The organism is Nocardia sp. CC227C (genome assembly GCF_030767025.1).
Lineage (GTDB): Bacteria > Actinomycetota > Actinomycetes > Mycobacteriales > Mycobacteriaceae > Nocardia.
The window spans coordinates 1-55,001 of the sequence record NZ_JASITE010000009.1; the positions used below are offsets into that span (position 1 = coordinate 1).

Here is a 55,001-nt window from a genome sequence, read left to right on the forward strand (position 1 = left end):
CATCGACAACCTCACCCTGGTCTGTGATCGCTGTCATGCTCAGATCCCCGAGGATGTCGAGGATCCGACCGGGTGGGCCACCCTCGGACGCGACACCAGCACCGCCAATGCCCTCGGCAGCGCGAATGCACTCGGTAGTGGCAACGCCACCGGCAGCGGCAATGCCCCCGACCGTGGCAATGCCACCGGAAGCGGCTACGGCACCGGCGGTGGAAGCGGCTATGGCACGGGCGGTGGAAGCGGCTATGGCGGTGGCGGCGACGGTGCCAGTGGTATCGGTGGTGGGCTCGGTGGTGGTAGGCGTATCGGTATCGGTAGTGGCCGGTATCCCGGTCGGGTGGTGTGGTTGCCGCCGACCCGCATCGATCCGGCGCGGGCTGCTCGGGTGAATCTGCATCACCACCCCGACCAATGGCTCACCCACCCCGATCACCACGGATACACCGGTCATCGCGGCCCGGATCGACACGGCCACCCCGATCATCACGGGCATGCGGATCATCACGGGCATGCGGATCATCGTGGCCCGGATCGTCACGGCCGTGCCGATGATCGTGGCTGTGGCGACCGTGGCGACCCCCGGCACGACCGTGACCGCGTGGACGATAGTGCGGGCAGTACGCATCGCGATCGCACGACGCCCCCGTATCGTGCCCAGCGGCCGGGTCCGGTCCGAGGCGATCACTTACGCCAGTAGACCGCCGCCCCGAAAACGGTTGTCTCGAGAACGTAACCCCAGCCAGTCCGTGGGCTGGGGTAGACGCGCGCGGCACCCAACCCGGCGTCAGCGAAAGCCAGGTAAGGCACCCAACGCCACCACACTCATCTTTTCAAGCTCTGCGGCAACACCCTCGAACCGCCACGACCCCCACACCTCAACACATGGACAAGGCCGCAACCAGATCCCAACCCCCGCAACCCATGTCGAATTGCCTCGAATGCTGTATTGATAGTCCCAACCCCGATCCACCGACTATCCCCGACAGCCAGCCCTCACCCTCACAGCCCCACCCCCCGGAACATCCGCGATAGCGAGCCCCCACCATGGCCGACCCCTTCGACGAAAGCCGAGCCCTGATCACCGGCGGCGCCGGAGATATCGGCCGCGCAGTAGCCCACCGCCTGACAGCGGCCGACTGGGACGTGGTCATAGCCGACCTCGACCTCACCGCCGCCAAACAACTCGCCGAAGACCTCGGCCCCAAAGCCACCGCCGTCCACCTGGACCTGGCCAGCCCCGACAGCATCGCCCGCACCGCCTGGGCCGTCCAGGGCACCGTCTCCGCCGTCATCCACTGCGCGGGCCTGGCCATCGTGGAACCTTTCCTGGTCAGCTCGGTCGACCACTGGGACGCCATGTTCCAGGTCAACCTGCGCGGCCCCATGCTGCTGACCAAACACCTCCTCCCCGGCCTGCTCGAAACCGATTCCGCCCGCGTCGTCTTCGTCTCCTCCGACGGCGCACGCGCCGGAGCCGGGGGCGAAGCCGCCTACGCCGCATCCAAATCCGGTCTCTTCGGCTTCGCGAAATCGCTCGCCCGCGAGGTGGCGCGGCACCAGGTCACCGTGAACGTGGTCTGCCCCGGTCCCATCGAAGGCCAGATGGTGTCGCAGACCATGCGGCGGCATCGGGGCAATCTCGCCGCCATCGAGAAGGCCATCCCCATGAAGCGCCTGGGGCAACCGGATGAAGTCGCCACCCTCATCGCCTGGTTGGCGAGCCCCGAGGCCAGTTACATCACCGGCCAGCTGATCAGTGTCAGCGGCGGCATCACCATGTCATGAAGGAGTCGCGTTCCATGCCCGCCCAATCCGTCGTCGATGCGCATCTGCACCTGTGGCAGCCCAGCCGCCACGACTGGTATCCGCAGCTCGCCGACTTCGCCGCGCACACCGGCACACCGTCGCTGGCCGACGACTTCCTGCTGCCGGACTACGACCGGGCGGCGGGCGCTACGACCGTGACCGGACTGGTGCACGTCTCCGCCACCACCGCCCGCCACGCCTACCTCGACGAGACACGCTGGGTCGACGAGGTGGCCGCGACGGCCGGGCGGCCGATCGCCATCGTGGGCGCGGTCGACCCCACCCTCGACGGTCCGGACCTGCTGCGTCATCTCGATGAGCAGGCCCGCAGTCCCCGGCTGCGCGGAATCCGCGTATTCCGGGGCCTGTCCCCCAATACCCCGGCCGCCGACACCATCGCCTCCTGGTTGCAGGAGCGCGACGCCGTCTTCGATCTGGTCGCCCATCCCGGCGATATGCTCGACTGGATCGACTTCCTCGTCGGTTACCCGCGGCTGCGGGTGGTGCTCGAACATCTCGGCCTGCCCACCGGAACCGATCAGGCCGCCCGCACCGCCTGGCAGAACGCGCTGTCGCTGGCGGCCAAGGAGACCGGTTGGCAGTGCAAGCTGTCCGGTCTCGGCATGATCTGCCCGGACTTCCGGTGGCCGACCCTCGAATACTGGTTGGAGACGAGTATTCAGCTCTGGGGTTGGCAGCGGCTCATCTTCGGATCGAATATGCCGGTCGACGCGATGGCCGGATCGTACGGGGAACTGCTGGCGGCCGTGGACCGGGCGGTGGCCGCCGACGCCACCGAGCAGGAGGCCGAACTGTTCTACGGCGGCACCGCGGCGGCGACCTACGCGCTCGGCTGAGCCGCCAACTCCGATACCGGTCGACTGCCGGTGCGGCGGTATTCGCCCGCCGACAGTTCGTACATGCGGGGAGTCCCGGCAGACGGCATCGACCACGGCGTGGATATGCGTGGCGTCTCCCCGCATTTCGATTTGCCAGCAGATAACCAAGTGCACCTGACGGTTACACGAAAATTGTTGTTACACATACCAACTCATTAAGCCCCGAGGTGACCATTCCCACAGCTGCGCGACTTGCCGCGTCAACCGGGGTCGCCGTAAAGTTACTCACCAGTTAGGCACGAAGGTGTTCCTACCTCGGCCCGACTTTTGCTAGGGGGCCGATTCAACGTACTCACGTCCGCATCCACCGCCGCATGTCGGACGAACACCGTTGGTTTCCAACAGGTTCGAATCGATAAGGAGGGGGCGATGGTTTCCTACATCGTCACGGGCGGAACGGGTTTTCTCGGGCGACGGGTGCTCGCCGAGCTGCTGAGCCGCGACTCGGAGGCCGTAATCCACGCATTGGTGCGCGAGGCGTCGGTCGCCAAGCTGCGCGAGCTGGCCGAGGACTGGGGCGCGCAGGACCGCGTCTTCCCGCTCATCGGCGATCTGACCGCGCCGGGACTGGGCCTCGACGACGAGGCTCCCCGCGCCGACCACATCATCCACCTGGGCGCGGTCTACGATATGACCGCCGACGAGGCCACCGCCCACGCCGCCAATGTGAACGGCACGCGGGCGGTCATCGACCTGGCCATCGAGCTCGACGCGGTACTGCACCACGTGTCCTCGGTCGCCGTGGCGGGCGATCACCGCGGCAAGTTCTTCGAGGACGATTTCGACCTCGGCCAGAATCTCACCTCGCCCTACCATCGCACCAAGTTCGCGGCCGAGAAGTTGGTGCGCGAATCCGGGGCGCGCTGGCGGGTGTACCGTCCGGCCATCATCGTCGGCGATTCCCGCACCGGCGAGATGGACAAGATCGACGGCCCCTACTACTTCTTCCCCGCCATCGCGAGTCTGGCCGGACTGCCCGCCGACCTGCCGCTGCCGCTGCCCGATCTGGGCGCGACCAATATCGTCCCGGTGGACTACGTCGCGCAGGCCATGGTCCAGCTCATCCGCAAGCCGGGTCTGGCCGGACGCACCTTCCACCTGGTGAACCCGGAGCCGCAGCCCTTCTCCGGCATCTATGCCGCACTGGCCGAGGCCGCCGGAGCGCCCACCGGTATCGGCACACTGCCCGGCAGCCACAGCGCCCTCGACGCGCTCGGCCACATCCCCGGCGTCACCGCGGTGCGGGATTTCCTGTTGGAGCGCCTCGGCATTCCGGCCGAGGTCGCCCCGCACACCTCGTTCGAATCGGAGTTCGTCGCCGATTCCACCCGCGCCCAGCTGCGCGGTCTGGAGGTGCCGTCCTTCGACTCCTACGCCCGGACCCTGTGGGACTACTGGCGCGCCAATCTCGATCCCGACCGCGCCCGCCGCACCGAGGGCACCCCGCTCGACGGCCGCATCGTCCTGATCACCGGCGCCTCCTCGGGTATCGGCCTGGCGACCGCGCACGCGGTCGCCCGCCGCGGCGCGACCGTGCTCATGGTGGCCCGCACCACCGAGGAGCTGGAGGCGGCCGCCGCCCAGGTACGCGCGGAAAGCGGTGCGGCGCAGGCGTACACGTGCGACATCACCGATGAGAAGTCGGTGGAGCTGCTGGTGAAGCAGGTGCTCGCCGACCACGACCACGTCGACTACGTGGTGAACAACGCGGGCCGCTCCATCCGCCGCGCGGTGGTGAACTCCACCGACCGCATGCACGATTTCGAGCGGACCATGGCGGTGAACTACTTCGGCGCGGTGCGGCTCATCCTGGCGCTGCTGCCCTCCATGCGGGAGCGCCGCTTCGGCCACTTCGTGAACATCTCCTCCATCGCGGTGCAGACCAAGGTGCCGCGCTTCGCCGCCTATGTGGCGTCGAAGTCGGCGCTGGACAACTTCAGCGAGATCGCCGCGGTGGAGAACGCCGACGCCGGGATCACCTTCACCTCGGTGCGCATGCCGCTGGTGCGGACCGCCATGATCGCGCCCACCGATCTGTACAAGTCGATTCCGGTGCACAGCCCGGAGCAGGCCGCCGCCATCGTGGTGCGCGCGCTCGAGCACCGGCCCGCCCGCATCGACACCCCGATCGGCACCTTCGCGCAGTTCGTCGACACCGTCATGCCGTCGGTGAAGAAGGCCATTCTGCACCAGGGCTTCCGGATGTTCGGGGAGTCCAAGGCCGCCAAGGAGGGCGTGAGCGAGCCGCGCGGCGAGTCCGCGCCCGCCCGCAGCCCGCTGCTCGCGCTCGCGCCCGTCGTGCAGCCGCTCATGGGCCTACCCGGCTCGGCCGCCCGCATCACCAATGTGATTCCCGGACTGCACTGGTGATCCTCGCCGACTGAGGTCCCACGCGCTTCGGCCCCCGGTGGACATGGTCTCCACCGGGGGCCGATCCCGAGGGGTGCCCCTCCCCGGTCTCGTGCGGCCTCGGCTCACAGCCGTCCCGCCGCGAAGTCGACCGCCGCCACGAAGCTGTGTCCGTAGGACACGTGCGAGGCCGCGTTCGTCCCGCCGCCGCAGATGGGATCTCCTCCGGTACACCAGTTTCCGGTCCGCCAGGCGTATTCGCCCGGCACCCCCGCGCCGACGGCCCGCAGCGGGTCGCCGAACAGCAGCACCGACGAGATCCGCCAGGCGAGATCGCCGGGCAGCTGCACCCGCCCCGGATACCAGCTCACATTTCCGGTGCCGAGCGCCGCATGGATGACCGCCGCGCCCTGGGAGTAGCCCACCAGGATGAAGCGCTGCGCCGGGCACACTCCGGCCTGATACGCCAAGTGCCCCACCAGATCCGCGGTGCCCGCGCCCAGGTTGAAGAGTGGTCGGCCGGATAGGCCACCGGATAGGCGCTCAGCGCGACGGGCAGCCGTTGTCGCAGTTGATCGTAGAGCGGATTGCCCACCACATCGCCCAACCATCCGGGTTCGCCCGTGCCCCGCACCACCACCACATCGATGTCGGCACACCAGTTCGCGTGCGCCCGTGGGGCCTGCGGCGGGTAGCACACGCTCACCAGCACCAGCAGTGCGGCGAACAGCCAAGCAATACGCCAATTTCCAGGCAGCAACACCTTTCGGCCGCTCATAGTCCTCACCCTTCTCACGCCGTTGTGAGAAGCCCGTTGACTCTTGTCAGTGACAAGTGACACTCAACGGGCTATGAGCTCCAAGGTAGAAACGGTGACCGCGAACGACAACGTATTCCACTGTATGGATACCCAGCCGGAACCCAACCGTAGCCATCCGAATCCTGTTATCCACCGGCTATTTTCGAGCAACGAACCGGCATCGCAGGACCGTCCCCCGGCCCGCCGAACCCGGCCCGAAGTAGAACGCGTTTCCATAGTGTGTCGATATGGAAAGACTCACCGGACTCGACGCCAGCTTCCTGTACCTCGAAACCGACAGCCAACTGCTGCACGTGTGCGCACTGCTCATTCTCGACCCGACCGCGGACGGCGCGGGTTACGACTTCGACGAGCACAAGGCCGAACTCGGCCGTCGCCTGCACCTCGTCCCGGCCATGCGCCGACGCCTGCACACCGTGCCGCTGAATCTGGATCATCCGGTGTGGGTGTGGGATTCGACCTTCGACCTCGACCACCACGTGCACCGCGTCCAGCTACCCGCACCCGGTGACGACCGGGCGCTGGCCGACCTCACCGCCGAGATCGCCGGACGCCCCATGGACCGCGGCCGACCGCTCTGGGAGATGTGGATGGTGGAGGGCCTGCCGGACGGCAGGATCGCGGCGATCGCCAAGTACCACCACGCCATCGTCGACGGCATCACCGGCACCACCATGATGACGCACCTGTGCGATCTGGAACCCGGGGTGCGCTACCCCGAGCCGGACCCGACCGAACTCCCCGCGCCGGAGCGCGAACCCCACGATCTGCTGCTGGCCGCCGAGGCCGCCCTGCGGTTCCCGGGCAAGCTCGGCATGGTGGGCCTGGTGCCCAAGACGGTCGGCATCGTGGGCGATCTGGTGCGGCGGCGGCGCCAGAAGTCCTCGGGCATGCCGCTGCCGTTCACCGCGCCCCGCACGCCCTTCAACAAGGCCATCACCGCGCACCGCGCGGTGTCCTTCGTGGCCGCCGATTTCGCCGACATCCGCGAGATCAAGGCCGCGTTCGGGGTGAAGGTCAACGACGTGGTGCTCGCCGTGGTCGGCGGCGCACTGCGCGGCTACCTCGAAACGCACGGCGCGCTACCGGATTCGACGCTCATCGCCTCGGTCCCGGTGTCGGTGCACGAGACCTCGCGGCACGCGGAGGGCACCAACAAGGTCTCCACCCTCTTCGCCCGCCTGCGCACCGATGTCCCCGATCCGGTGGAACGGCTGCTGCTCATCGCGGAGGACAACCGCAGCGCCAAGGAGGAGCACAACCTCATCGGCGCGGACTTCCTCCAGGACTGGGCGAAATACGCCCCGCCCAACATCTTTCAGCTCGCGGCCCGCGCCTACTCCGCACTCGAGCTCGCCGAGCACCATCCGGTCGTGCACAACCTGGTGGTGTCCAATGTGCCCGGACCCAGCTTCCCCCTGTACTTCCTGGGCCTGCGCATCGACGCCCTGTACCCGTTCGGGCCGGTATTCCACGGCGCCGGGCTCACCAGCACCGTGCTCACCTGCGACGGCACCATGGACTTCGGCTTCATCGCCTGCCGCGAACTCGTCCCCGATGTGCGGCATCTCGCCGATCTGGTGCCCGAGGTGATCCGCGAGCTGCTCAAGGCCGCCCGCGAACGGCACTGAGCCGCCGCGCCCTCAGCGCCGCTCGACGACCGACTCCAGCGCCTCGAGGAATACCGGGACGAAGGCGTCCGCCTCGAGAACGCAGGCCGCGTGCCCGGCGGGGGCGAGGTAGATCTCCGCTCCCGGAATCATTTTCGCCATCTCCAACTGCCGGTAGACCGGCAGCGCCCGGTCGCGGGTGGTGATCACCACGGCGGTCGGCACCTTCAGCGACGGCAGCCACGGCGAGGAGTCGAAACGCCCCAGTGTGGCGATGACCTGGGCCAGCGCCCAGCCGCTGAGACTGCGCATCTGTCCCATGGCCCAGCGGTCCATCCGCCCCACCGGCCAGGTCGCCTCGGGCAGCTCCGGCAGGCGGCCTGCCTTGAGATGCGCTCGCCGCCAAGACAATTCCGAGAAGTTGGTGGCGAAGGCCGCCATGGCCCGATGGAAGGCGCGCTCGCGCCACTTCTCCTGGAACCGGTAGGTGGTGGCGGCCAGGACCAGCCCGCCCACCCGGTCCGGATGCCGGTGCGCGACGAGTTGCGCGGTGATGCCGCCCATGGAGTAGCCCGCCATGATCGGCCGGTCCACGGCGAGGACGTCGGCCAGGGCGACGGCGTCGTCGGCGACCTCGTCGAGATCGAACGTCTCCGACCGGATGCCGTGCCCGTGCCAGCGCTGGTCGAACAGCACCACCCGGTACCGCTCGTTGAGTTCCCGCAGCGACGGGAACCAGTTCAGCATGGCGGTGGTGGCCGCGCCGTGCAGGAGGAACACCGTCGCCGCGTCCGGGGTGGGGCCGGGCAGGTCCACCACATAGGTGCGTCCACGCCCGGGCAGCTCCACCATCGAGCCCGCGGGAACCTCGGTCAGCCTGGATATTCGCGAGGACAGCCGTCGAGATCGCGGGCGCTGCGCCGCATCCCGGATCGGATCGCGCTCGGACAGTTCCGGCTTGGGGTTCGTCATCGAAAGCCTCCCGGCGTACCGCTCCCCTGCGAGCAGAATTGGAACACGTTTCACCATGGATGATGCCATACTCCGGTGAACGAATCCCTAGTCGCAGGACCGCGTCGGCGGGACCACGGTGGTGACCAGCGTGGTCACCGGGATCGGCGTCGGCGGGTCCGGCAACGGCGCCGCGGGCAGTTCGTAGAGCGCGACATCGGTATAGCGCACCCGCGCCGGTTCCAGGACGATGCCGGGCACCAGCACATCGTGACCGTAGATATCGGACACCATGGCGGTGAACGGGCCGGGGCCGAGGCCGGAGGCGGACCAGTAGTTGTCGTATCCGCGCCGCAGCGGCCGCCAGTCGCCACCGGATTCCGGGCGCAGCGCCACCTGTCGCAGCGGGTTGCCGGAATTGGCGAACAGCAACCCCAGCCAGTCCGCCGAGACTCCCTGCTGCACCCGGTACGACAGCGTCGGCGGCGGAGTCGGATTGCGCACCTTGCTGATCCGAATCCGCGCGACCCCGGCGGCCGGGTCGGCGATCTGCTCGAAGGCAGCGGCGCTCAGGTCGTACTGATGTGGCGCACACCCCGGGCAGCGGTCCACGATCTGGGCGCGCACGCTGCCGAGCGGACCGTCGATGTCGACGTAGGTGCCGCACGCGGCGGAGCTGTCGTACTCCCCCGTTGGCACCCCGATGTAGTAGCCGTCGAGCGGCAGATCCGGGAAGGAGCAGGCCACCCCCTGGCTGAAATGGTAGAAGCGCGCCTCTCGCGACTCCTCCGGCAGGCGTTCCTCCAATACCGGAAGTTGTTCGGGTGCAATCGGACTCGGTTGCACAATGGGCGGTACGACTTTGACGGTGGTGATCGACGTGGTGGTGGCCTGGCAGGCGGCGGGCTGCGGGCGCGCGATCCACATGGCCCCCGCGACCACCGTCAATCCCGCCAGCGCCGTCCACAGCCAGGGTCTGCTGCTCCGGACCTCTTCGTGTCCCGTGCGGTGCATGGCCGCTCCCCAACCTCCGAATCAGGTTTGCCGCGAATCATGTTTGCTGCGATGATGCTGAACACTTTCAGGAAAGCATCAGCGCAGCTGACACATGACTTGAATCGGAAACTCGGAAGAGAAGTCTCGGCGTGTCGACGGCGTGTCCCCCCGTCCGATCGGTCAGGGGACCAGGACCGCCGCTCCGGCGAAGCGGCCGCGTGCCAGATCGGCGAGCGCACGGTCGGCCGCATCGAGCGGATAGGGGTGTGCGGACACCTCGAGCCGGTGTTCGCCCGCGAATGCCAGGAATTCGCGGGCATCGGCACGGGTATTGGCGGTAACCGAACGGATCTCCCGCTCCTGGAACAGATGCCGCTGATAGTTCAGCGCCGGGACGTCGGACAGGTGGATGCCGGCGATGGAGAGCACGCCGCCCCGGTCCAACGCGGCCATGGCCGGAAGCACCAGATCACCCACGGGTGCGAAAAGGATTGCCGCGTCCAGCTTTTCCGGCGGCGGGTCGGCCGCGCCCTGCGCCGAGGCGGCACCGAGCTCCAGGGCCAGCTCCCGTGCCGCCGAATCCCGGGTCATCACATGGATTTCCGCGCCCCGCGCCAATGCCACCTGGGCGGCGAGATGGGCGCTGCCGCCGAAACCGTAGATCCCCAGCCGACCGCCCGCGGGCAGGGCGGCGCGCTCGAGCGCGCGGTAGCCGATGATGCCCGCGCACAGCAGCGGCGCGAGTTCCCCATCGCTGTATCCCTTCGGCAGCGGATGGGCGAAATCCGCCGGCACCGTCGTGTATTCGGCATAGCCGCCGTCGGCGTCCCAGCCGGTGTAGCGCGAGTTCGGGCAGAGGTTCTCCGCACCGCGCAGGCAGTACCGGCAGCGACCGCAGGTATGGCGCAGCCAGGCGATGCCGACCCGGTCCCCGATCGCGTACGCACCGGTCCCGCCGCCGGTGCCGACCACCTCGCCCACCACCTCGTGACCGGGAACGACCCGGGGGCGGTGCACCGGCAGATCACCCTCGGTCACGTGCAGATCGGTCCGGCACACGCCGCAGGCCAGCACCCGCACCAGCAGTTCCCCCGGCCCCGGATCGGGTACGACGTCGCGTTCCAGCCGCAGCGGCCGACCGTCGATCGGACCGGGCCGCTCGACCCGCCACGCGGCCATGTGCTCCGCGCCGCCCATACCGCACCGCCTTCCGCCGCCGAACGTCGACTCCGCCCGTATGCCGAGCCTAGTGCGCCTGCCGACGGCGACGCCCTACTCCGGTTCACCGCGTCCACACCGGTTCACCGCGCCCACACCGGGTAGCTCCCCCGTATCCCGTAGCCGACGAACACGAACCCGCGACCGCCACGGTCGCGGAGTCCCTATCCCTACCGATTTGCTGGAGGCGCTGCGCGCGGCCGATTCGAGTTGAGCGCCGCCGCGCGCCGGGACACGGCTGCGCGGCCTACGCTCCCAGCCCCGAGGTCTCCGCTCCCAACCCCGAGGCGAGGAAGTCGATGAGCTGCGTGCGCACCCGGTCGCGGGTCAGGCCGTGGCGCTCGCCGTGCACCGCGGTCAGCAGCGCCGACATGAGCACCGACACCAGCACCTCACCGCCGACGCGGGTATCCAGCCGGTCGTCCAGGTAACCGCGGGCGATGCCGTCCGCCACCTCCCCCGCCGCGGCGTCGCCGTCGTCCTGGGCATTGCGCATGATCCGGTCGAGTACCCGGTCGTCGATCGAACTCGCTTCCAGCAGCAGGAAATTCACCAGGCCGGGTTCGCCCGCCACCAGGTCGTAGCACCGGTCGACGATGCGGCCGTAGTGGGCGCGGAACCCGTCGAGGGTGGCGGGCGTCGGCTCGTCGCCCATGAGACGCTCCCGGATGACGGCGAAGCAGTGGTCGATGACCGCGTCCAGGATGTCGCGCTTGTTGGCGAAGTAGTTGTAGAAGGTGCCGTGGCTGACACCCGCCAGCGTCGCGATGTCGTCCACGCCGATGGCGCGGTAGCCCCGGCTGGTGACCAGCGTGTAGGCCGCGTTCACCAGTTCGGCGCGGCGGCGGGCGGGATCGGGTCGGTCCGCGCTCATCCGTGCACCCCCCGCACCCGCAGCGCCTTCTCCAGCACGATCAGCACCATATCGGTGCTCTGCTTGCGCACGCGCGGCGTTCCGGCGCCGAGCAGCTCCCGCACCACATCCGGCAGGATGAGCATGACGATGGTGTGCGAGAGCACGTCCGCGTCGATATCGGGGCGCAGCCAGCCCCCGTCCACGCCGCGCTGTAGTTCCCCGGCCACCCAGGCGGCCACCATCGCCTCCAATCCCAGCAGTCGCCGGGCCAGTTCGGGGTCGATGGCGCTGGCTTCGACCAGCAGCAGCCGCAGCAGTTCCGGCTCCCGCTCGATGAGGTCGTGCAGCCGGTCCGCGCCCGCCCGCACCCCGTCCATGAGTTCGTCGGTGCTGCCCGCCACCCCGATGAAGGTCTGCGGCTGCCACGCTTCCATGAGTTTGTCCACTCCGAGATCGAGGACGTGGTCCAGGATTTCGCGTTTGCTGTGGAAGTAGCGGTACACCGTGCCCTGGGCGACCCCGGCCTGCGCGGCGATCGCGGACACGGTGGTCGCCTCGTATCCCCTGGCGGCGAACACCTCGTAGGCGGCTTCGACTATCTGCCGACGCCGCCGCAGCGCAAGCCCCGACTGCGGCGGTCGGCCTCGGCGCGGAACTATTTCGCGGTCCCGTCCTCGACCGCGGCGTCGTTGGGACCGTAGTCGACGACCTGCCAGCTGTCGTCGTACTTGGCGACGGTCACAGTGAGCAGATTCGGCTTGGTGGCGGGTTCGGGCTGCTGCACGTTCTGGGTGCGCTGGGTGGCGAAGACGGTGACCACGAACTGGTCGTTGCCGGTGGCCTCCACCGAGGTGCCGAGCACCTTGCCGGTGGCGACCACCTGCGCCTCGGTCATGATGGTGGCGAGGGTGTCGTGGACGTCGTCGTAGCGCTGGGCCAGGCCCGACGAGGCGTCGCGCCGCACCGCGTCGAAGAAGGCGGGCAGATCGCGGTAGTCGTAGGTCAGCGAGCGCAGCGTGTAGTCGCGGGCCACCTCCGCCGCCCGGGCGCGGTCGGCCTGGTCGTCACGCAGGGCGGTCAGGTCCCCGGCGGCGTTCTGCCAGCTCACCCCGAAGGCGACGGCCAGCACGCCGAGGACGGCGGCGGCCACGCCGATCAGGTAGTGCAGACGCTGGATACCGTCGGCGGGCACGGCTTTCAGCGGCTCCGGCCGGGTTTCGGCGCGGCGCGCGGCCGCGCCGGTCTTCTCCAGCCGCACCGTCGGTTCGGGGTTCTTGTCGATATCACTCACGGTTGGTCCTCTGTTCTCGATGTCGAGTGGTCAGCGGGGGCCGACGGTCACATGGGCCGCGCCGTCGCCCGGGAAGACGGTCGCCAGCAGGTCGATGATCGAACCGGCGTCCACGCGTACGGGTTTGATGCTGCTGGTCGCCGGTTTCAGGACGGTGGCGATATGGGCCAGGTCCGGACCGAGCAGGGCGATGTAGTCGTCGATGCGCTGCACCAGCGGCCCGATCGGATCGGTGAACACGTGCTCGCCGACATAGGAGAAGTCCTGGAAGGAGCGAATGATGTGCAGCAGTTCGGGCAGCGCCGCGGTCACATCACCGCCGGTGGCGCTGATCGTGGGTGCGCGCCCGTCGAAGTTGTCGCCGAGGGTCTGCACATTGGCGTAGAGCCGGGCGATGGCGTCTCGCTTGTCCCGCAGCATGCCCGCGGTGAGGGTGAGCGCCCGGGTCAGATTCTCGACGTCGGCGTCGCGGCCCTCGAATCCGGCGGCGACGGTGGTGGCCAGGCGCTCCAGCTTCAGCGGATCGATCTGCGCGGTCAGCACATCCAGCTTGGCCAGGGCGTCGCCGACGGTGGTGGCGATGCGCACCTGACGGGCGGGCACGATGCTGCCGTCGCGCAGATACGGGGCCGCGGTGCCGGTGGGCCGGAAGTCGAGGAACTGCTCCCCCGCCGCCGACAGATTCGCGATGCGCACCTCGCTGTCCACCGGAATGCGGTAGCGCGCATCGAATTCCAACCGCACCGCCAACCCCACGGAGGTGGCCTCGATGGAGCGGACGCGCCCGATGGGCATACCGCGCAAGGTCACCTCGGAGGTCTTCATGAGACCGCCCGAGGTGTCCACCAGCACCGTGACGGCGTAGGAATCGCGACGCGGATCCAGATTCAGCACGCCGACCGCCATATAACCGCCGCACACCAGCGTGAGCACCAGTAGCAGCACCAGCGACATCGGCCCGGAGAGTGAGAATTTCACGGCACCATCCCCATCGAACGCAGCACCGTGACCAGTTCGTCGGCGTCGGCCTGGGCGTCGACGCCGCGGAGATGGACATCCGGTGCGTGCAGAAACGGAATCAGCTTGTCCCGCAACAGCGTGTGGAACGCTTCGAGATTCGCGGGCAGGGTGATGTCGGCGTAGGCCACGGTCAGCGCCGTCGGGGCCAGGATCGACACGATGCTGCGGAAGTCGCCCGCGAGCGGCAGCAGCAGCTCACCCGCCTCGTCCGCCAGCGCGCCCGCACCCGCGATCAGGCGCACCACATTGAACAGCACCCCCGCCAGACCCGCCGCCCGATCGGGACCGTGGGTGAGGATCTGGTCCACCGCGGCCTTCCCGGACTCCAGCTTCCCGGTGATCTGCTGCGCCGAGGCCAGAATGCGGTCCAGTTCCGGGGTGTGCGAGGACAGATCGGCCAGCGCGGCCCGCCCCGCCCGGGTGATGCGGTCGATCTCGGCGGGATCGGTCGGGAAGGCGGCGTTCACGTCGGCGACCAGCTGCTGCATATCCGACCAGCGCCCGCCGGTCACGATATTGGACAGCGCCCGCAGGATGTCCTCCACATTGGTGGCGGGCACGGTCTGCCCCACCGGGATGACATCGCCGTCCTGGAGGAAGGCGGCCTCGCTGTCACGGGGCGGTTCGAGCGCGATGTGGATATCGCCGAGGATGGTGCTCTGCCGCAGTTCCGCGGTGGTGGTCTTGGGCAGCCGCGCATCGGTTTTCAGTGCCACGGTGGCCACGGCGGTGGTGCCGACCAGGTCGATGCGGTCGAGCATGCCGATCTCGACGCCGTCGGCGATGACCTTGGCACGATCGGGCAGGTTGAGCACCGACCCGAATTCGATGCGCACCGAGTAGGTGTCACCGCTCGGATAGGTCCCCGGGATCGGTATGTCGGTGGCGCGCACGCCACAGCCGCTCAGGGTGAGCACCAGGGCCGCCGCCACCGCGGGCAGCAGCCGCCGACGCGGCGTTCGACGGGTCATCGCGCACCCGCCTGCGGCAGTTGCGCGGCCAGCGGCGGCAATGCCGACAGCAGGTCGCCGATATCGCCCTGGCTGTCGATCAGCTGTTTCACCTGCGGCAGATACTGATCCAGCAGGGCGTACACCTGCTCGTCGTACTTGCCGACATTGCGGGCGATCACCGGCAGGAACTCCACCGCGAGGTCCACCGCCCCGGCGAATTCGGCGGAGAACTCGCCGATGAGCTGGATGCCCTTGCGCAGGTTGTCCAGCAGCAGTTCCATATCGGGCCAGTTGCTCACGAACATGGTGGTGAGGGTGTCGAGATTCTCCACCAACCGCCGGAACACCACATCGCGCTGACCGGGATCGCCCACCACCTCGGACAGCTTCTGCAACAGCTGGTTCCACTGCTGGCCGGTATCGTCCAGCGCGCCGTCGGCCGCGGTGAGCGTCTGATCGATGAGGGTGTCCTCCGGTGATCCGCCGCCGGTGAGGTCACCGGCGATGCGGCCCATGGCGTCCAGGGCCTCGCTGATGCCCACCGGAGTCTTGGTGCGCTCCAGCGGAATACAGGATGCGGTGTCGAACTCCGGTCCGCCGGTGTGCGGTTCGGTCAGCTCCACGTGCCGGTCGGTCACGATGGAGCTGGACATGGTGACCGCCCGGATGTCGGCGGGCAGCCGCAGATCCCCGTCCACCGTCATGGTGACCCGCATGTGGTCACCGCGCGACTCGATGGTGGACACCGTGCCGACCTCGACGCCGAGCATGGTCACGTTGTTGCCCTCGTACAGGCCCACGGTATCGGTGAAGTCGGCGCAGACCCGCTGGGTCTGCTCGGCGCGCACCGAGTTCGCCCAGGTCACCCCCGCCACGCCGGTCGCGACCGCCACGGCGGCGGCACCGGCCACGAGTGCTGTTCTACCCCAGTTCATTCAGCACGCCTTGCCTTCGTAGGGAACGCACACCCGCACACCGTTCTCCGGCCGGTCGACCGCCACCTGAATGCCCAGCATGGCGGAGAGTTTGTCGACGACGTCCCGGATGCCGGCGACCACGGTGTCGATGCGGCTCGGATCGGCCATCACCTTCGAGAAGATCTGCTCGATCTCGGTTATGGGCGGCTCCAGCGTGTCGCCGTAGGCCATGAGCGGCCGGTGCAGGATGAGGAAAAGCCGATTGATCAGACCGAACACCCGCACGATCTGCTCTTTTCGATTGCCGAGCTGATCGGCCACCGTGCCCAGCTGCTGCACGAAGCCCGCCAGCATCGCCTTGTCGGCGGCGATGGCGGCGATGTACTCGTCGGACACCTGGAGGGCGGTGTCGAGCTGGCGGGACCGGTCGGCGAGCACATCGGTCAGCTCCGCCGCATTGCCGATCACGCCGCGCAGGGCGTCCGGCTGGTCGGTCAGCGCGGTGTTCAGCTCCGCCATGGTGGCGCGCAGCGTCTGCGCGTCGATCTTGCCCATGACCGGTGTCGCGTGGTCGAGGATATCGCTGAGTTCGAACGGAACGGTGGTGCGTTCCGGCGGAATATGCCTGTCCCCCAGCGGTTTCTCGCCGGTCGGGGTGAGGGAGAGGTAATGCCCGCCGATGGGGGTCAGCATCTTGACCTCGACACTGGCCGACTCGCCCACGTGCACCGTGCGATCCACCCCGAACCGCACCTCGACGTGGTCGCCGGCCAGCTCCACCGATCGCACCTCACCCACCGGGATTCCGGCGACGCGCACCTCGTCCCCCGGTCGCGCGCCGCCGGACACCCGGAAATCGGCGGTATAGGTCCGTTCGCCGATCGGTATCACATACAGTGCGCCCGCGATCAGCAGCAGCACCGCGCACACCGCGACTCCCACCACGCCCCAGCGCAATTGGCTCGACTGATCGCCGCGCCCGGTCGCCAGTTCGCGCAGCACCCCCGCGACCATGTCCACATAGCGTTTCACTTGCACACCACCAGGTTCTGATTGCCGAGCACCACACCGCCGATATCGGGCACCACCGCTTCCCCGCTCGAACAGGTGATCCGGGGGCGGTATCCCTCGCCGGGCACCGCGTTGTTGAGCCCGGACACCAGCCCCGGGGTCAGCGCGAGCAGCTGCGTGAGCGTCTCGGTCTGCGGCACCAGTCGCCGCAGCAGTCCGTCGATCGGCCCGTAGGCCACGTCGTAGGCATCCCGGCCCTCCTCCAGAATCGGGATGAGCGGGCTGAGCACGCGGTCCCCCTTCTCGATGGCGACGAGGACGCCCCGCATCTGGTCGGTGAACTGGCGCAGGATCTCCGAGAGCTGGTCGACCAGCGCCCCCACGGCGTCGGATTTGCCGCCGATCTCCTGCGACACCACCCCCAGGTTCTGGATGAGCAGCACGATCACCGCCTCGCTGTCGCGGGCGTGGGCGGTGATCCGGTCCAGATCGGCGAGCACCGGGCCGATACCGGAGCCGTCGCCCTGGATCACCCGCAGCAGATTGGTGCCGAACCGGTTGAGCTGCTCGGGCTCCAGTGTTTCGAACAGTGGCTTGAAACCGTTGAACAGCTTCGACACATCGAAGCTCGGGATCGTGCGTTCCACCGGAATCACCCCGCCCGCGGGCAGTTTCACGACACCGGGCCGTTCGGTGAGCAGTTCCACGTACCGCTGGCCGATCAGGTTCTGATACCGCACGGCGGCCTGGGTGGTGTCGTAGACGGGCCGGGCGCGGTCGACGGTGAAGCGCACCCGCGCCCGATCCCGGTCGAGTTCCACCGATTCCACCTTGCCGACCGCGACGCCGGACATGCGCACCGAATCGCCCTCGTATAGACCCGAGACATCCGTGAACACCGCCTCGTAGACGAGCTTGTCGCCCGGCACGGGCGTGCGCAGCGCGGTCACGATGAATCCGGTGCAGGCGGCCACGATCACCAGGAAGACGGTGAGTTTCGCGGCGGCCGAGCCGATTCCGTTCATCGCGCCCCTCCCGCCAGCGAATCGGCCAGGTACGGCATGGTCTCCACGATCAGCTCCAACTGCATCCGCACCCTTCCGTCCACCGCCGGGAAGGCCCCGTCGACCGCGGCGAGCAGCGCGGGAATCCGGTGGTAGGCGGGGGCGACGGTGCCCAGTGACACGCTGATGGGCACGGCCAGGTCCAGCACGGCCCCGAGAATGCGTTCCAGATCGGGATTGTTGCGGTCGAGCAGCTCCGCGATGCCGACGAGCACCTGGGTGTACGCGCCGTCGGTGGCCTGGTTGGTGCGGTCTCGGTTGGCCTGCTCGCCGAAGTAGGCGCTCTGTTCCAGGACCTGTAGGACGGCGCGCCCCACCGGTGGGGTGAGATCGGCGAACGCCTCGGTCATATCCGCGCCGATGGCCAGGTAGTGGGCCAGCGGCGCGCGCTGTCCGTCGGCCATCATGCGCGCGGTCTCGAAGAACGAGCTCAGCGTGGGCCCGATGGCGCCGGCATTGTCCAGCAGCAGGTCGAAAAGCCTGCGCACGGTGTCGGAGTCGAGTACCGCGGTGAGCCGGGCGGCACGGCGGAAGACCCCCGCGACCGTGGCGTTGGCGGCGTTCTCACCGATGGACAGGGTCGCGCCCTCGCGCAGCGGTCCGCCCGCACCGGTGGTCACCAATTCGACGGCGCTGGAACCGAAGACGTTCGAGGAGGTGAAGCGGGCGGTCACATCGTCGGTGAGCGCGCGCGCCTGGGTGGGGTCGAGCTCCACCTCGATGCGCTGCTTCCCGTAGCCGACGGTCTCCACCGCGCGCACGCTGCCGATGGCCAGCCCGCGGAACTTCACCTCCGCCCCGGGGGCCAGCCCCTCCCCGAGGGTGGCCGCGTCGATGGTGAGTTCGAACCGGTCGGCGAAACCGCCCTTGGCGTAGGTGGTGACGACCGTGGCCACCACCGCGATGACGACGGCCACCACCAGTCCGCGCAGGCGCAGCGCCCAGCGGCCGGCGCTGCGGCCGGAATGATCGACGAATACCGGCATGACTACCCCGAAATCCTGATGCCGACATCCAGGCCCCAGAACGCGATCGTCATGATCATGTCCAGGATGACCACGCCGACCAGGCTGGCGCGGATGGCACGGCCGGAGGCCCGGCCCACCCCCTCCGGGCCGCCGCTGGCGTAGAAGCCCTGATAGCCGTGGATGAGAATGATGACCACCACGAAAACCGTTGCCTTGACCAGGGATGCGAGCACATCACCGGGTTGCAGGAAGGCGTCGAAGTAGTGGTAGTAGGTGCCCGAACTCTGCCCGTGCAGCACATTCACCACCGTCGCGCAGGACAGATACGACAGGATGAGGGTGAGCAGGTGCAGCGGCACGATGGTGATGGCCCCGGCGATGACGCGGGTGGTCACCACGAAGGACATGGGCCGGATGCCGATGGCCTCCAGCGCGTCGATCTCCTCGGAGATGCGCATGGCCCCGATCTCGGCCGTCATCCGGCAGCCCGCCTGGGCGGCGAATCCGATGGCGGCCACCATGGGTGCCATCTCGCGGGTGTTGGCGTAGGCGGAGACGAATCCGGTGAGCGGGCCCATGCCGACCATGTTCAGCGCCGTGAAGCCCTCCACGCCGATGGAGCCGCCGACCGCGATGCCGAGGAAGGCCAGCACCGCCACGGTGCCGCCGCCGACGATGATCGCCCCTGAGCCCCAGGTGATATCGGAGAGGATGAGCATGGTCTGCCGCCGGTACACCCGCAGGGTGTGCGGTATGGCGGCCAGCACCTGGTAGACGAAAGTCGCCTGGTGCCCGAGGGATTCGAACAGCGAGTTCGGCCCGTCGACGGATTTGCGGGCCGCGCGGCCGACCGCGCCGAGCGGTTGGTAGCGAGCTGGTGCCTGGGTCATCTCACCCCACCTGCTGCGGTAGGAACATCGAAACCAGCTGGGTGATCACGAGGTTCACGCCGAAGGCGGCGATCACGCCGATCACCACGGCCGCGTTCACGGCATTGGCGACGCCCTTGGGTCCGTGTGTGGCCTCGAGTCCGCGCTGGCAGGACACGATGAGCACGATGATGCCGAAGATGACCGCCTTCACGATGGCCACCGCCAGATCGCTCATCTTGGCGAAGGCCGCGAAGGCCGACAGGTAGCTGCCGGGCGTGACGCCCTGGAAGCCGACCGCGATGACGTAGCCGGTGAAGACGCCCATGAAGATGATGAGCATGCACAGCAGCGGCGTGAGCGTGATCATGGCCGCCAGCCGCGGCGCCACCAGTCGGCGCACCGGGTCGATTCCCATGGTGCGCAAGGCGTCCACCTCATCGCGAATGGTGCGGGCCCCCAGATCCGAGGCGATGGCCGATCCGGCCGCGCCGCCGAGCAGCAGCGCGGTCACCATGGGCGCGCCCTGCCGGATCACCCCCAGGCCGCCCGCCGCGCCCGACACCGAGGTCGCGCCCACCTGCTGGGTCAGGCTGCCGACCTGCACCGCGACAATGACGCCGAACGGAATCGCAACCAGCACAGCGGGAATCGCCGTCACGCTGACGATGAACCAGCCCTGCTGTACGGTATCCCGCCACGGATGCCGCAGCCGGACGATATCGATGAACAGCCACCGGAAGGCCGCCACCGCGAGTTGCAGTGTCCGACCGAATGTCCGCAGCCCCGAGAGTACGAAATCGAGCACCTCCCGAACCAACGGTTCCGGTGCACGAAAAGCCCTGTCGACCAATGTTTACCACCCCACAGCCCCACTGCTTGGTCGATATCGCTCGGCCGCACAGCCGATGGCGTGACCCTATAACAGTTTGGTGACTGACGTGTCAGTCGTCACGAAGATTGGCGGAATACATCACTGGCCGTTTTGGTGACGGCGGCCACGGTAGCCGCTCGGCTACCGACCGGATGGTACGGCACGATCGGCACGTATGGTCGAGCGATGGAGCCGAGTTTCCTCAGTCGCGTGGTCCTGCCCGGATTCCTGCGCGTGACCCGCCGCAACCGACCCTTCCGCACCGCCGAGGGCGCTCGCCGCCATATTCGCGAACGCACCCTGCGACCCCGGCCGTACGGTCCGCCGCGCCGGCTGCGGGCGGATGTGGCGGTGACCGTGGACCGCGATCCCGGCTGGCCGGTCTACACGCTGACGCCCCGGTCCGGCACCGCGCGCGGTTGCGTGGTGTATGTCCACGGCGGCGGCTGGGTGAACGAGATCGCGCCCCAGCACTGGGCGCTGGCCGCCGATATCGCGGCGCGGACCGGCGCCGCCGTGGTGCTGCCCATCTACCCGCTCATTCCCTACGGCACCGCCGGGCAGGTGGTGCCGGCCATCGCGAATCTGGTGCGGGACAAGCGCTCCGAGTACGGCGAGGCATGCCTGGCCGGGGATTCCGCGGGCGGTCAGATCGCGCTGTCCGCCGCCGTGCTGCTGCGCGACGAACACGACGTGACGCTCCCGCACACGGTGCTGATCTCCCCCGCCCTGGAGTTGTCGCTGAGCAATCCGGAGATCGACGCGGTACTGCCGAGCGATCCGTGGCTGGGCCGCCACGGCTCGCGCGTGCTCACCGAGCACTGGCGCGGCGACCTCCCCTTCACCGACCCCCGCGTCAGTCCGCTCGCCGCCGACATGTCCGGCCTCGGCCCGCTCACCGTCTGCTGCGGCACCCGCGACATCCTGGTACCCGATACCCGGCTGCTGGTGGACAAGGCCCGTGCGGCCGGTGTCGAGGTCGACTATCACGAACAGCCCGGCCTGGTGCACGTCTACCCGCTCACTCCGACCCCGGAGGGCCGGGCGGCGCGCGCGATGATCATCGATCGGCTCCGAGATGCACTGGCCCCGACGCCGATCCAGCAGACCGAGCCGTGAGCGCGCGTTGCTCACCCACCCGGCCGGTACCCCGAGACGTCGCGGAACCGGATCGGTAGGTCCGGTTGCTCGCCGTGCGCGCCGCGGGTGTGGAGATCGACGACCACGGGCAGCCCGGCCCGATGCACGTCTACCCACCGATCCCGACCCCGGAGGGCCGGGCGGCGCGCGCGGTGATCGTCGATCGGCTGCGAGACGCACTGACGCCGGGTCCGATCCGGCAGGCCGAGCCGTGAGCGCGTTTCGCGCCCACACGGCGGCCCCCGGCATGTCGCGGAGCGGGGCCGGTGGATCCGGGTATTCGCCGGGCGCGCCGTGGGGAATTCGAGCACCCGGCACTACGACGCACCCGGAGGCTCCCGTTCTGCCGACTTCCGCTCGCGACGGGCGGAAGGGGGTAGCGCCCTCAGGACGACGCACCCGCTCGAGATTCCCGCTCGGCCGCGATCCGCGCTCGCGCCGAGCGGAATTCGGCCGGGCGGCCGATCGCTATCACCCCCACCGGGCGACCGTCGCGCAGGACGTGCACCAGGTCGGGGCGGTCGGCGGCGCCGTCCACGACGAGGTCGTCGCCGGGAGCGAGGTCGCCGGCGAACTGTAGGTTCACTCCGTATTGCGCCGACCAGCCCCAGGGCACCTCAGCGGGTGGAAGTTCCACGCCCAGTATGGCTTTCGCGGCTGCGACTCCCTGCGACTGGGCACTGTTCCAGTGCTCCTCGCGGCGGTGCGTGCCGAGCGCCGGGTCGAAGCGGGCGGCGGCGTCTCCGGCGGCGAAGATGCCCGGGGCGGACGCGCGGTGACATTCGTCGACGAGGATGCCGTCGGCGACCGCCAGCCCGGCGGCCGCTGCGAGATCGGTGTTCGGGGTCGCGCCGATGGCGATCAGGGCGGCGGGGGCCGACCAGGTGCGGCCGTCGACGGCGGTGGCGAGCACCCCGGTGTCGGTGTCGTCGAGGCGGTCGAGCAGGACGTCGGTGTGGATCCGGACGCCGTGGTCGGCGTGCAGCCGCCGGTAGTACTCGCCAACGGCGGCGGGGACCAACCGGTCCAGCGGGGTGGGTCCGGCGTGCAGCACCGTGACACGCACACCCAGCCCGGCGAGTGTGGCGGCTACCTCGCAGCCGATCAGTCCCGCGCCGACGATCAGCAGCGAGCCGCCGTCGAACGCGGCCGCGCGCAACGGCTTCACGTCGGCGACGCCACGCAGGGTGTGGACATTGCGCGCAGCGCCGGGCAGGCGGCGGGGCCGCGCGCCGGTGGCCAGCAGCAACTGGTCGTAGCCGAGCATGGCACCGTCGGACAGGCGCACCTTGCCGACATCCGGTTCGATGGCCTCGACACCGGTGGCCGTGCGCAGGTCGATATCGAGGGCGGCCCAGGTATCCGCCGACTCCAGCAGTGTGCGGGGTTCGGCGGCGGTCGCGGCGAGTATCTCCTTGGAGACCATCGGCCGCCGGTACGGCGGGCCGGACTCGGCCCCGACGAGCACGACCTCACCCGAATAGCCTTCACGGCGCAGGGTTTTGGCTGCCGTCGCCCCGGCCACGCCCGAACCGACGATCACGATGCGGCCGGTCATGCGCGGCTGACCTCGACCATCTCGAAATCGGCCTTGGCCGCGCCACAATCCGGGCAGGACCAGTCCTCGGGAATGTCGTCCCAGCGGGTGCCGGGTTCGATGCCGTCCTCGGGCCAGCCGAGCGCCTCGTCGTATTCGAAGCCGCACTGGATGCAGCGGAAGAGCTTGTAGTCGTTACTCATTGGTGGGTCCTGTTGAGGTGGAAAGGGTTTCGAAGTCGATCTTCTCGCGGACACCGCAGTCCGGGCAGCACCAGTCGTCGGGCACCGCGGACCAGGGGGTCCCGGCCGGAAAGCCCTCGCGGGGCGCACCGGCGGCTTCGTCGTAGACGTATTCGCACACGGGGCAGCGGTAGGCGGACATCAGCGTGCTCCGTACCGCGCCAGCACGCGGTCGCGCTTGCCGGGCTGGATGTTCGCGCGGGTGATGTCGCCGCCGTAGTGCGCGAGTACCCGGTGATCCATGACCTTGCGCCACAGCGGCGGGAAGTAGGCCAGGCCGATCATGCTCGCGTAACCGCTGGGCAGATTCGGCGCACCGTCCATGCTGCGCAGAATCTGGTAGCGCCGAGTGGGATTGGCGTGGTGGTCGCTGTGCCGCTGCAGGTGGTACAGGAAGATATTGGTGACGATGTGGTCGGAGTTCCAGCTGTGCTCGGGCGTGCAGCGCTCATAGCGGCCGGAACCGGTCTTCTGCCGCAGCAGGCCGTAGTGCTCGAGGTAGTTCACCGTCTCCAGCAGTGAGAAGCCGTAGACGGCCTGGATGACCAGGAACGGCAGCACCATCGGGCCGAAGACGACGGCCAGCGCGCCCCACAGCACCACCGACATGAGCCAGGCGTTGAGCACGTCGTTGCGAATCGTCCACGGCGACTTGCCGAGTCGGCGCAGGCGCGCCTTCTCCAGTTCCCACGACGACTTCAGGCTGCCCCACACGCTGCGCGGCAGGAAGCTCCAGAACGATTCGGCGAAGCGGGCGCTGGCGGGGTCCTCGGGAGTCGCCACCCGCACGTGGTGGCCGCGATTGTGCTCGATGTAGAAATGGCCGTAGAACGTCTGCGCCAGCGTGATCTTGGACAGCCAGCGCTCGAGTTCGTCCTTCTTGTGACCGAGTTCGTGCGCGGTATTGATGCCGACACCACCCATGACGCCGATGCTCAGCGCCAGCCCGATCTTGGAGAGCAGGCTCAGCCCACCGTCGATCCCCAGCCACGACAGATTGTCGGCCGTCCACAGGTAAGCCGCGAACACCACGCTCAGCAACTGGAACGGAATGTAGGCGTAGACGCAGTAGCGGTAGTACGGGTCGGCCTCCAGCCGCGCCATCACCTCCTCGGGCGGATTCTGCCCGTCGGGTCCGAAGAACCGGTCCAGCAGCGGGAGCAGCACGTAGACCAGCGCCGGGCCGATCCACCACCACAGCGGGGACACCGCCTGCCAGCCCAGTTGGTTGAACGCCCAGACGAAGCCGGCGGCCAGGAAGATGGCGGTCGGCGCGACCAGGCCGAACAGCCAGAGGTACCGCTTGCGGTCACGCCACCGCGGGGTCGCGTCCAGGGACTCGTGATGTCGAGATGTCGTCATTGTCGATCTCCTATTTACACTTCATGACGAAGTGTATTCATTACATACACATGTATCCAGTCTGTCAATGATCGAACGTTCGAACTGCTCATGTACGATCGGACTCGTGGCTGAAGCGGCGAACTTCCAGACCGAGATGCGCCAACTCCTGCGCGAGCGGGTCCTCGACACCGCGCGTCGCCTGGTCGTCACCGAGGGCTGGGGCGCGGTGAACATGTCGCGGGTGGCCAAGGAGGTCGGCGTGAGCCGCCCGGTGCTCTACAAGGAGATCGGCACCAAGCAGGATCTGGCCGATGTGGTGATCCGCCAGGAGGTCGACATCTTCCTGGTCGGCATCGCGGACTGCCTGGCCGCACATCCGGACGATCCCGTGGCGGGAGCCACCGCCGCCGTGGACTACACGCTGCGCGCCGGGGCCGACAACACCCTGCTCAAGGCCGTGCTGTCCGGACGATCGGGTGCGGACACCACGCTGCTGCCGACCCTGATGACCGAGACCGAACCGGTCCTCGGCCGCGCCGTCGCGGCGGTGGCCCTCACCCTGCGCACCCGGTACGGCCTCCCCGGCCTGTCCGACACCGAATTGGCCGACCGCACCGAAACCCTTGTGCGCCTTGCCCTCAGCCACCTTTTCCAGCCCACCGGCCCGGTCGAGCGCGCGGTCGATCAGATCCGCCCGGTCATCGCGCACCTCTTCGGCTAGAAGCGGCGGTTGTAACTCCGGATACGCCAGGGGTTAGTATTCGATCGCGCCAACCCTGTATTTCCGTGGATTCGTGCCGGAAATCGTGTGGGTCCCAGCTCGGTTCGGGCAGGCTCCCGCGGCCGCCCGAACCCGTTTCACCGGCTCGACTCTCGTATCGCGAAGTTCCACCACGGATTGCCGACGATTTGAAACAGGGCCCTACGATGACGAATTCGACACTCGCGACGGCGGCGGATGCCGACGGCGAGGCGGCGGCACCGCTGTCGCACCGACGGATCCTCACGATCCTGTCCGGACTGCTGCTCGCGGTCTTCCTGGCCGCCCTCGACCAGAACATTGTCAGCGTCGCGATCGTGAAGATCGCCAATAGCCTGCACGGCTTCGAGGAGCAGGCGTGGGCGACCACGGCGTACCTGATCACCGCGACCATCGCCACCCCGCTGTACGGCAAGCTGGCCGATATCTACGGCCGTAAACCCTGCTATCTCATCGCCATCGGGGTGTTCGTCATCGGCTCGGCGGCCTGCGCCTTCGCCACCTCCATGTACCAGCTCGCGGGATTCCGGGCGGTGCAGGGCATCGGCGCGGGCGGCCTGATGTCGTTGGCGCTCACCATTATCGGCGATATCGTCCCCGCCCGGGAGCGGGTGCGCTACCAGGGCTATTTCATGATGGTGTTCGGCATCGCCACCGTGATCGGCCCGGTGCTGGGCGGGTTCTTCTCCGACTACGAACGGCTCATCGGCCTCGACGGCTGGCGCTGGGTCTTCCTGGTCAACGTCCCCATCGGGGCGCTGGCGCTGCTGGTGGTGGCCAAGTGGCTGGACGTGCCCTTCACCCGGCAGCGCCAGCGCATCGACTGGCTGGGCGGGCTCGCCCTCACCGCCGCGGTGGTACCCCTGCTCATCGTGGCCGAGCAGGGCCGGGACTGGGGCTGGGATTCGCGGCGGGCACTGCTGTGCTACGGCATCGCGGCGGCGGGCACGCTGGCCTTCCTGGCCGTCGAGGCGCTCATGCGCGAGGCGGCGCTGATCCCGCTGCGCCTGTTCCGCAGCGGCACCTTCAGCATCGCCATCCTGGCCGGGTTCATCGTGGGCATCGCCATGTTCGGCGGCATCACCATGGTGCCGCTGTATCTGCAAGTGGTGCGCGGCTATTCACCGACCACGGCGGGCCTGCTCATGCTGCCGCTGGTGCTGGGCATCATGGCCGGCGCGCAGGGGGCCGGACTGGTCACCAAATACACCGGACGCTACAAGCCGCTGCCCGTGCTGGGCACCTTCGTCATGGCCGTCGGAGCGGGACTGTTCGCCCGCGTGGAGTTCGACAGCCCGATGTGGCAGATCATGGTCTACACCACCGTGATCGGGTTCGGCCTCGGCGGCTGTATGCAGACCCTGATCATCGCGGCCCAGAACACCACTCCCCCGGCGGATATGGGCGTCTCCACGGCGGCGGCGACCTTCTTCCGCCAGATGGGCGGCACCCTCGGCGTCGCGGTCTTCCTCACCATCCTGTTCAACCTGCTGCCCGAACGGATTCTGCGCGCCTTCGGCGGTCGACTGCCGCCCGGTCTCGACGGCGCGGGCCTGGAACGCATCCAGAGCGACACCACCGCCATGGCGGCGCTGCCCGCACACCTGCGCGATCCCATCCTCATCGGCTTCACCGAATCGGTGCAGGGCGTGTTCTGGGTGGCGACGGGGGTGTCGCTGCTGGCCTGCCTGCTGCTGCTGTTCATGAAAGAGATTCCGCTGCTGGAGGATCGGCCCGCACCTCCGGTCGAGCAGCCCGCCGCCGGGGCCGTACTCGACCCGCGGGCGCTGCCGATCACCGGCCGCATTCGCGACCGCGACGACAATCCCGTGCCCGAGACCGTGCTCACCCTCATCGACCAGCACGGCCATCAGGTGTCGCGCACCTCCGGAGACCCGCGGGGCGAGTACACCATCGGCGCTCCCGAACCCGGTGCGTACGTGCTCATCGTGGCCGCGGGCGGCCATCAGCCCAGTGCCGTGAGCGTCACCGTCGGCCATCGCCCGCAGCGCCTGGACCTGGCGCTGCCGGGCGCGGGTGAACTCACCGGCGTGGTGCGCTCGGCGCTGCGCGGCGACCCCCTCGCCGGGGCCACCATCACGCTCACCGATCCGCGCGGCGACGTGGTCGACACCGCGGTCACCGCCACCGACGGCGGCTATGTCTGCCACGGCGTGGTCTCGGGCACCTACACGCTGGTGGCGGTCGCCGACCACATGCGCCCGCGCGCCACCACGCTCACCGTCCCCGACAGCGGATTGCTGCGCCACGACGTGGAACTGGCCCCCATGGCGGTGCTCACCGGATTCGCCTGGGCCGACGAGGGCCGTCCCGTTCCCGACGCCCAGATCACCGTGCTGGACGCGGCGGGCGACGTCACCGCCACCACCCGCACCGACGCGAGCGGCCGCTACACGGTCCCGGATCTGCCGGAGGGCGAGTACACGGTGGTGGCGCGCGGCTACCCGCCGATGACCGGCCGCGTCGCGGTGGACAGCGGCGAGGTCACCCATGACGTCCGGCTCGGATACTGGAGCGACGACGTGCCCAGCCCGGCCTGATCGGCATCGGATCGGCCGCACCCGCTCACCGCGCGGCACCGGATCTCCCGGACCGTGCGGACCGGGCGCGAATTCGCCTGGGACGAGCGCCGATCGGACTCACCTTCGGCACTTGCACCGGCATCGGGTCATGGCGACAGCGGCCTCATCCGCGCAGCGCGCGCCATACCGATCGCCACTTCGACGGCGCACCGGTATCCGCCGGAACCTCCGGCGGCACGGGCGGATTCGTGGTACCGCGGCGGTGGACGAAGGCGGGCCGCAGGTGCGGATCCGGCGGGTCGTAGTAGCGGTGGAACGTCGGCGTCAGGCTGGCGGACAGGGGCGGGTTGATCCAGCTCCAGTCGGCGGGACAGGCGCGCCCGGCGGCGTTCTCGCGATCGACGTGGTCGACGAACTGCCGGGCCACCGTATGGTGATCCACCAGGTGCACGCGAGATCGCTTGTAGCTGTACAGGATCGCGCGACTCAACTCCACCAGGGCCCGGTCCCGCCAGAGCGTGCGGTCGCTGCCGCGGTCCAGCTCCATCCGGTCTGCGATCTCCGGCAGCGTGTCGTAGCGATCGCTGTCGCCCAGGTCGCGGCCGATCTCCGAGGACACGTACCAGCCGTTGAACGGCGCGCACACATAGTCGACGCCGCCGATCTCCAGATCCATGTTCGACACGGCCGGAACCGCGTACCAGCGCAGCCCGAGTTCGGCGAACCAGTCGTAGTCGGGATGGTGCAGCGGCACCTCGAGCACCAGCTCGCGCGGAATGTCGAAGCGGTGCACCGCATCGTCGGGGGTGTGGATCAGCAAGGGCAGCAGATCCCACCGCCCGCCGGTGCCGCGCCAACCGAGTTCCTCGGCGAACGCGGTCAACTCCACGGTGGCGGGGTCACCCACCACCTGGCCGCCGACCCGGTAACCCGCGTAGCGCACCAGTTGCGGATTGATGATGCGGAAGCCACGCCCGCTCGGCCGCGCGGGCGGGCCGATGGTGATCACCGAGCGTACCGCCCCGCCATTGGTGGCCCGGCGCAGGTGCGCGAAGCACGCCTCGGCGACCTCGGCGGGCGTGGTGGCGGTGCGCGCGTCCAGCACCTCCAGCGCCCGCCAGTGCTTGCGGCCCACACACCGATCGTGATTGCGCCAGGCCAGTTTCGCCCCGATGCCCAGCTCCTCCGGGGTGTGCCGGTACATCCCGGTGCGCCGCAGTCCGGCCACCGCGTCCGCGCATCGCGAACCGGGCAGCCGCGCCAGTTCGGGTTGGCCGAAGAATCGCTCGCAATCCCGTATACGCTCCTCGATCGAGGGGCGGCGGCCGTAGGTGGCCGCCCCCGCGTCGCCGCGCTGTACGCCCGCGACCGCAGAGAGAATCGTCATGAAGTTGTCGCCTCCGTGGATACCGTCGCTGATCGCCCGAGAGCCCCGCGTGCATCCCCTTGCCCGCTGACCAATATCGCACGGCCAGGGGCCGGATTTGCTCGGAATCAGCGAGGAGGTCCGATTCGGCGGCGAGTCAGTCGACCGGCAGTGCGGTTCCGGCCTCCGCCAGCTTGGCGGCAACCTCGCCCGGGAAGATGTTCCGGAACAGGTAGAGGTCCTTGCCGAGCTTCCAGCCGGGAGCCAGGGCGACCGCATAGCGTTCGAAGTAGCCGAGCTGTTTGCCCATCAGAATGAGCTGCTGTGGTCCGGAAGCGCCACGGCGCTTGCCGAATTCGAGCAGCCGGGCCGACACCACGCCCAGGTCGAGCTTGTCCAGACTGCCCGAGAGCACCGGGCCGAGGGCGACCGCGAGCTGACGGCCGATGGTGGCGTCGTCGCCGCTGTCGTCGGAGACCAGATCGAGCGCGCGCAACGCGCGGGCCACCGGGCGGAAGTCGTTGTCGATGGCGGAGGCGTAGAACAGCGCGCGCACGAACTCGCGCCACTCGTTCTCCATCCGCCCGACGATGCCGAAGTCCAGCATGGCCACCCGGCCGTCGTCGAGCAGCCACAGATTGCCCGCGTGCACGTCGCCGTGGAACAGGCCGTGCACCGCGACGCTCTCCATCCACGCCTTCACCAGGCGGCGGATCAACAGTTCCGGTTCGGGGTGCGCGGCGCGGATATCGTCGAAACGGTCCAGCGGCAGCCCGCTCATGCGTTCCATGCACAGCACCCGGGGGGCGCAGTAGTCCCAGTACACCTCGGGAACGGCGACATTGGCGTTGTCGCCGAAGGCGGCGAGGTTGGCGCGGGCGCGGGTCTGGTTGTCGGCCTCGATGAGGAAGTTCAGCTCCGCCACGGTGGCCTCGTAGAGGTCGCGCACCATGCCCGACGCATTGGCCACCCGGGCGTTCTCCGAACGCTTCTCCATGGCCTGGGCCAGGCGCAGCGCGGCGCGCAGATCCACGATCATGCGGCGGGCGATATCCGGGCGCTGCACCTTCACCACGGCCGGGCGGCCGTCGGCCAGCACACAACCGTGCACCTGGGCCATCGAGGCCGCCGACAGCGGCTCGTCGTCGAATTCCAGGAACAGTTCCGAGATCGGCTTGCCCAGATCGGCGGCGATGATGGCCTTGGCCCGGTCGGCCGGGAAGGGCTTCATATCGTCGAGGCAGCGCAGGCAGGCGTCGGCGAACTCGCGCGGGAAGGAGCCGGGTGAGGACGCGATGAGCTGGCCCAGCTTCACGAACAGCGGGCCGAGATGCTCGAAACCGTCCACCATGCCGTCGGCCATGGCGCGCTTGCGCCGCGCGGGCCGCAGGCCGTCGCGGACCACGCGCTTGAGAATCGAGCCGCCGAGCACGGTGCCGATGGTGACGGTGCGCTTGACCTCGGAGAACCGGAAGGTATCCAGGTTCGGGCGGATCACCTCGTACGGATGTGCCGCCGCCTCGCCGACCACGTGATCACCTACCACTACCGCACTCACCGTCGTAGCCGCCCCTTGCTCTCGTTCGGATCCGGCGCTCGCCGCCGCTACTCGTGTTTCGCACCGAAGTGTACGACCGGATGGCCCCTGCCGACCGGTCGGCAGGCCGCAACCGCACACGATCACTGGTTCGGCACGGGTGCGGCACTGTACCGTGGGCGGTCGGTAGCCGCGATCCGGCACGCCGACAGTGACCGGTTCTGGTCGCTGACCTGATGGTGGAAGGGCAAGACCGAGGTATGACGGGCACACAGGAGAAGCTCGCGGAACTGCGCAAGCTCCTGGAGATCGCCGAAGAACCGGCCGGTGAGGCCGCGATCGAAAAGCGTAGGAAGAAAGGCATTCCCAGCGCCCGAGAACGGGTGGGCATGCTCCTGGACCCCGGGACCTTCGTGGAACTGGGTGCGCTGGTTCGGCAGCCCGGCGTCGCGAACGCCACCTACGGCGACGGCGTGGTGACCGGACGCGGCTATATCGACGGCCGTCCGGTGGTGGTGATCTCCCACGATCAGACCGTGTACGGCGGATCGGTGAGCGAGATGTTCGGCCGCAAGGTGCGCGCCGCCATGGACTTCGCCTACAACAACGCCTGCCCCGTGGTGTGCATCAACGACTCCGGTGGAGCCCGCATCCAGGACGGCGTGGCCTCGCTGGCCTGGTACGCCATCATGTGCCGCCTGCAGGAGGATCTGTCCGGGTACGTGCCCATGGTGGCCGTCATGCTCGGCAAGTGCGCCGCCGGGTCGGTCTACGGACCGATCAATATGGATGTGCTGGTGGCGACCGAGGACTCGTACATGTTCGTGACGGGCCCGGAGGTCATCAAGGCCGTGACCGGCTCGTCGGTGACCGCCGAGGAGCTCGGCGGCGCGCGGGCCCTGGAGCAGAACGGCACCGTGCACCACGTCGCCGCGACCGAGGCCGACGCCTTCGCCTGGGTGCGCGACTACCTGGGCTACCTGCCGACCAGCTGCCTGGAGCAGCCGCCGATCGTGAATCCGGGCCTGGAGCCCGAGCTCACCGATACCGACCGCGAACTGGACCGGATCATCCCGGACTCCGACAAGGTCGGCTACGACATGCACGACATTCTGCTGCGCATCTTCGACGACGGTGAGTTCCACGAGATCAGCGCCAAGACCTCGGCCAATCTCATCACCGGTTTCGCCCGCGTCGACGGCCGACCGGTCGGCGTGATCGCCAACCAGCCGCTGGTGCTGGGCGGCGCGCTGGACGCGGCCTGCTCGGACAAGGCGGCGCATTTCATCCGGCTGTGCGACGCGTTCGGTCTGCCGCTGGTGTACGTGGTCGACACCCCGGGCGTGCTGCCCGGAGTGGACGAGGAGCGCAACCACGTCATCAAGCGCGGCGGACGCATGTTCCGCGCTCTCATCGAGGCCACGGTGCCGATCGTGACCGTGGTGACCCGCAAGGCGTACGGCGGCGGGTACGCGGTGATGGGCTGCAAGCAGCTGGGCGCGGACATCAGCCTGGCCTGGCCGACCGCGCGGCTGGCGGTCATGGGTGCGGAGTCCATGGTGTCCATCGTGGGCCGCCGCCAGCTGGCCGCCGCCCCGGAGGATCAGCGCGACGCGATCAAGCAGCAGATGATCGACTTCTACAACGCCACCGTGGCGACGCCGTGGACGGCGGCGGAGCGGGGTTACATCGACGCGGTGATCGAACCGTCGAGCACGCGCCTGGAGATCCGCAGGGCGCTGCGGCTGCTGCGCGACAAGGGCGCGGTGCGCAAGCCCAATCCGCGCAAGCACAATCTGTACCCGATGTGAGTCGAGGTCGCGCCGCCCCGGCCGGATGCGGCCGGGGCGGGCCGTGGTCGGCCGGTCCGAGCCCGGTCGGGGCGGACGGCGTCAGCACTCGCTGACCGCGGGATGGCCGCGCAGCCGCTCGTCGAGCCACAGCACGGCCTCGGGATAGCCGGTGAGCGCGGCGACGATGTGTTCGCCGAAAACGCTGCGGTACACCACGTTCGCGCCCAGCGCGCACTGCTCGCGGACCAGGTCGCGCGCCCCCCGCACCGGCACCCAGAACTCCTGCTCACCGTGGTAGACGAACAGCGGCACCGGTGATCTCCGGCTCTCCAGGCGGGTGATGCGGTAGATGTCGCGGGCCAGGTCGCTGTGCAGCGGGTCGGGGATGTTCGCGGCGATGTCCATGGGCAGCAGGAAGACGCCCGGGAGCGCGAAGACGTCCACGCACTGATTCTTCATGAACGAGATCCCCACCCAGCGCGCGAGATTGTTCATGCGCGCGAGGATCTCGGGCCGTTCCCGCCCGACGGCGAAGGTCGCCCCAAGGAACACCCCGGACGCGAGATTGGCGTTCATGCTCCGGGCGAGGATCTCGTAGTCCACCGGCACGCCCCCGAGCGCCGCCCCGACCACCACCTCCGCCAGCTCCGGCGCGTACTCGCCCATGAGCTTGGCCGCCGCGTTGGTGGCGATCGCTCCGCCGGAGTATCCGATCATCCCGAACCGGCTGTCACCGAACTCGCCCGACAGCCACCCCCGTACCGCGCGCATGGCGTCGAGTACCGCGTGCCCGGCCACGTACGGCTCCGCGTACGCCATGCGCGGCCCCTCGTGATCGGGGATGAGCACCGCGTATCCGCGGGCCAGGGCCAGCTGGGTGGTGGGCGGGACGAACTCCGAGAGGTTCGTCTTGAAGCTGATCCCGTGTGTCAGGGTGTAACTCGGGCTGCAATCACGGCCGAGCCCGTTGATCGGCACGTTGTTCACCACGATCGGGCGGTCGCCGTCCCCCGTCCACGCCGCCCGCGGGATCACCAGGGACGCCACGGCATAGGACGGCAGCCCACGCGAATCGGTGGTGCGGTACTTGAGCTGGAGCACCTGCCGCACCGGGAGCAGCAGCAGCGGCGCGGCCGTCGCGCTGACGTCGCGCCACGCGACGAGCGCGCCGGGGGCGAACTCGTCGAGCCGCTCGGGCCAGTGGTCGATGAACGGATCGCCGATGGGGTCCGGCAGCACCGCCGCGCGCAGCGCCGCCAGCTCCGGCGACAGTCCGCCGCCGTCCACCAGCGGGGTCGACGGGGCGGGAGGCAGCACCGGGGCGGGTACGACCCGGTCGATCCACTCGTGTGGACCGGGCAACCGGAAGCCGGGGACCGGGGGTGCAGGTGCCGGAGGTGTCGGGGGTCCGAGCACCGGCTCCGCCGCCACCGGCTTCCCGCCGTACAGCTGCCCGGCAAGGGTGGCGCACCCGACGACCAGGGCGGCAACGACCATTCGCGCACAACGGCTCACACCAGACCCCCACGCGTCTACGCTCGACCCTCTCGGCCCCGACGGCCGGGCATCTGAAGGCTAACGGCGCGACCGGGCGCGACACGGCCGTGCGGACGCCTCGAAGCCACATCGAGACCGGGCCGCAGCCGGGCCGCAATGCGACCCGCCCGGCGTCCCGCCGGGCATCGTGCGATCTCGCGATTGCCCGGGGGATGCGCGGGTATGTCCCCGATATGGTCGGGACGAGTCTCCGGGAATCGGTCGGCCGCGTCGGCCCGCACCGAGCACGGCCCCGCTCGCGGCGACCAACCGGCCACGAATTGCACAGCAACGCTGCGCGGCAACCGCGCCGAGGACACCCTCGACGAGCACCAGGACGAGCAGAGGGAGAGGCCGTGATGACCGAACCGATTCCCCCGCGACCGGAACCCGTTCCGCCCCAACCGAATCCGGATCCGATCCCACCGACGCCCGAACCCCGGCCACTGCCCGAGCCGGAACCGCTGCCCTACCCGCCACACCCGGAGCCGACGCCCCCGTTCCCGGAGCCCGAGCGGCCGTATCCGGGGAAACCGGAACCCAAACCCCCGTATCCGGGCAAGCCGGAACCGAAACCCCCGTATCCGGGGAAACCCGAACCGAAACCCCCGTATCCGGGCAATCCCGATCCGAGCCCGTCGGATCCCACCCGTCCGACGAGCCCGCCCGAGTTCGACTGAGGTTTCGGTTCGGCCGAGGCTTCGCGGCTCAGTCCCGCAACGCCTGCTCGCGCAGCGTGGTCAGTGTCCTGGCGAGAATGCGCGAGACATGCATCTGCGAGATGCCCAGCCGCTCGGCGATCTGGGCCTGCGTCTTGGCTTCGAAGAAGCGCATGATGAGCACGCGCTGTTCGCGATCGGGCAGTTCGGCGATCAGCGGCCGCACCGCCAGGTACTCGTCCACCCGGTCGTAGCGCGGCTCCTCGTCGCCGAGCACCTCCATCAGCGACAGCGGCGTGTTCTCGCCGTCGTCGCCGGTGACGGCGTCCAGGGAGGAGAGCTGGTACGCATTGCCCGCGATGAGGGCTTGGGTGACCTCCACCAGGTCGACGCCGAGCTTGTCGGCGATCTCGCGGGCCTTGGGCATCCGGCCCAGCCGCTGGGCGAGCTCGTCGATGGTGCCGCCGATGCTCAGCTGAATCTCCTTGGTGCGCCGGGGTACCCGCACCGCCCAGGTGTTGTCGCGGAAGTGGCGGCGCACCTCACCCATGATGGTCGGCACCGCGAAGGACAGGAAGGAGGATCCGCGCGTCACGTCGAAGCGGTCCACCGCCTGCACCAGCCCGACCCGCGCCACCTGCAACAGATCGTCGAAACTCTCACCGCGCCCGGAGAATCTGCGCGCGATGTGGTCGGCCAGCGGCATACAGCGACCGATCAGCTTCTCGCGCACCGCCTCCCGCCGCGGGTCGGCCGGATCGACGGCGGCCAACTCCTCGAACATCGGCTCGATATTGTCGTAGCTGTCGCCGCGGCTGCGCGATCTCGCGCCAGGTCGACGGCGTCGAACATCACCCGACATCCGCTTCCCCCCGCAGTCGGCTGAACTCCACGGTGGTCGGGTAGCCGCCTGCCTTGTCGTCGAACGTACCGCGGTGTGCCTCAATGGTTTCGGTGAGGGTTTCCAGCACGTGCCAGCCGAAGCCGCCCTCGTCGAAGGTGTCGGCGTCGGCGGTGACGGCGCACACCCGCACCCGCATCCGCTCCCGGTCGTAGTCGAAGTCACAGTCGATGGCGCTGCCCGGCACCGCCGCGATGATCAGCGAAGTCGCCACCTCGTCCAGGGCCACCCGGATATCGGTCACCTCGTCGAGCGCGAAATCCGCGATCAGGGCAACCGTCTCCGCCAACGCCCGCAGCATGGTGAGCTGTCCGAGGTCCGCCGGTACCCGGATGCCGATCGCGGTGGTGTCCGTCGCCGCCCGAGAAATCCATTCAGTCATGCGCCTCTCCGCCTGTCCATCGCCGAGCCATCCCGCGAAAGCCCGCTGGACTCGGCCATTACCCCATCCGTTCCGCTCCATCATCACCGAACACTCGCCGATTCGGCGGACGGCGATCGGCACGCGACGGTCGCGAAGAGGTACCGGGAAGATGCGCGGCATATCGGGGCCGTCGACGCTGTCACGGGTCGGCCTTCCTTCCGAGGGCGTGTCCGCTACAGCACGTACCCGGTCCGCACCACCTGAAACCCGGCGGTTCCCCGGCTAGCGCTCCTCGAACCGCTCGTGCGCGGTGAGCAGCAGCGAACGCCGGGTGAGCAGCCGGAACGCCTGGTCGATCATGCCTCCAGCGCGGCTCGAACCGATGGGTAGAGGTGGCAGCGCGGACCCACTCCGGTCACCTCGAGCACGCGCTCCACCTCCCGGCGCGTGGCCACCACGCGCAACTCGACGCCGCTCGCGGCGGCGTCCTCGGTGGCCCCGGCCAGTCGCAGGGCACCGCCGATACTCAGGAAGCGGGTTTGCCGGAAATCGATGACCACAGCCCGGGAACCGGATGTCACGGCACGATCCAACGCTTCGGAGAACTCGGGGAGGATGGCGGCATCCAATTCCCCTTCGACCCGCACGATCGCACACCCGCGCTGGTGATCGTGCGCCGACGGCGGCCGATGGTCGGAACGGTCGCGGGGCGATCGTTCGAGTGGGGAGGCGGCATCGGCGCGGCGCTGGAGTACGGCTATGGCAGACATGTGACTAGACCTCCCATGTCAGGGGGATATTCCAGTTCTGCGCGGAGGCCCCTCGGCAATGAGGCCGGATGACATGCGAGGCGGGCGTACTACGCGCCCGACGCTCGGTCCTCCGCGAGCGGTCCCGTGCTCGAACCGGGTCGGCTGTAGTCTCAACCTGGTCACATTCTGTCACGCCACCGCGGATATGTCACCGCCTCACCGGCCTTCGGTCCCTCGCGAGTGTGCGCCGCACCCGACGAATGGTCGGCGGAATTACGGGTACAGGCGCTGTATGGAACTACTCGTGATCATCGGATTGGCGGTGTTGGTGGGCGTGGTGCTGCTGCGCCGCAAGCTCACCGGACAGCGCCCGTCCGATCCGGAAGTGCCCGGCAACGACGGTCGGTGAGCGGTCCGGCCCGCACCGACGAAGCGATTCGCCCGCGAATTCTCGCCGGGCGAATCGTCGTCTATTCGTCAGTGTGAACTGCTACGGCAGTCAGCGGTCGTCCTGTCCCCGCTGATATGCCTGCTGACGCTTCTCTTCCACCGCGGCCTTGCCGCGTTCCTTCTCGGCTTCCGCTTCCTTGCGGGCCGCGTCACGCTGCGACTCGGCACGGTCCTGCTGTGCCCTGCCCTCGTCGCGCAGGTCCTCGTTGCCGAAGACCGTGCCAGCGGCCTCCTTGGCCTTGCCTTTGACATCTTCGACGGTGCCCTCGACACCTTCGCGGAATCCGCCCTTATCGTGCTCGGACAAGACATTCACCTCCAGAATGTCGGTATCGATCACTGACAGTCCGGCGGTACCCGGTACCACCGGTTCGAAACACCGACACGTCGAAAGTCATTGGCGCCCAGGATATTCGGATCGATAGTCGGCCTCCCGCCCGCGCCGGTACCACGGATAGACGCCCCAGACCAGCGCGAACAGCACGGCGAAACAGCAGCCGGCGATCACCCCGGCGATGGTGCCGATCACCACCGCGAAGATCAGCACGGCGACGCCCGACAGCGCCACACCGAGCAGCACCAATCCGACCAGATCGAATATATGCGCGGCCCGCACCACCTCGTCGAGTCGGCGGCGGCGAAACAGCAGCCGATGGGTGGAGACCGGGGCCACCAGGAACACCGTCGCGACAATGGATGCCGTCACGGTCACCAGATACAGCCAGCGCATCGGATCGGATAATTCGTCGAACCGCGATTGAAACGGCAGTATCAACAGAAATCCGGTGAGCAGCTGGACCCCGGTCTGGACGATGCGCGCCTCCTGCACCAGGCTGTTCCAATTCCGGTCGAGCCGTTGCGCCTCGGTTTCCCCCCGTGCTTCCCAATTCCACATGTGCTCGTCGTTCACCACTTACTGCCGGACGCCTCCGGCGCTTCGCGGCCCCCGGGCCCGGCGGCGCGCGCGCTCGTTGTATTTGCGAATCGCGTCCACGAGTTGATCCTTGGTCATCTTCGAACGACCGGAGATCTCCAATCGCGAGGCGATCTCCCGCAGATGCTGTTCGGAGGCATTGGCGTCCACCCCCTCGGCGGTCTCCCCGCGCGGGTTCGGCCCGCCGTGCTCGGCCCGCTCGTCCGAGGGTCCCCGGCGCTGTTTGGCCTCCCAGTGATCGCCCACCTTCTCGTAGGAGTGCTTCAGCGCGGCATAGGCGACACGGTGCGCGCGCTGCTCACTGCCGTACTGCTCCAACGCCGGATCGTGTGCCTCGGCGAAGATCTCTCGGGCATGTTTGTCGGAGCGACGCAGCGTACCGGGCAGCTCCGAACTCTTGGGTTCCCGCGCCTATCGGTCTTGGGCATGGTCACGGCCTCCTTTCGTACCGTCGCCATACCCCGCGCCGTCCCGGCCAATCACGCGGTCACGCCGGTTGACGAGGAGGAGCGCGGCAGTCCGGACCGTATGACGTCGATGTGGTTGCACGATGCCCGTCGGGGTGTGCACCGCCTTCGGCGCCACACACCGGGGGTCCGCGGTATGCCCGCATCTGGGCGGCATCCTCACCTGGAACGACGCCGAGATGTCCTGGGACTGCCCGCTGCACGGGTCGCGCTTCCGGCACGACGGCACGCTGCTCGAAGGTCCCGCCACCCGTTCGCTGCGCGCCGCCGACGAGCCCCGCGACCATGATTGACCGCACGTCTCCCGGGTAGGTCCCGAATATGGTCGTCGCCCTGAACCGCCTGCTCGACACGCTCACGCGCGTGGTGAACACCCTGTTGGAGGACGGGGTGCCGTTCGCCGTCGCGGGTGGCTGCGCGGTGTACGCGCGCGGCGGACCGGCCACCGACCACGATGTCGACATCTTCGTCAAGCCCGCCGACGCCGAACGCGCCCGCACCGCCCTCACGAATGTCGGGCTGCGGCCGGTCGATCCGGCGGAGGACTGGCTCACCAAGGTCTACGACGGCGACACCCTGGTCGACATCATCTACCGACCCAACTATCGCACCGTCACCGACGAGATGCTCGCCCGCGCCGCCTGGATGCGGGTGGGACCCACCGCCGCACCCGTGGTCAGCGGCACCGACCTGATGGTCGACAAGCTCATGGTGCTCGATCCGCACCGCTTGGACTTCACCCGGCTGCTGGTCATCGCCCGCGATCTGCGCGAGCAGGTGGACTGGGGCCGGGTGCGCGCGGAGACGGGCATGTCGCCGTACGCGCGGGCCTTCCTGGGCCTGCTCGACGACCTGGGTATCAGCCACGATCGAGAGGGTGAGTCCATGAACGGCAATTCCGCGGGAGAGGACCTGCTGCCGCAGTATCTGGTGGCGAATCTGCGCCGCGCCTTCGCCGAGGATCCGCGCACCGCGGAACTCGGTGTGCAGGTGACCATTCGGGGCAGCGTCGTGGTGCTCAGCGGTGAGGTGGCCAGCGCCGAGCGCCGCCGCGAACTGGAGACCGTGGTGCGCGAGCACGCACCGAAACTGCGGGTGCACAACGATGTCCGGATATCGGACCCGGTGGTGCCCGCCGAACCCGAGGAGCTGACCTGAGTACCGCACCGGACGCCGCCGTCGCGGAGCGCCCGTATCTGCGCATCGCGGCCGTCGGTGACGTGCACCTGGGTGCCGACGCCGCGGGCTCGCTCACGCCCGCGCTGCGCGAGCTGCCCGCCCACGCCGATGTGCTGCTGCTGGCCGGCGACCTCACCCGGCACGGCACCGTGGACGAGGCCCGGGTGGTGGCGGCCGAGTTCGGCGAGGTGGGCGTGCCGGTCGTCGCGGTGCTGGGCAATCACGACCATCACAGCGACGCCCAGGACGAGATCGCCACGCTGCTCGACGACAACGGCATCACCGTGCTGGAGGGCAGCGCCACCACCGTCACCGTCGGCGGGCACACCATCGGGATCGCCGGAACCAAGGGCTTCGGCGGCGGATTCGCGGGCAAGTGCGCGAGCGTCTTCGGCGAGCGACAGATGCGCGATTTCGCCTCGCACACCGTGGAGCTCGCGCAGTCCCTGCGCGCCGCGCTGGCCGGACTGGACACCGATGTGACCGTCGCCCTCACCCACTACTCCCCCGTCAGCGACACCCTGCACGGCGAACCGCGCGAGATCTACCCGTTCCTGGGCTCCTATCTGCTGGGTGAGGCCATCGACGACTGCGGCGCGGACCTCGCCGTGCACGGGCACGCCCATGCCGGCTACGAGCGCGGCACCACACCGGGGGGCATCCGGGTGCGCAATGTGGCCGCGCCGGTGATCCGCGCGGCCTTCGCGGTGTACGACCTGCGTCCGGTGTGCGACTGATCGAATCCGTTTCGCCGCAGGCGAGCAGGGCATCCGACCGGTATGAGGGACGCCTCGACCGAACCCCGGCCCCTGACCGTGCTGCTCTGGGATGTGCACGGGCCCTGGACGAGAGCCTTCGTCCAGGGCGGGCACCGCTATCGCGTGATCGACTCCCCCACCGACGATCTCGGCGACGTCGACCCGGATATCGTCGTGCTGCAACGCCCCCGGGAAATCGAGCTCGCCGAGGAGTTGCTGGACCGTCGACCGGGACGCGATCTGCCCGCCCTGTACGTGGAGCACGAGACCCCGCGCGAGCACGCGGCGCTGTCCCGCCATCCGCTGGCCGACCGCACCGACATCCCGCTGGTGCACATCACCGACTTCAACCGGCTGATGTGGGACAACGGCCGCTGTCCGACCCACGTGGTGCCACACGGCGTGATCGATCCCGGCTACCGGTACCTCGGGGCGCTGCCCCGGGCCGCCACCATCGTCAACGATCCGGTGGGGCGCTGGCGGATCGCGGGCGCGGACCTGCTGGCCGGGCTCGGCGACGCCGCGCCGATCGACGTGTACGGCACCGGCACCGAACGGCTGCACCACCGGCTCGGCCGCGACGAGGACACCGTTACCGGGCACGGCGACCTGGAACAGTCCCGGCTGCACGACGAGCTGGCGCTGCGGCGGGTGTTCGTGCACACCCCGCGCTGGACCTCGCTCGGAGTATCGGTCATCGAGGCCATGTACCTGGGCATGCCGATCGTCGCCGTCGGCACCACCGAGGCGTCGGCCGGGGTACCCGCCGAGGCCGGGGTGGTGTCCACCGACCCCGACATCCTCGCCGAGGCGGTGCGGCAGTTCGTGCACGAACCGCTGTTCGCCGAGCTCACCGGCAAGGCCGCCCGGCACTGGGCGCAGGCGAATTTCGCGCTGTCGGATTTCCTCCGGCGCTGGGACCGGCTGCTGCGGGACCGGGCGTCGTGATCGTCACTCCCGGCGATTGGCCGGGACCGCCCCGGGTATCCACGCGATAGCACCCCGACCGACAGCACAGGAGGCCAGCCATCATGCCTGCCGGAAACGAGTCGCCCGACATCCACGGTCAACCGTCCGGACCCCTCCCGGACTCCGATGCTCCGCCCGTCACGGGCTCTGATACTCCGCCCGTCACGGGCTCTGATACTCCGCCCGTCCCGGGCTCCGGCGTTCCGGAGCAGCGCGGACAGGGCGGCTACGACCCCGATATCACCCACACCACCAGACACCACGCCGGTGAATCCATCCAGAACTCACGCAACTGGCCGGGTCTGATCCTCATCGCGCTCGGCCTCATCGCCCTCGCGGGGACGCTGACCGCCGCCGCGTACGGCTTCCCCGGCTGGGCCGTCGCCGCCGGGGTGATCGCGGTGCTGTGCCTGGGCTTCGGCATCGGCGCGGTCACCGCCGAACACCGCCGGGTCAAGTCGCGCGAAGGGTTGCGACTGTCCGACCCGCAGGGGCACTGACGGGAGCGGCCATGCCGGAGATGTCCCGCACTGCCGGAACCCGGCGGTCCTGCACTGCCGGAACCCGGCGGCGCGCGGCCCTGCTGGCCGGGGCGGCGCTCCTGCTGACCGCCTGCTCCGATTCCACCGAGACCACCGTGCCCGGTGATTCCGCGCCCCCGCGCAGTCCGGTGATCAGCTCACCGGGCGTGCTCGTGGTCTCCGACGCCGCCGCCGACCGGTTGTGCGACATGATGCGCGGCGACATCCCCGGCTGGCGCGACCAGGGCCTGGATCTGGGCCGGGTGGCGTTCAACGGCACGGTGCACAGCTGGGCACTGCGAAACAGCGGCGTGAACGCCGCCGTCGTCGACAATCGGGGCGTCGTCGACCAGATCACCGCCGCGCGCTGTCCGGACGTCCGAGCGGATGCGCTGCGGGTCCTCCAGATCGAGAGCTTGGCCGAAGGATTGGCGGGATTCTGATGTACACATACCGTATCGCGGGCGCGGCCGTCGCCGCCGTCGCACTGCTTACCGCGGGCTGCGGGAGGCCGAGGAGATCGTGAGCAAAGGCGGTGACACGCCGTGCAGTGAATTCGTCGCACAGGACGGTGAAAAGCAGCGCGTGACCGTCCGCAAATTCCTGGAACAAGAACAGAGTTCACCGCCGAACCCGCCGCTGACACCGTCGATGCGGCCATAGTCGGCATCAAGCTCATGTGTCAGGCTCGAGCCAATCCCGAAACCCCCGTCAAGGAGGCCGACCTCACCGGGATTTTCGTCCCGAAGTAACTTCGAGAATGATCTCTCGCAAACCTTTGGCATACTGAAATGCCTGCTCCCCCTGCATATTCGAGGTTGCAGATGTACTTGCATCTGTGCGGAGCAGGGTCCTAGACTCATGCCTGTAAGGCAAACAGGGGACTACCAGACAGCCGTGCGGTGAATGGTCGGCGATTCTTCGCCGACGATTAGCCGGCGGCCTGGCGTCAGGGGCGTTCGCATGAATCAGCCAATCAACCTCAGCCGACTCGGGTTCGCCGACAACGGTCGGCAGGAACAGCACTATTCCCGCGAGACGGCAACGGCATTCGTGATCGACAAGGTCGAATCCACCGGAGCGGCCACTCGGTACGATTTCGATATCGAGCGCATCGTCACCACGGCACACGCGATGGTGAACGATTGGGATCTACACCTGATGCAGCCGGAGGCATTCTGGCGCATCGCCTCGAGCTTCATCCGGCAGTAGATCCCGGCTCGCATGCCGCAGGGTTCGACCCGCTCCGGGTCAGGCCCGAACACGCCGGAGGGGCCGCCACCCAGGTGACGACCCCTTCCGGCGTGAGCCGTGTTCTGTGAGGTCCGGGTCTCACAGACTTTCGATGATTTCCAGCAGCTTCGCCCGCGACCGTTCCGGCGCCTCGGCCTGCACGCTCAGCTGGTCCATGACCTGCCGGTACAGCTCCAGATCCTGACGGCGATCCAGATAGAGAGCGCTGGTCAACTGCTCCAGATAGACGATGTCCGGGAGTTCGGGCTCGGCGAAGCGGAGCATGGTGAACGAGCTGCCCGCGGCCGCGTGGCCGCCAGCGGTGTAGGGCAACACCTGAATGGTGATATTGGGCAGCTTCGACATCTCCACCAGATGCTCGATCTGCTCGGCCAGCACCTTCTCGCCGCCCACGGGACGATGGAGCACCGCCTCGTCCAGCACCGCCCAGAAGCTGGGTGCGCCCGGCGCGGTCAGCAGCTCCTGCCGACGGCGGCGCAGCGAGACCCGGCGCTCGGCATCGGCGTCGTGCCCGAGCGCCACCACCGAGCGGGCGTAGTCCGGGGTCTGCAACAACCCCGGCACCAGCTGGCCCTCGTAGGTACGAATGCTCTTGGCCGCGTGCTCGAGTCCGAGATAGGTCTCGAACCAGGGCGGCAGCAGATCTCCGAAGCGATGCCACCAGCCGGGCTGATTCGCCTTGCGCACCAGATCCAGGAACGCCTCGCGCTCGTCGGGATCGTCGACGCCGTAGAGCGTCAACAGATCCCGAACGTCGCGTTCCTTGAATCCGGTCCGCCCGAGTTCCAGGCGGCTGATCTTCGCGTGCGAGCCGCGGATGTGATCACCCGCGGCTTCACGCGTGATGTTGTTCGCCTCGCGCAACTTGCGCAGCTGACCCCCGACGGCGATGCGCAGGGCAGTCGGGCCACGCTCGGCGACAGTGGAATCCACCCGACCGTGTACAGCCGATTCTGCGATCATTGGGTCTCACTCCGATGCTCGGGTTATGCCGGCAGTGGACCACAACCCATCGTCGCGAACCACCGCGCCGATTGCCAATGCTACCTTTCAGCGCGCCAAATCGTCGAACTCTCCGCTCTTCGCGCCGCGCAGGAACGCATCGATCTCGGGGCGGGTGTACACCAGCACCGAGCCCAGCGGGTCACGCGAGTTCCGCATGGCCACCAGACCGTTGGACAGTTCCGCCACTTCCACGCAGTTTCCGCTCGGATTGCTGAAAGTGCTCTTGCGCCAAGCGAGTTCCGAGGGATCGATCCGGGTTGCCGATGTGCGTGTCATTTCCGACTCCTTGCCAAGTACCGCCCGCAGACGGTGTGCCCAGTACTTGCAAACGTTCGATCAGATGTTCTTACAGTTGCAACCGCAACCAGAACGATAGCACGCAGATTGCTCGCAAACGATCCCTTCGGCGTTCCTGACCCTTTGCAACACAACAGCTTTGATCTTGGTGAAGCCCACGCACTGCGAAGTTGCAAACCGAAACAGTCATTAACGACTGGTCGGTACGTTTAATCCCCGGGGTGAATCCTCCGTCCGGCAAGTCCGGATTTGCCCAATCTTGTACTGTCACTGGGCAGATCAGCATCCGTTCGCGTGCGCACTCTCGTCGAGGAGAACCTCATGTCCGAAACCGATCCCGCGATCCGAACCGACATCCCCCACTCCGCACGGATCTGGAACTATTGGATGGGCGGCAAGGACAATTACGACATCGACCGGGTCGTCGGCGACGCCAGCCTGGAGATCGACCCCGACATCTCCGCCATGGCCGTCCAGTCCCGGCAGTTCCTCATCCGCGCCGTGCGCTTCCTCGCCGGGGAGGTGGGTCTGCGCCAGTTCCTCGATATCGGGACCGGCCTGCCCACCATGCAGAACACCCACGAGGTCGCGCAGGGCATCTCCCCCGAGGCCAAGGTGGTCTACGTCGACAACGACCCGCTGGTGCTCGCGCACGCGCGGGCCCTGCTGACCACCACCACCGAGGAGGGGGTCACCACCTATATCGACGCCGATTTCCACGAACCGGACAACATTCTGACCTCCGCCCGCCAGGTGCTGAATTTCAGCCAACCGGTCGGTGTCATGTTTATGGGGGTACTCGGCCACGCCCGCAGTTACGAGGACATGCGCCATATCGTGCGCACCGTGCTCGAGGCCGTCCCGTCCGGCAGTTATCTGGTGTTCTGGGACGGCACCGTCGACAACCCGAATTACGTGACGCTGTGCCAGGAATACACCAAATCGGGCGGGGTCCCCTACGAGCCCCGCACCCAGGAGCAGCTGGCCGCCGTCTTCGAGGACCTGGAGTTGGTCGAACCCGGCTTCGTTCCCATCACCCGGTGGCGGGTGGACCCGGCACAGGTGGGCTCGATCCAGGATGTGTCCGCGTACGGCGGTGTGGCTCGTAAACCCTGACGCCACAACAACACCGAACCGGACGAAAGCCGCGCAACACCGAGGCTCGATCGTGCAGATGTACTTGCATCTGCACGATCCGCCATTTTAAACTCGTGATGACGAACAGGCCGGAATGCACCGGGTGGTAGTGGAAAGCGCCGAGCCAGCGTCGCCATCCGATATCTCAGCGGCCAGAGGCGTCCCCATGACTCAGATGCTTCAGCATTCCGGTACACCTCGCTCCATCGGGTCCGGAAAAGCTCACTTCACCGATATCAGCGGTGACTGCTCGGTGGAGCCGCGCGCTCTCACCTATCGACAGGCACGGGCCGTGCTGCGCGCCCATGACCAGCACTTCGCCTGCCGACAGTATCTCGCCGCGGTGGCCTTCCTCTCCGCGGACTGCGACGACGACTGACCGCGGCACCACGCGGTCGGCGGGATTTCTTGCGTACCAGCGCATGCGGCGGGTACCCCCGAAAGAGGGAACGAACGCCAGTGGAACGAGCGCCGAGATGATAGTGACTGTCGCACAGGATTTGATCACCGCCGACCTGTACGCACAGGTCTTCAATCCCACGCCGGAGACACCGCCGGTGGCGGACAAGCTGCTCAAGCTGGTCCGCTACTTCACTTGGTTCGTGCTCCTGGCCGGAACCCTCGCGATCATCTACGCGGGCGGTAAGTTCGCCTGGGAGAAATGGCAGGGCGGGCCGCTCGAATCACCCAAGCGGGTGGCGGCCGCGCTCGTGGGCGGCATCGTCGCCACCAGCGCGGGCACCATCATGAACGCCGCCATCGGACAGTAATCGCAAGCGGCTCGCCGCATTTCCGGCATTTCCGGCATCCGGGAATTCTCGTCCCAGACAACGAGACCGGGCGTTATGCGGTGGCGGCGTGCCGCACCGAGCCCTCGGCCGCGGCGGTGTCCACACCGACCAGTTCGACGAACTTCGCCACCACCTTCTGGTGGTACATCCCGAACAGGTCCTCGAACAGCGCCAACTGCGCCTCGCTGGGTCCACCGTCGGAATCCCACACCGCCACCAGCGCCCGCCAGACCAGCACATGCAGGTCCGGAGAGGCCGCGAAGTACGCCTGCACCGCCTCCGGCACCTCCAGGACCATATCGCCGATGGAGTTCAGTACGGCGCGCTGCATGGTGTGGCCGAGGGCGGTCTGCAACCGGCGCAGCAGTGCGAGCTCGATGGTGAGCATCCGCCGCGGATCCGGATCCTTGCTGCGCGCAATGGATTCCAGCTCGTCGATCTCGGCCTTGAGCACGGCCGGATCGATGCGACGCTCCCCCTCGGTGTAGTCGAGCAGGGTGTCGAGCACGATGGCGCGCTCCTCGTCGACAATGCTGCCGAACATCTCCAGGGCGACCTCCGGCATGGGCATGGACAGCCGGAACAGGCGGCGGTACACCTCCACCCCGCCCTCGGTGCGCACATCCCGAATCGTGAATCCCTTGCCGCGGTGGGCATCGACGAAGCCATAGGACTCCAGGCGTCCCAGAATCAGCTGTGCCGTCGCACGATTCATCTTGAACTCGTCCGCGACCTGCCGGACGGACGGCATCAGCTCGCCGGGGGCGTACTGCCCGAACGCGACGCGCCGCGCGAGCTCATCCGCGACGTCCGCGACGACCGTCCGCTCTCCCATCTTGGCACCTTCCATACCCGTATTACGTCCCAGACAGCTTAAGTGTTAACCGGGCAAACCGCACATGCGTGCGGAATCGCGGGATTTGCCGAGAATCGCCTCGTGGTGTGGCGATCGCGCGGCTCGACGGGCGGTGCGGCGACGCGCCGGAAATTCGCTCACACCCCGTCGGTGAGTGCCCCCGCCCACCGGCGCGACCACGCCCACAGCGGCTCCAGCGCGGTCGCGAGTTCCCGCCCGGCCGCGGTCAACTCGTAGCTCCGATCGGTTTGCTTGACCACCGCGCCCGCGCTCTGCAGCCGCTGCAATCGCACCGAGAGCATGCTCGACGAGCAGTTGCCCATCCGGCGGCGCAGCTCCAGAAATCCGAGCGGTCCGGGCTCGAGTTCCCACAACACCCGCAGCACCCAGCGCTGCCCTACCAGATCCATCACCGCGAGCAGGGGCAGATCCGCGGCATCGGCGCGGCTGGCGGCGGGAGGTTCGCTTGCGCTTCTCATTCAGAAGCAGGATAGTGATTCTGAATCAGAAGCATTGGTGCGGGGGCCCATTATGACGGGACGGAGTGGCTTGTGAGCCGAATTGTGTTGATCACCGGGGCTTCCCGGGGCATCGGCGCCGAAACGGCCCGGGTGCTCGGGGCACGCGGCGATCACGTGGTGATCAACTACCGGGAGAAACGGCGGCGCGCCGAGGCGGTCGCCGCGGCGATCGTGGCGGCGGGCGGCAGCGCGTCGACGGCGGCGGCCGACATCACCGATGCCGAGGCGGCGGCGGGACTCATCGACGGGGTGGCCGCGGAGTTCGGGCGGCTGGATGTGCTGGTGCTCAATGCCTCCGGCGGATTGGAGCACGGCGCGGCGGCCGACTACGCCATGGCCGTCAATCGCGACGCGCAGCTGCGGCTGACACGGCTGGCACTGCCGCGGCTGCGGGCCGGCGGCCGCGTCGTCTTCGTCACCAGCCATCAGGCGCACTTCTCCGAGACCCGCCCGGTACCCGGCGGATACGAGCCCATCGCGCGCAGCAAGCTGGCCGGGGAGCGGGCACTGCGCGACTTGGGCGGCGAATTCTCCCGGCGGGGAATCGATTTCGTGGTGGTATCCGGGGATATGATCGACGGCACCATGATCGTGCGGCTGCTCGAGCGCCGCGACCCGGACGCCGTCGCCGACCGCCGCGACCACGGCGCACTGCCGACGGTGGCGGAGTTCGCCACCGCCGTCGCCGACGCCACCACGGTGGCCGCCGAACCCGGCCACACCGTCTACGTGGGCGGCACGGACTTCCTGAATCCGGTGCGGACTTCCTGAACCCCTGGTTGCGCGACACCCGCGTCCGACAGCGTGGCGAGCGCTGGCGGCGGTACCGGTGGCACTCGGCTTCGGCCTCGCCACCGACGCACGCTGACCCGACCTAGACGGACCGGTCGGTACAGATGCGGGGTGTATCCGGACCGGGAGCGGGAACTCCCCTCATATGGTGAACGACGTCGAGAAGCGGTGGTCGGACCCGAAGATGTTCCGGCATGCGGCCTGGTACGTCGGCGGCGTGGTCGCGCTCACCGCCCTCGCGGTCGCCGTGCTCGAGCTGGCGACCGACCCCTCGCGGGCGGTGCTCGTCTTCGTACCGGGGGCGGTGCTGCTGGTGGGCGGCATCGTCGCCTTCGTGCTCGCGTTCCGGGCCTGGCGGCGGCGCGGGGCGTGGCCGATCTGGCAGGGGGCGGGCTGGTTCCTGTTCACCCTCATGATCGTCTACCTGGCCATCGCGGGCGGCACCGCCTAGTCGAGACACGCGGCACCGCCCAGTCGACGCGTGGCACCACCCCGCCGCCAGCATCAGCGCACCGGACAGCGCGCCGCGCCGTCGGCCGTGCCGTCGTGCTGGTCGTACGGGGTGCCGCGAATTCCGGCGCGCGCGGCGAGCACCCGGGCGACCCGGGTGTTCACATCCCACATCGGGTCGACGCGGTGCGAGCGGCGCAGCATCCGCCGTCGCGCTCCCGGCAGCCGGTCGTCGAGGGCGCGCCAGCGCACCGCGGCGGTGGCCGCGACCCCGGTCAGCTCCCGCCACGGATGGATCGGGACCGCGCGCAGCGGGGTGTCGGCGAGCAGCGCCCGCACCAGGCCCGCACTGCTGTAATACGCGAGCAGGCCCACCAGCGGCGCGGTGGCCAGCGCCCGCGCCCGATCGCCGACGCCGGTGCCCGCGAACGGTTTCGTGGCCGCGCTCGCCATGGTCGCGGTCCACTCCGGTGCGGTGCCCGCGGTCGCCACCATGAAGTCCGCCATCTCCATCCCCTCGCGCGCCGAGCGCGGAATCAGCTCCTCGGCGACCCCGAACACACGGGCGATATAGGCCCAGTAGTGCATGACCGCGTCGAGTTCCTCGGTCCCGCAGCGCCGCCCGTGCACATGGTCGAAGCAGATGGGCGAGATGCCGAAGGTGACCGCGGCCCCCATGGTGGTGGCGTTGGAAATGGGGTTCCCGTGCAGCGCGAAATGCTCGTCACCCCACCGGCGGCGCAGTCCGGCGCGGACCTGCGCGTGCATGAGCCGCACCCGCACGGTATCTGCGAACACCGGTGACCAGCGGTCGAGCGCACCGGGTAGGGTGACGCTGCGGAACCAGTTCGCGGTCTCCAGATTGCGCCGGTACGGGTCGTTGACGAAGCGTCCGGTGGCCCCGGTGGCCGAGGCCACCTCCGCGCCGACGAAGGTGCCCATGAAATCCTGCACCCCCATGGCCAGCTTCCCGGCCAGGGAGACATTGATCCAGCGGCGGCGGCCGTACTCCCACAGTTCGGGATCGAACCAGTCCGGCGGATTGTCCAGCTGTGCGAAGAGATCCACCAGCTCCGGCGGCGGATCGTCCAGGCTGTCGATGCCGTGCGCGAGCGCCTGGTCCAGCAGTGCCCGGCAGCGGGTGTTCCCGATCCGGGCGAAGGCCCGCACCACCGCGTCCATGGGCTCGTCGCCCTGCCACAGGTGATCGGCCATGAGCCGGGTGCGCGGGGTGTCGACCGGTTCCGGCCGGACGTCGATCCACGGTCCGAGCATGGCGCGCCGCGGCCGGTACCACAGCTCCGACGGCACCGCCCGGGGCGGCGGCGGGCGCAGCGGCATGCCGGGCCGGTAGTAGTAGTCGTAGGGATGCGGGCGGATATCGGTCGGTGAGCGCATCATTCAGAACCCCGTGAGCTGCCGGAAGCGAGTGGTGGCGGTGCTGCCGTGGTCGGCGTGGACCGGGCAGTAGTGCTTGGCCTCGCCGCGGTGTTCGGGTGCGGGCCAGAGGATCTCGGGAGCCTCCGGTGGCGCCAGCCAGGCCGGGCGCTTGCCCGCGACGCGGCGGCGACCGGCGCGGATACGCGGGAAGAAGTACTTCACCTCGTCGGGGGTCACCCGATTCATGGCCGAGAGGGCGGCACAGAGCCGATCGAAGACGTACTGGTCGCGTGCGGTCCAGGTGAACCCCATGGTGCGGCGGATGGGCGGATCGCACAGTCCGATGGTGACGAACTGGTAGAACCGCGCGCCGGTGGGGCGAATCACGTTCTCCCACAGCGATTTCGGTATCCACCGCAGCACCGGGAACGGTGGTACGGGCGCGGTGTCGGCGAGGTGGTAGACATCCCGAGCCGCTCGGGTGGGCTCCAGCCCGGTGCTGACCATCTCGTCCCAGTAGCGCTGGAACTCCGGCCAACTGCGCGGCACCACCCGCATGCTCATGCCGTACATCTCGTACCACTGATAGTGCTCGCGCCACAGCTGTTCGCGCTGCTCGGGAGTCAGCCCGCCCATGAACAGCTCGGCGGCGCGCAGCGTCTGCACGAAGAACACGGCGTGCGCCCAGTAGAAAGTGCCGGGATCGAGGGCGTGATAGCGCCGTCCCTGCCCGTCCACGCCTTTGATATCGCGGTGGTAGCCGACGATCTCGCGGGCCGTGCGCCGGGCGCGCGGCCCGTCGAAGACCACCCCGACGATGGGATAGGCGGAGCGCAGCACCCGCTGATAGAACTCGTCGGCGATCTCGGAGTGGAATTCCACCCCGGCGCCCAAGCCCGGGTGCATGTTCTGCACCATGCCGAGGAACAGTCCGGTGGGCGCGAAGTACAGGGAGCCGAAGATCTTCCAGGTCAGCGAGTCCGGGCCGAGCGGTTCGGGCTCGGGACGCGGCTCGTGCTCCACCACATTGTGTAACACCATGACCTACGCTGACACGAATAAACGCTCGCATTCAATTCGCGTCCAGTAGATGAGGCACAACCGTCATGCCACCGAGACGACAGCGACCCGCCACCCCCGCACCACCGCGCAAGACACCCCGCCAGGAGCGGTCGCGGGCCATGGTGCGCCGGATCGTGGACGCCGGGGAGGCGGTGCTCGTCCAGCACGGCTACGACGGGGCGTCCACCAACCGGATCGCGGCGACGGCGGGGATCAGCCCCGGCTCGCTGTACCAGTACTTTCCCGATAAGGACGCCATCGTCTCGGCGGTGATCGAGCGGTATACCGCCGCGGTGGCCGACCGGGTGCGCGCCCACGTCGTCAGCCAGTTGACGATTCCGCCGGAAGTGGGTGTGCCGGAAGCGATCACCGTCCTGCTGGACGCCTTGGGCGACCATCCGGAACTGCTGCGGGCGGTGGTCGAGCAGACGCCGCGGCTGACCTCCGGCACCGCCGTGGTCGCCTTCGAACAGCAGATCGGCGAACTGGCGCGGGTGGCGCTCACGCTGCGGCGCGAGCAGGTGCCCGCGGATGTCGATTTCGATGCCGCCGCCTGGCTGCTGGTGCGCGCCGTGGAGCATCTCACCGTGCGCTATGTGCTCGACCGGCCGCCGATTCCGCGCGACACTTTCCTCGCCGAGATCACCCGCCTGGTGCTGAACTACTTCCGGCCGCGAGCAGAACGCGAGCGGTGATCAGACCGCGCGGCGAACACCTGTGCGGTGGACCGGTCGCGCTACGGCCACTGGTTCGGTGAACCGGCCACACCGCGACCACCGGTTCGGGGAACCGACCGCGCCGCGACCACCCCTGCGGTGAACCGGCCACGCGCCGACCCACCCGCGGCGACAGCCCCTCCTATCACGCCACCGTCGCTGCGACGGGCAGGGCGAGCAGCAGGTCGACGGCGCGGGCGGCGCTGTGGGCCGCGCTCTCCATGGTGGCGCTCCAGTCGGTGCGGGTCCAGTCCCCCGCCAGCACCAGGGAGGGCACCGAGGTGCGCTGATCGGGGCGCAGGCCGTCGGTGCCGACCACCTGGGAGAAGGTTGCGCGCGGCATGGGCACCACCTGGGCGTGGCGCACTTCGGCGTTGCGGGCGGCCGGGTAGTAGCGCCGCAGCAGCGCCAGCTGTTCGGCCACCACCTCGTCGTGCGGTTTGTGGATCTGCTCGTACGCGCCGCTGGTGGTCAGGCAGTAGAGCCAGCCGTGCGCGGTGTCGCGCCCGTGCATGCGCTGGCGGTCGAACACCTCGTCGATGACGCCCGCGCCGCCGATGAGCGCCTCGAACTCGCCCTCGGTGCCCAGCGGCCGATCCAGGTACAGGTTGGTGCTGACAATCGGTGTGTACCCCAATTTGTCGGCGGCGGAATAGATCTCGTCGTGCTCGGGTAGGTCGTCCAGCAGTCCCGCGATGGCCGAGTTCGGCACCGCGCACACCACGGCGTCGGCGGGCAGTTCGCTGCCGTCGGCCAGCAGTACCCCGGTGACCGCGCCGTCGCGAATGCCGACGCGCCGCACCACCGCCCGATACCGCACGTCCACGCCGTACTTCGCGAACACCCGCTGCGCCCCGGTGACGAAGAGGGTGTCCAGATCGGTGGTGGGGTAGCCGATGGTGACCGCCCGCCGGTGCCGCGCGCCGACCCGGATGCCGGTGGCCAGCACGTCGGCGAACACCTTCGCCGACTCCTGCTCGACCGGTTCGGCGGCGATGCCGAGCGCCAGCCAATCCCACAGCGCCTCCCGGGCGGTGGCGGGCATGCCGATACGTTCGAACCACTGCGCGGTGGACAGGTCGGCGAGGTCCGCGGGCTGGTTGAGACATTCCCAGCCCAGCCGCGCGGTGGCGATCCCGGCGCGGATCCGGTCGGCCGGACCGGCATCCGGATGCGCGCCCAGGAAGGTGCGGATCGCGCCCAGGCCCCTGGTCCGCATCACCGTCGCCCGGCCGCCGGGCCAGCGCAGCACCCCGCGGTGCGGGAACGCGACGTACTCCCGGGTGCCGACACTGCTCAGATATCGGAACAGATGCTCGTATCCACTGGCGATGACGTGCTGCCCGTTGTCGGCTATGTCCCGCACCGGCGCGACCCGCAGGGCGTGCGTGCGACCGCCCAGCCGTCCGCGCCGTTCCAGCAGCGTGACCCGCTTGCCCGCCTCCGCCAGCCAGACCGCGGCGGCGAGCCCGGCGAGCCCGCCCCCGATCACCACATAGCGCCGCGGATCGTCCATGAGAGCTCCCCGAACCAGAACCTGTTCCTACTTGCCTTCCGTTCGGGGACGTTACTCCGGACAATCCAAGCACCGCACGATAATTCGACCACCCGAGCGGGAATCCCGCCGCGCTGGCGCGCGGTGCTCACAGGGAGCGGGAGATGATCTCCTTCATGATCTCGGGCGGGTTCGGGGCCGCCTGAGCAGAGACGGTTTCTTGGCTTCTACCTGCATGAACTTCATCTCGACAAGTCCCAACGCTTCCCGCTGATGCCCGACAATTCCACATACGCGACGGGATGAAGACGGGACGAGAATTATACCGGTACGGGGTATATCACAACGGTCTCGGAAGAACGGCCATGCGATACGCGCGATCTCAAACTCAGAGCATGGCCGACGACAGTGACGCCCGTCCGGACGAGCGAGACCCTGATCCGGAAGAGCTTGCCGAGCTGTGGACGCGAAGGCGGAAACCCCGGAGTGGGTCTGGCCAGAGATCGAATTCAGGTCATTGCCACCCCGCCCTTCTGCCATTCCACCGAATCCGATTCCGCCGCCGCAGCCGTATCTGCGCCTACACGACTGGTTCCGCGGATTGACAGTCAACGAGGCGTTCTTGTCGTTGGCAGAGTTGCTCGCACTCATCGATCGCGACGCTCCCGCTTTCCGAGTCGTGCAGGGCGCCAGCGGCGGGCTGCTTATGCCGGTCGCGATGACGATCCTGCTGCGTGCGGCCGGGCCGGATCGGATCGGACGGCTGATGACCCCCAGATTGCTTGCCATGCGATCTGCGTCGACAAGGGGCCTATGAAACCTCTGCGTTCATGAGTCAGTTCACTACGATCCCTAGCGCCGCTTCTTTCGAACGGGTTGGTTTGTAGCTTCGGCGCGGACGTCATCGATGGTCTCCCGAGGGATGTGTTCGATGATGTCCTCGCGGGAGGCGACCACCAGTTTCCGAAGGATGGCTGTGATCTGCGCATCGATCGTTCTGGTGGACTTGCCACGGCGTGCA

60 protein-coding genes and 2 pseudogenes (1 of these 62 running past the window's edge) are annotated in these 55,001 nt (G+C 68.6%); 25 read left to right on the forward strand and 37 right to left on the reverse strand.

Annotated elements, in window-relative coordinates; all coding sequences use genetic code 11:
• On the reverse strand, positions 1–685 hold a 685-nt coding region (locus QMO76_RS19175), incomplete at its 3' end, for a hypothetical protein (RefSeq protein ID WP_372342019.1).
• A gap of 359 nt (positions 686–1,044) precedes the next feature.
• Here QMO76_RS19175 and QMO76_RS19180 point away from each other — a divergent pair.
• The 3 genes from QMO76_RS19180 (at position 1,045) to QMO76_RS19190 (ending at position 5,075) form a co-directional block, all read left to right on the forward strand.
• Positions 1,045–1,785 (forward strand): SDR family NAD(P)-dependent oxidoreductase, encoded by a 741-nt coding sequence (locus tag QMO76_RS19180; RefSeq protein ID WP_306362699.1) that lies wholly within the window; start codon positions 1,045–1,047, stop codon positions 1,783–1,785.
• A 14-nt stretch (positions 1,786–1,799) separates the two neighbouring features.
• A complete protein-coding gene (locus QMO76_RS19185; RefSeq protein ID WP_306362700.1) occupies positions 1,800–2,663 on the forward strand; it encodes an amidohydrolase in 864 nt (287 codons plus the stop codon).
• A gap of 411 nt (positions 2,664–3,074) precedes the next feature.
• Positions 3,075–5,075, forward strand: a complete 2,001-nt coding sequence (locus QMO76_RS19190; RefSeq protein ID WP_306362701.1) for an SDR family oxidoreductase — start codon at positions 3,075–3,077, stop codon at positions 5,073–5,075.
• A 104-nt stretch (positions 5,076–5,179) separates the two neighbouring features.
• On the opposite strand, the gene QMO76_RS19195 is transcribed toward QMO76_RS19190, so the two are convergent.
• Positions 5,180–5,533 carry a cutinase family protein gene (locus QMO76_RS19195; RefSeq protein ID WP_306362702.1) on the reverse strand — a complete coding sequence of 118 codons (354 nt, stop codon included), beginning with the start codon at positions 5,531–5,533 and terminating at the stop codon, positions 5,180–5,182.
• A 568-nt stretch (positions 5,534–6,101) separates the two neighbouring features.
• On the opposite strand from QMO76_RS19195, the gene QMO76_RS19200 reads away from it, so the two are divergent.
• A complete protein-coding gene (locus QMO76_RS19200; protein WP_306362703.1) occupies positions 6,102–7,505 on the forward strand; it encodes a wax ester/triacylglycerol synthase family O-acyltransferase in 1,404 nt (467 codons plus the stop codon).
• 12 nt (positions 7,506–7,517) lie between these two features.
• On the opposite strand, the gene QMO76_RS19205 is transcribed toward QMO76_RS19200, so the two are convergent.
• The 14 genes from QMO76_RS19205 to QMO76_RS19270 form a co-directional block, all read right to left on the reverse strand.
• Complete coding sequence (locus tag QMO76_RS19205) at positions 7,518–8,456, reverse strand: alpha/beta fold hydrolase (RefSeq protein ID WP_306362704.1); 939 nt, start codon at positions 8,454–8,456, stop codon at positions 7,518–7,520.
• 87 nt (positions 8,457–8,543) lie between these two features.
• Positions 8,544–9,449 carry an expansin EXLX1 family cellulose-binding protein gene (locus QMO76_RS19210; RefSeq protein ID WP_306362705.1) on the reverse strand — a complete coding sequence of 302 codons (906 nt, stop codon included), beginning with the start codon at positions 9,447–9,449 and terminating at the stop codon, positions 8,544–8,546.
• A 162-nt stretch (positions 9,450–9,611) separates the two neighbouring features.
• Positions 9,612–10,610 (reverse strand): zinc-binding alcohol dehydrogenase family protein, encoded by a 999-nt coding sequence (locus QMO76_RS19215; protein WP_306362944.1) that lies wholly within the window; start codon positions 10,608–10,610, stop codon positions 9,612–9,614.
• A 286-nt stretch (positions 10,611–10,896) separates the two neighbouring features.
• On the reverse strand, positions 10,897–11,523 hold the full coding sequence (locus QMO76_RS19220) for a TetR/AcrR family transcriptional regulator (RefSeq protein WP_306362706.1): 627 nt from the start codon (positions 11,521–11,523) through the stop codon (positions 10,897–10,899).
• A complete protein-coding gene (locus QMO76_RS19225; RefSeq protein ID WP_306362945.1) occupies positions 11,520–12,221 on the reverse strand; it encodes a TetR/AcrR family transcriptional regulator in 702 nt (233 codons plus the stop codon). Before QMO76_RS19225 ends, QMO76_RS19220 begins: the two co-directional genes overlap by 4 nt.
• Complete coding sequence (locus QMO76_RS19230) at positions 12,161–12,796, reverse strand: hypothetical protein (protein WP_306362707.1); 636 nt, start codon at positions 12,794–12,796, stop codon at positions 12,161–12,163. Before QMO76_RS19230 ends, QMO76_RS19225 begins: the two co-directional genes overlap by 61 nt.
• 30 nt (positions 12,797–12,826) lie before the next feature.
• Positions 12,827–13,774 (reverse strand): MlaD family protein, encoded by a 948-nt coding sequence (locus QMO76_RS19235; protein ID WP_306362708.1) that lies wholly within the window; start codon positions 13,772–13,774, stop codon positions 12,827–12,829.
• Entirely contained in the window at positions 13,771–14,787 is a 1,017-nt protein-coding gene (locus QMO76_RS19240) for an MlaD family protein (RefSeq protein WP_306362709.1), read from the reverse strand. Before QMO76_RS19240 ends, QMO76_RS19235 begins: the two co-directional genes overlap by 4 nt.
• Positions 14,784–15,704 (reverse strand): MCE family protein, encoded by a 921-nt coding sequence (locus tag QMO76_RS19245; RefSeq protein ID WP_306362710.1) that lies wholly within the window; start codon positions 15,702–15,704, stop codon positions 14,784–14,786. The genes QMO76_RS19240 and QMO76_RS19245 overlap by 4 nt, the downstream gene beginning before the upstream one ends.
• On the reverse strand, positions 15,705–16,718 hold the full coding sequence (locus tag QMO76_RS19250) for an MCE family protein (RefSeq protein ID WP_306362712.1): 1,014 nt from the start codon (positions 16,716–16,718) through the stop codon (positions 15,705–15,707).
• Positions 16,715–17,722, reverse strand: coding sequence for an MCE family protein (locus QMO76_RS19255; RefSeq protein WP_306362713.1), 1,008 nt, complete (start codon positions 17,720–17,722; stop codon positions 16,715–16,717). The genes QMO76_RS19250 and QMO76_RS19255 overlap by 4 nt, the downstream gene beginning before the upstream one ends.
• The gene (locus QMO76_RS19260) at positions 17,719–18,747 is read right to left on the reverse strand and encodes an MlaD family protein (protein ID WP_306362714.1); all 1,029 of its coding nucleotides are present in this window, start codon (positions 18,745–18,747) and stop codon (positions 17,719–17,721) included. Before QMO76_RS19260 ends, QMO76_RS19255 begins: the two co-directional genes overlap by 4 nt.
• Before the next feature lie 2 nt (positions 18,748–18,749).
• On the reverse strand, positions 18,750–19,619 hold the full coding sequence (locus QMO76_RS19265) for an ABC transporter permease (RefSeq protein ID WP_306362715.1): 870 nt from the start codon (positions 19,617–19,619) through the stop codon (positions 18,750–18,752).
• A gap of 1 nt (position 19,620) precedes the next feature.
• Positions 19,621–20,451, reverse strand: a complete 831-nt coding sequence (locus QMO76_RS19270; protein ID WP_306362716.1) for an ABC transporter permease — start codon at positions 20,449–20,451, stop codon at positions 19,621–19,623.
• A 207-nt stretch (positions 20,452–20,658) separates the two neighbouring features.
• Between QMO76_RS19270 and QMO76_RS19275 the strand changes: the two genes are divergently transcribed.
• Both QMO76_RS19275 and QMO76_RS19280 read left to right on the forward strand, forming a co-directional pair.
• Complete coding sequence (locus tag QMO76_RS19275; RefSeq protein WP_306362717.1) at positions 20,659–21,591, forward strand: alpha/beta hydrolase fold domain-containing protein; 933 nt, start codon at positions 20,659–20,661, stop codon at positions 21,589–21,591.
• Between the two features lie 74 nt (positions 21,592–21,665).
• Positions 21,666–21,827: a hypothetical protein gene (locus QMO76_RS19280; protein WP_306362718.1), complete on the forward strand. Its 162-nt coding sequence runs from the start codon at positions 21,666–21,668 to the stop codon at positions 21,825–21,827.
• Positions 21,828–21,997: 170 nt separating this feature from the next.
• On the opposite strand, the gene QMO76_RS19285 is transcribed toward QMO76_RS19280, so the two are convergent.
• From QMO76_RS19285 to QMO76_RS19300, 4 genes are read right to left on the reverse strand one after another with little or no spacing between them, the layout of a single operon-like run.
• Positions 21,998–23,170 (reverse strand): NAD(P)/FAD-dependent oxidoreductase, encoded by a 1,173-nt coding sequence (locus QMO76_RS19285; protein ID WP_306362719.1) that lies wholly within the window; start codon positions 23,168–23,170, stop codon positions 21,998–22,000.
• Positions 23,167–23,352, reverse strand: coding sequence for a rubredoxin (locus tag QMO76_RS19290; RefSeq protein WP_039813984.1), 186 nt, complete (start codon positions 23,350–23,352; stop codon positions 23,167–23,169). Before QMO76_RS19290 ends, QMO76_RS19285 begins: the two co-directional genes overlap by 4 nt.
• Entirely contained in the window at positions 23,345–23,533 is a 189-nt protein-coding gene (locus QMO76_RS19295; protein WP_306362720.1) for a rubredoxin, read from the reverse strand. Before QMO76_RS19295 ends, QMO76_RS19290 begins: the two co-directional genes overlap by 8 nt.
• On the reverse strand, positions 23,533–24,753 hold the full coding sequence (locus QMO76_RS19300) for an alkane 1-monooxygenase (RefSeq protein WP_306362721.1): 1,221 nt from the start codon (positions 24,751–24,753) through the stop codon (positions 23,533–23,535). Before QMO76_RS19300 ends, QMO76_RS19295 begins: the two co-directional genes overlap by 1 nt.
• Before the next feature lie 106 nt (positions 24,754–24,859).
• On the opposite strand from QMO76_RS19300, the gene QMO76_RS19305 reads away from it, so the two are divergent.
• Positions 24,860–25,456 (forward strand): TetR/AcrR family transcriptional regulator, encoded by a 597-nt coding sequence (locus QMO76_RS19305; protein WP_306362722.1) that lies wholly within the window; start codon positions 24,860–24,862, stop codon positions 25,454–25,456.
• A 206-nt stretch (positions 25,457–25,662) separates the two neighbouring features.
• A complete protein-coding gene (locus tag QMO76_RS19310; protein ID WP_306362723.1) occupies positions 25,663–28,056 on the forward strand; it encodes an MFS transporter in 2,394 nt (797 codons plus the stop codon).
• Positions 28,057–28,201: 145 nt separating this feature from the next.
• On the opposite strand, the gene QMO76_RS19315 is transcribed toward QMO76_RS19310, so the two are convergent.
• Entirely contained in the window at positions 28,202–29,425 is a 1,224-nt protein-coding gene (locus tag QMO76_RS19315) for a nitric oxide synthase oxygenase (protein WP_306362724.1), read from the reverse strand.
• A 136-nt stretch (positions 29,426–29,561) separates the two neighbouring features.
• Positions 29,562–30,962 (reverse strand): AarF/ABC1/UbiB kinase family protein, encoded by a 1,401-nt coding sequence (locus QMO76_RS19320; protein ID WP_306362725.1) that lies wholly within the window; start codon positions 30,960–30,962, stop codon positions 29,562–29,564.
• Between the two features lie 239 nt (positions 30,963–31,201).
• On the opposite strand from QMO76_RS19320, the gene QMO76_RS19325 reads away from it, so the two are divergent.
• Entirely contained in the window at positions 31,202–32,752 is a 1,551-nt protein-coding gene (locus QMO76_RS19325) for an acyl-CoA carboxylase subunit beta (protein ID WP_306362726.1), read from the forward strand.
• Positions 32,753–32,833: 81 nt separating this feature from the next.
• On the opposite strand, the gene QMO76_RS19330 is transcribed toward QMO76_RS19325, so the two are convergent.
• A complete protein-coding gene (locus QMO76_RS19330) occupies positions 32,834–34,231 on the reverse strand; it encodes a lipase family protein (protein WP_306362727.1) in 1,398 nt (465 codons plus the stop codon).
• Between the two features lie 398 nt (positions 34,232–34,629).
• On the opposite strand from QMO76_RS19330, the gene QMO76_RS19335 reads away from it, so the two are divergent.
• Entirely contained in the window at positions 34,630–34,950 is a 321-nt protein-coding gene (locus QMO76_RS19335) for a hypothetical protein (RefSeq protein ID WP_306362728.1), read from the forward strand.
• Between the two features lie 28 nt (positions 34,951–34,978).
• Here QMO76_RS19335 and QMO76_RS19340 read toward each other — a convergent pair whose 3' ends face one another.
• The 6 genes and pseudogenes from QMO76_RS19340 to QMO76_RS19365 all read right to left on the reverse strand — a co-directional run bounded on the left by QMO76_RS19340 (position 34,979) and on the right by QMO76_RS19365 (position 38,758).
• Positions 34,979–35,791 (reverse strand): RNA polymerase sigma factor SigF, encoded by an 813-nt coding sequence (locus tag QMO76_RS19340; RefSeq protein ID WP_306362729.1) that lies wholly within the window; start codon positions 35,789–35,791, stop codon positions 34,979–34,981.
• Positions 35,781–36,212: an ATP-binding protein gene (locus QMO76_RS19345; RefSeq protein ID WP_306362730.1), complete on the reverse strand. Its 432-nt coding sequence runs from the start codon at positions 36,210–36,212 to the stop codon at positions 35,781–35,783. The genes QMO76_RS19340 and QMO76_RS19345 overlap by 11 nt, the downstream gene beginning before the upstream one ends.
• Before the next feature lie 338 nt (positions 36,213–36,550).
• Positions 36,551–36,964 carry an STAS domain-containing protein gene (locus QMO76_RS19350; protein ID WP_306362731.1) on the reverse strand — a complete coding sequence of 138 codons (414 nt, stop codon included), beginning with the start codon at positions 36,962–36,964 and terminating at the stop codon, positions 36,551–36,553.
• Between the two features lie 481 nt (positions 36,965–37,445).
• Positions 37,446–37,703 (reverse strand): CsbD family protein, encoded by a 258-nt coding sequence (locus QMO76_RS19355; RefSeq protein ID WP_306362946.1) that lies wholly within the window; start codon positions 37,701–37,703, stop codon positions 37,446–37,448.
• A gap of 87 nt (positions 37,704–37,790) precedes the next feature.
• Complete coding sequence (locus QMO76_RS19360; protein WP_306362947.1) at positions 37,791–38,291, reverse strand: DUF6328 family protein; 501 nt, start codon at positions 38,289–38,291, stop codon at positions 37,791–37,793.
• Positions 38,292–38,309: 18 nt separating this feature from the next.
• A pseudogene (locus QMO76_RS19365) lies at positions 38,310–38,758 on the reverse strand (ChaB family protein).
• Between the two features lie 122 nt (positions 38,759–38,880).
• Here QMO76_RS19365 and QMO76_RS19370 point away from each other — a divergent pair.
• From QMO76_RS19370 to QMO76_RS19405, 8 genes and pseudogenes are all read left to right on the forward strand, one after another.
• Positions 38,881–39,090, forward strand: a pseudogene (locus QMO76_RS19370) (Rieske 2Fe-2S domain-containing protein); the annotation flags it as partial.
• A gap of 28 nt (positions 39,091–39,118) precedes the next feature.
• Complete coding sequence (locus QMO76_RS19375) at positions 39,119–39,955, forward strand: BON domain-containing protein (RefSeq protein ID WP_306362732.1); 837 nt, start codon at positions 39,119–39,121, stop codon at positions 39,953–39,955.
• A 38-nt stretch (positions 39,956–39,993) separates the two neighbouring features.
• Positions 39,994–40,713 (forward strand): metallophosphoesterase, encoded by a 720-nt coding sequence (locus QMO76_RS19380; protein ID WP_306362948.1) that lies wholly within the window; start codon positions 39,994–39,996, stop codon positions 40,711–40,713.
• Positions 40,714–40,755: 42 nt separating this feature from the next.
• Positions 40,756–41,682 (forward strand): glycosyltransferase, encoded by a 927-nt coding sequence (locus QMO76_RS19385; RefSeq protein ID WP_306362733.1) that lies wholly within the window; start codon positions 40,756–40,758, stop codon positions 41,680–41,682.
• A gap of 83 nt (positions 41,683–41,765) precedes the next feature.
• The gene (locus QMO76_RS19390) at positions 41,766–42,203 is read left to right on the forward strand and encodes a hypothetical protein (protein ID WP_306362734.1); all 438 of its coding nucleotides are present in this window, start codon (positions 41,766–41,768) and stop codon (positions 42,201–42,203) included.
• Positions 42,204–42,214: 11 nt separating this feature from the next.
• On the forward strand, positions 42,215–42,667 hold the full coding sequence (locus QMO76_RS19395; protein ID WP_306362735.1) for a hypothetical protein: 453 nt from the start codon (positions 42,215–42,217) through the stop codon (positions 42,665–42,667).
• Positions 42,668–42,746: 79 nt separating this feature from the next.
• A complete protein-coding gene (locus QMO76_RS19400) occupies positions 42,747–42,887 on the forward strand; it encodes a hypothetical protein (RefSeq protein ID WP_306362736.1) in 141 nt (46 codons plus the stop codon).
• Positions 42,888–43,187: 300 nt separating this feature from the next.
• Positions 43,188–43,436 (forward strand): hypothetical protein, encoded by a 249-nt coding sequence (locus tag QMO76_RS19405; protein ID WP_306362737.1) that lies wholly within the window; start codon positions 43,188–43,190, stop codon positions 43,434–43,436.
• Positions 43,437–43,556: 120 nt separating this feature from the next.
• Here QMO76_RS19405 and QMO76_RS19410 read toward each other — a convergent pair whose 3' ends face one another.
• On the reverse strand, positions 43,557–44,441 hold the full coding sequence (locus QMO76_RS19410) for a helix-turn-helix transcriptional regulator (RefSeq protein ID WP_306362738.1): 885 nt from the start codon (positions 44,439–44,441) through the stop codon (positions 43,557–43,559).
• An 87-nt stretch (positions 44,442–44,528) separates the two neighbouring features.
• Positions 44,529–44,759 carry a DUF397 domain-containing protein gene (locus tag QMO76_RS19415; RefSeq protein ID WP_029932310.1) on the reverse strand — a complete coding sequence of 77 codons (231 nt, stop codon included), beginning with the start codon at positions 44,757–44,759 and terminating at the stop codon, positions 44,529–44,531.
• A gap of 315 nt (positions 44,760–45,074) precedes the next feature.
• Here QMO76_RS19415 and QMO76_RS19420 point away from each other — a divergent pair, with 315 nt between their 5' ends.
• The 3 genes from QMO76_RS19420 (at position 45,075) to QMO76_RS19430 (ending at position 46,687) form a co-directional block, all read left to right on the forward strand.
• Positions 45,075–45,896 carry an SAM-dependent methyltransferase gene (locus QMO76_RS19420; RefSeq protein ID WP_306362739.1) on the forward strand — a complete coding sequence of 274 codons (822 nt, stop codon included), beginning with the start codon at positions 45,075–45,077 and terminating at the stop codon, positions 45,894–45,896.
• Between the two features lie 187 nt (positions 45,897–46,083).
• Positions 46,084–46,296, forward strand: a complete 213-nt coding sequence (locus QMO76_RS19425; protein WP_282782182.1) for a hypothetical protein — start codon at positions 46,084–46,086, stop codon at positions 46,294–46,296.
• A 97-nt stretch (positions 46,297–46,393) separates the two neighbouring features.
• Positions 46,394–46,687 (forward strand): hypothetical protein, encoded by a 294-nt coding sequence (locus QMO76_RS19430; RefSeq protein WP_029932308.1) that lies wholly within the window; start codon positions 46,394–46,396, stop codon positions 46,685–46,687.
• Between the two features lie 73 nt (positions 46,688–46,760).
• Here the strand turns inward: QMO76_RS19430 and QMO76_RS19435 are convergent, their stop codons facing one another.
• Positions 46,761–47,543, reverse strand: a complete 783-nt coding sequence (locus QMO76_RS19435; RefSeq protein ID WP_306362740.1) for a GntR family transcriptional regulator — start codon at positions 47,541–47,543, stop codon at positions 46,761–46,763.
• A 158-nt stretch (positions 47,544–47,701) separates the two neighbouring features.
• Positions 47,702–48,043, reverse strand: coding sequence for a helix-turn-helix domain-containing protein (locus QMO76_RS19440; RefSeq protein ID WP_306362741.1), 342 nt, complete (start codon positions 48,041–48,043; stop codon positions 47,702–47,704).
• Positions 48,044–48,124: 81 nt separating this feature from the next.
• Here QMO76_RS19440 and QMO76_RS19445 point away from each other — a divergent pair, with 81 nt between their 5' ends.
• Positions 48,125–48,856: an SDR family oxidoreductase gene (locus tag QMO76_RS19445; protein ID WP_306362949.1), complete on the forward strand. Its 732-nt coding sequence runs from the start codon at positions 48,125–48,127 to the stop codon at positions 48,854–48,856.
• Positions 48,857–49,022: 166 nt separating this feature from the next.
• Positions 49,023–49,328 (forward strand): hypothetical protein, encoded by a 306-nt coding sequence (locus tag QMO76_RS19450; protein WP_306362742.1) that lies wholly within the window; start codon positions 49,023–49,025, stop codon positions 49,326–49,328.
• A gap of 53 nt (positions 49,329–49,381) precedes the next feature.
• On the opposite strand, the gene QMO76_RS19455 is transcribed toward QMO76_RS19450, so the two are convergent.
• Positions 49,382–50,728, reverse strand: a complete 1,347-nt coding sequence (locus tag QMO76_RS19455; protein ID WP_306362743.1) for an oxygenase MpaB family protein — start codon at positions 50,726–50,728, stop codon at positions 49,382–49,384.
• Entirely contained in the window at positions 50,729–51,748 is a 1,020-nt protein-coding gene (locus QMO76_RS19460; protein ID WP_306362744.1) for an oxygenase MpaB family protein, read from the reverse strand. It lies immediately after the preceding gene.
• Positions 51,749–51,813: 65 nt separating this feature from the next.
• Here QMO76_RS19460 and QMO76_RS19465 point away from each other — a divergent pair, with 65 nt between their 5' ends.
• A complete protein-coding gene (locus QMO76_RS19465) occupies positions 51,814–52,464 on the forward strand; it encodes a TetR/AcrR family transcriptional regulator (protein ID WP_306362745.1) in 651 nt (216 codons plus the stop codon).
• A 166-nt stretch (positions 52,465–52,630) separates the two neighbouring features.
• On the opposite strand, the gene QMO76_RS19470 is transcribed toward QMO76_RS19465, so the two are convergent.
• A complete protein-coding gene (locus QMO76_RS19470; RefSeq protein WP_306362746.1) occupies positions 52,631–54,001 on the reverse strand; it encodes an FAD-dependent oxidoreductase in 1,371 nt (456 codons plus the stop codon).
• Positions 54,002–54,440: 439 nt separating this feature from the next.
• Between QMO76_RS19470 and QMO76_RS19475 the strand changes: the two genes are divergently transcribed.
• On the forward strand, positions 54,441–54,797 hold the full coding sequence (locus QMO76_RS19475) for a hypothetical protein (protein ID WP_306362963.1): 357 nt from the start codon (positions 54,441–54,443) through the stop codon (positions 54,795–54,797).
• 35 nt (positions 54,798–54,832) lie between these two features.
• Here QMO76_RS19475 and QMO76_RS19480 read toward each other — a convergent pair whose 3' ends face one another.
• A protein-coding gene (locus QMO76_RS19480) for an AAA family ATPase (RefSeq protein ID WP_306362950.1) crosses the window boundary here: on the reverse strand, positions 54,833–55,001 show its 3' portion. 2,396 nt of this gene lie beyond the right edge of the window; only the last 169 of its 2,565 coding nucleotides appear in the window; its start codon lies off the right edge, out of view; its stop codon occupies positions 54,833–54,835.

What these genes read in the sequence shown, in the direction of transcription:
- QMO76_RS19460 (WP_306362744.1), bottom strand. Translation starts at nt 51,748, where the DNA reads ATGGTGTTACACAATGTGGTGGAGCACGAGCCGCGTCCCGAGCCCGAA.
- QMO76_RS19470 (WP_306362746.1), bottom strand. Translation starts at nt 54,001, where the DNA reads ATGGACGATCCGCGGCGCTATGTGGTGATCGGGGGCGGGCTCGCCGGG.
- QMO76_RS19340 (WP_306362729.1), bottom strand. Translation starts at nt 35,791, where the DNA reads ATGTCGGGTGATGTTCGACGCCGTCGACCTGGCGCGAGATCGCGCAGC.
- QMO76_RS19465 (WP_306362745.1), top strand. Translation starts at nt 51,814, where the DNA reads ATGCCACCGAGACGACAGCGACCCGCCACCCCCGCACCACCGCGCAAG.
- QMO76_RS19430 (WP_029932308.1), top strand. Translation starts at nt 46,394, where the DNA reads ATGATAGTGACTGTCGCACAGGATTTGATCACCGCCGACCTGTACGCA.
- QMO76_RS19245 (WP_306362710.1), bottom strand. Translation starts at nt 15,704, where the DNA reads ATGAACTGGGGTAGAACAGCACTCGTGGCCGGTGCCGCCGCCGTGGCG.
- QMO76_RS19325 (WP_306362726.1), top strand. Translation starts at nt 31,202, where the DNA reads ATGACGGGCACACAGGAGAAGCTCGCGGAACTGCGCAAGCTCCTGGAG.
- QMO76_RS19435 (WP_306362740.1), bottom strand. Translation starts at nt 47,543, where the DNA reads ATGGGAGAGCGGACGGTCGTCGCGGACGTCGCGGATGAGCTCGCGCGG.
- QMO76_RS19265 (WP_306362715.1), bottom strand. Translation starts at nt 19,619, where the DNA reads ATGACCCAGGCACCAGCTCGCTACCAACCGCTCGGCGCGGTCGGCCGC.
- QMO76_RS19390 (WP_306362734.1), top strand. Translation starts at nt 41,766, where the DNA reads ATGCCTGCCGGAAACGAGTCGCCCGACATCCACGGTCAACCGTCCGGA.
- QMO76_RS19415 (WP_029932310.1), bottom strand. Translation starts at nt 44,759, where the DNA reads ATGACACGCACATCGGCAACCCGGATCGATCCCTCGGAACTCGCTTGG.
- QMO76_RS19205 (WP_306362704.1), bottom strand. Translation starts at nt 8,456, where the DNA reads ATGACGAACCCCAAGCCGGAACTGTCCGAGCGCGATCCGATCCGGGAT.
- QMO76_RS19200 (WP_306362703.1), top strand. Translation starts at nt 6,102, where the DNA reads ATGGAAAGACTCACCGGACTCGACGCCAGCTTCCTGTACCTCGAAACC.
- QMO76_RS19310 (WP_306362723.1), top strand. Translation starts at nt 25,663, where the DNA reads ATGACGAATTCGACACTCGCGACGGCGGCGGATGCCGACGGCGAGGCG.
- QMO76_RS19330 (WP_306362727.1), bottom strand. Translation starts at nt 34,231, where the DNA reads ATGGTCGTTGCCGCCCTGGTCGTCGGGTGCGCCACCCTTGCCGGGCAG.
- QMO76_RS19455 (WP_306362743.1), bottom strand. Translation starts at nt 50,728, where the DNA reads ATGATGCGCTCACCGACCGATATCCGCCCGCATCCCTACGACTACTAC.
- QMO76_RS19300 (WP_306362721.1), bottom strand. Translation starts at nt 24,753, where the DNA reads ATGACGACATCTCGACATCACGAGTCCCTGGACGCGACCCCGCGGTGG.
- QMO76_RS19185 (WP_306362700.1), top strand. Translation starts at nt 1,800, where the DNA reads ATGCCCGCCCAATCCGTCGTCGATGCGCATCTGCACCTGTGGCAGCCC.
- QMO76_RS19285 (WP_306362719.1), bottom strand. Translation starts at nt 23,170, where the DNA reads ATGACCGGCCGCATCGTGATCGTCGGTTCGGGCGTGGCCGGGGCGACG.
- QMO76_RS19240 (WP_306362709.1), bottom strand. Translation starts at nt 14,787, where the DNA reads ATGACCCGTCGAACGCCGCGTCGGCGGCTGCTGCCCGCGGTGGCGGCG.
- QMO76_RS19260 (WP_306362714.1), bottom strand. Translation starts at nt 18,747, where the DNA reads ATGCCGGTATTCGTCGATCATTCCGGCCGCAGCGCCGGCCGCTGGGCG.
- QMO76_RS19290 (WP_039813984.1), bottom strand. Translation starts at nt 23,352, where the DNA reads ATGAGTAACGACTACAAGCTCTTCCGCTGCATCCAGTGCGGCTTCGAA.
- QMO76_RS19335 (WP_306362728.1), top strand. Translation starts at nt 34,630, where the DNA reads ATGACCGAACCGATTCCCCCGCGACCGGAACCCGTTCCGCCCCAACCG.
- QMO76_RS19410 (WP_306362738.1), bottom strand. Translation starts at nt 44,441, where the DNA reads ATGATCGCAGAATCGGCTGTACACGGTCGGGTGGATTCCACTGTCGCC.
- QMO76_RS19360 (WP_306362947.1), bottom strand. Translation starts at nt 38,291, where the DNA reads ATGTGGAATTGGGAAGCACGGGGGGAAACCGAGGCGCAACGGCTCGAC.
- QMO76_RS19395 (WP_306362735.1), top strand. Translation starts at nt 42,215, where the DNA reads ATGCCGGAGATGTCCCGCACTGCCGGAACCCGGCGGTCCTGCACTGCC.
- QMO76_RS19375 (WP_306362732.1), top strand. Translation starts at nt 39,119, where the DNA reads ATGGTCGTCGCCCTGAACCGCCTGCTCGACACGCTCACGCGCGTGGTG.
- QMO76_RS19255 (WP_306362713.1), bottom strand. Translation starts at nt 17,722, where the DNA reads ATGAACGGAATCGGCTCGGCCGCCGCGAAACTCACCGTCTTCCTGGTG.
- QMO76_RS19405 (WP_306362737.1), top strand. Translation starts at nt 43,188, where the DNA reads ATGAATCAGCCAATCAACCTCAGCCGACTCGGGTTCGCCGACAACGGT.
- QMO76_RS19345 (WP_306362730.1), bottom strand. Translation starts at nt 36,212, where the DNA reads ATGACTGAATGGATTTCTCGGGCGGCGACGGACACCACCGCGATCGGC.
- QMO76_RS19440 (WP_306362741.1), bottom strand. Translation starts at nt 48,043, where the DNA reads ATGAGAAGCGCAAGCGAACCTCCCGCCGCCAGCCGCGCCGATGCCGCG.
- QMO76_RS19350 (WP_306362731.1), bottom strand. Translation starts at nt 36,964, where the DNA reads ATGTCTGCCATAGCCGTACTCCAGCGCCGCGCCGATGCCGCCTCCCCA.
- QMO76_RS19215 (WP_306362944.1), bottom strand. Translation starts at nt 10,610, where the DNA reads ATGGCCGCGTGGCGGGTCGAGCGGCCCGGTCCGATCGACGGTCGGCCG.
- QMO76_RS19180 (WP_306362699.1), top strand. Translation starts at nt 1,045, where the DNA reads ATGGCCGACCCCTTCGACGAAAGCCGAGCCCTGATCACCGGCGGCGCC.
- QMO76_RS19385 (WP_306362733.1), top strand. Translation starts at nt 40,756, where the DNA reads ATGAGGGACGCCTCGACCGAACCCCGGCCCCTGACCGTGCTGCTCTGG.
- QMO76_RS19450 (WP_306362742.1), top strand. Translation starts at nt 49,023, where the DNA reads ATGGTGAACGACGTCGAGAAGCGGTGGTCGGACCCGAAGATGTTCCGG.
- QMO76_RS19210 (WP_306362705.1), bottom strand. Translation starts at nt 9,449, where the DNA reads ATGCACCGCACGGGACACGAAGAGGTCCGGAGCAGCAGACCCTGGCTG.
- QMO76_RS19425 (WP_282782182.1), top strand. Translation starts at nt 46,084, where the DNA reads ATGACTCAGATGCTTCAGCATTCCGGTACACCTCGCTCCATCGGGTCC.
- QMO76_RS19275 (WP_306362717.1), top strand. Translation starts at nt 20,659, where the DNA reads ATGGAGCCGAGTTTCCTCAGTCGCGTGGTCCTGCCCGGATTCCTGCGC.
- QMO76_RS19220 (WP_306362706.1), bottom strand. Translation starts at nt 11,523, where the DNA reads ATGAGCGCGGACCGACCCGATCCCGCCCGCCGCCGCGCCGAACTGGTG.
- QMO76_RS19295 (WP_306362720.1), bottom strand. Translation starts at nt 23,533, where the DNA reads ATGTCCGCCTACCGCTGCCCCGTGTGCGAATACGTCTACGACGAAGCC.
- QMO76_RS19315 (WP_306362724.1), bottom strand. Translation starts at nt 29,425, where the DNA reads ATGACGATTCTCTCTGCGGTCGCGGGCGTACAGCGCGGCGACGCGGGG.
- QMO76_RS19190 (WP_306362701.1), top strand. Translation starts at nt 3,075, where the DNA reads ATGGTTTCCTACATCGTCACGGGCGGAACGGGTTTTCTCGGGCGACGG.